Source organism: Chryseobacterium sp. WG23 (assembly GCF_024586575.1).
In the GTDB taxonomy this organism is placed as follows: Bacteria; Bacteroidota; Bacteroidia; order Flavobacteriales; family Weeksellaceae; genus Chryseobacterium.
The window spans coordinates 1-57671 of sequence record NZ_JALCZE010000003.1 but is presented as its reverse complement, the minus strand read 5'-3'; the positions used below and the strand labels follow the sequence as shown (position 1 = coordinate 57671).

Below are 57671 nucleotides of genomic sequence, written 5' to 3'. Positions count from 1 at the left end.
TTGCCAGCATTCTTTAGTTTCAATATCCATAACAGATAGGGCACCTGTAAAAGCGGCTCCGGTATCCATATTCCATATATTGGCTTTATTGACAGGTGTTTTACGTCCAATATAAAGTGTTGGAGTATGTCCTATAAATATTTCATGATATAAAAGCAGTCTTTTAGGATAGAGCTCTGAGTTTTTTGACAGTTTTTTATCCATTGCTGCCGCAGTCTCCCACAGGGTTCTGTCCCATCTGTAATTGCTGGAATACACTTCCTTTTCGGGCCCGTGCATAGAAGAATATCCTGCATGAATAAACAGACGGTTTTGACTATCCACATGGTAATTTTTCATTTCCCGAAAGAAATCAAGATGAATTTCTTTATCCTGGTGAGAAAAGTCTGCGTAGCTTTCTACGGTACTTTGTCCGCCATTGAAAAGCCAGACCTCTGGTCCGGTTCCCGTAGAAAGCCAGTCTTCAGCCCAGGCATCATGGTTCCCTTTGATAAAAATACATTCCTGCTTTTTCGAAAGCTCAATTAAAAACTGGATAACCTGTGAAGATTCGCTCCATCCGTCAACATAATCACCCAGAAAGATCAGCTGATCATCATCCATGACTTCTGCCCTTTCAAAAACCTGCTGTAATGCTTTAAGCCCTCCGTGGATATCCCCTATCACTAATGTTCTTCCCATTTTTATTTTGAAATGTATTTTGCCTCTACAAAATCTGTCAGCCAGACTCCATTAGCCGAAAGATAAAAAAATAATCCTTCTTCATGCATTTTTCCGGTTCTGATGGTGAGAATAACAGGTTTTCCGTGTCGCATTCCTACCTTTGTAGCGGTCTCTTTATCAGCACTTAAATGAACATGCTGACGGCTTCTTTTTTCTATCCCTTTATCTAAAATGGAGGAAATATTGCCTTCCGCCGTACCATGGTATAAAAAGTCAGGAGGCTGACGGGTTTCCAATGCAAGATCTATATCAATAGAATGCCCCTGGCTTGCTCTGATCATGGTTTTATCCTCATTAAAGGCAAATCTTTTTTTATTATTGGTTTCTACTACCTCATCTAATTCTTCATGGGTAAAATATATTCTTCTTTTAGCAGATTTTTCTCTCAGCTCATCTATGTGAGCCCAGCCGTTTTCATCAAGTTGCAAACCAATGCTTTCCGGCTGATGCCTCAAAATAAGGCTTAAAAATTTACTTATTTTTTTCTTTTCTATTTCGTTCATAGGTATGTTTCATTAACAATTATAAAATTCCGGAGCAAAGGCTACTTTTACTCCTAAAGTTCCGGAGATTTAACTGCATTTTTCATCAGGCAAGATTAACCAGTTTATCAAACAATAGTTTCATTCCCCGTGTGGCCGTTTCCTTCATAACCACTGCTCTTTTTCCATATCCGAATTCTGTTTCATTAGGGTTGATAACAATTAGAAGGCAATTGTCGCTAATCTCATGAATCAGCCCGGCAGCAGGATATACCTGTAGAGAAGTTCCGATTACCAGTAAGATATCTGATTCTTTTGCGATTTCTTTTGCTGTCTGATATAAAGGAACATCTTCCCCGAACCAAACGATAAAGGGTCTTAGCTGAGCTCCATCTTCTGCTTTGTCTCCCATATTGATGTCTCCTTTTTGTTCATAAATCAGGCCTTTATTGTTGCATGAACATGATTTGAACAATTCTCCATGGATATGAAGGATATTGGAAGATCCTGCTCTTTCATGAAGATCGTCAATATTCTGGGTAATAATCTGTACCTCAAAATGTTTTTCCAGCTCTGCCAGCAGCTTATGGGCTTCATTAGGCTGTACCTCATGAAGCTGGCGTCTTCTCTGGTTGTAGAATTCTAATACCAGAGCCCTGTCTTTTCGCCATCCTTCCGGACTGGCCACATCGGTTACATTATGATTTTCCCAGAGACCATCTCCGTCTCTGAAGGTTTTTATTCCGCTTTCGGCACTGATTCCCGCTCCGCTTAATATGGTTAGTTTTTTCATTATTTTAGTCTAATAGCTTTTTGTAAATCATCTCATTTTCGTCATCAAAACAGACAAAAATAATTTTTTCTATGGTCTCTGACTGAAATTTTCTAGCCTCATGTACAGCAATTTCTCCCGCCAATTCTTTGGGAAACCTATAAATTCCCGTGCTGATATTAGGAAAAGCTATTGTTTTCACTCCAAGGTTTTCTGCCAGCTGTAAAGAATTGATATAGCAATTCGATAGCAGTTTTGAGCATTTCTCTGCATCATCATTCCAAACCGGGCCTACAGTGTGAATAACATATTTTGCAGGAAGATTTCCTGCAGTAGTTACCACCGCTTCTCCAGTATTACATTTGCCCTGCCTGTTTCTTATCGCTCTGCATTCTTCCAGAATTTGTGGTCCTCCAGCACGATGAATGGCTCCATCTACGCCTCCACCTCCCAATAAAGAAGAATTAGCTGCATTGACAATGACATCGGCATTAATTTTTGTGATGTCTTCTCTTATAACTTCAATTTTCATAAAAAAGTTTTTTCAAAGTAGGTGTAATCATTACTTTAAATTAAGCTTCCTGTTTAGAACCTCATCATCAAATAATAATGGTTTTTCTTCAGGAATGACAAGCTGATCTACATCATCATTCAGGACAAACTGATACTGTTCCTGAACAAAATCAGAGATATTTTCAATTAAAATAATATCTTCTTTTGCAAAAGAATGGATATGTTCATTTCTTAAACCAATTTGTATAGCTCTTCTTTCCAGTTTGTTTCCAAAAGGATCATGATCCGGATCCCACTGAAGTCTTACAGATGATTCTTTTACCTGTTTCTGCCACACTTCTCTGGATATTCCAAGATCATCATTGTAGCTAGAAACAATAGAATTTTCAAGGTATTTTTTGAATGCATCTAACTTTAGATGTATGGCTAATACACATTCCTGTCCTTCTTTTGTTCCCCAGCCATTACGATACATCATCCAAAGGAAATTAGGTTTTATCCAAGTCATTCTTTCCAAACTGAATCCACCACCAAAATATTGATTTTTAACCGCAAATTCTCCTATTGCTCTTTTATAGGACTGATAGACTACAATTTTCTCATCATCATATTGTGCCATGATGTGATGTCCTTTTTGAGGCCAATCTGGTAGCTGTTCTTTATATTTTTTTAATGTAAGTTTCATTGTATTTCTTCAAATGGCTTCAGCATCTCTTCTTTCTTGTCAGCACTGCAAAAGCCACTCTTTTAAATTTATTTTTATATTTCCCCTGGAGACATTTTCTGATTAATGAACTCCTGATGATTATTTTAAGACATTTACCAAGCTGTTTATTTCAATATTTACAGATCCTTTAAAATCATTCCCCACAAACACTTTTATTACTTCAATTTTCCCAATAATTGCCTGGTTAAATTCTTCCAGCCCTTCAGAAGGAACCCAAAGTTCATTATGATTTTTTGCGCCTACATTTTGTGCAGGATATTGCTTTGCTACCTCTTCTGATACGTAAAATTGGGTTACAAAGCCAAGATAATTACCAAATTCATCTCTTGTGTTCCATTTTTCAGCAATTTCTGAAGCGTAGCTTTCATCAAGAACTGGATAGAAAATGGGCTGCCATTCCAATCTTGGAGGGAATTTTTTATATCCGGTTTCCATAATGAGAATCATTTCTTTTTCTCCCACCGGTCTGTAAAGGCTTGTTGTTTTCACTATTTCTTTTTTTACATCATTGATCCTATTGTATGTGCAAGCTCAGCAGATACAGGATACGTTTTTTCTACCGGCAATATCTTTTTAGCCTTATCATATTCTCCTGCTTTTGTAAACTCCAATATCTTTTTTACCAACGGCGTGTAATCTTCTATTTTTACAATCCAATCTTCATTAAATTCTTCTATCAAATGGCGGCTAATACCTACCTGTATTGAACGATAGCCTAATTTGTTTCCTTTAATATTCCTTTCCGGATCCCACTGTACATACACTTCGGCGTTGCTAAACTCTTTTTCCCAATTTTCAGGATTGGGATAGACTCTCTTTTCAGGAGAGGTTAAAACAGCCATACGCAAAGCTTTTTCCCAGGATTCTCTTTTGATATGTATTGCCAGAGTACATTCCTGATTGGATTTCTGTCCATAATTGCTGCGTTCCATCATCCAGAGAAAAGAAGGCTTAATCCATGTCATCCTGCTGAATGAAAAAGGAGCGCTAAACTTCTGATGTTCTACTGCTGCTTTTGCAATGGCTTTATTATAAGCCTGATATACAACAATAGTATCACGGGTATAATCTGCTCTTATTTCAAATTCTTTCATCATTAATTAATCAAAATCATAGACATACACTTCAACATTCTTATTCAGTAAGGTTCTTTCGATGATAGGTTCTATCTGTTCCCATTTTCCGCCAGCCAAACCACATCCAATTCTCGGCATATGTACTGAAGCATTTCTTTGCAAAGCTTCATGGGTAAGCTTCAATAGACATTCCTCTGCTGCCATATATCTGATAGGTGGAACCTCTGAATGCGTAATAATCTTATGCTGAGCAATCATATTGCAAACCCAGACATCTTCTTCCGTCCGAACCATCTGAATTTCTCCCAAGGTAAAATTTTCTTTGCTTCTAAACCATTCTCTGTATTCTTTTTCCGGATGTTTCCATCTTTTTGATACAGCTGTGACAAAACCTTTTCCCCAGCCTCCTATATCATTACATATATGGGCAATTATTTTATTTCCTTCAGTATTGGGAACAGTTGCATCTCCTTTTATATATTGTATTGTTTTCATGTGTATCTTTTTATGTTGCCTGTTCCTTTCCTAAAAATAAAATTAATGTCTCTATTATCTGCTGATTCTTTCTTTAAGCGTCAGAAAACTTTTTGAAATCCTGTGAATATGGGGAATAGGAACCATACACAGTGTCAAAATCAATATTCAGATTTTCAGGTTTAAACTTTTCATCTATCTGATCCAGACAGGTTACTACAAGATTCTTTTTTGTTGCTTCCACATGGGCTCCGTCTAATTTCAAAGCATAGTTTAAAAGGTCATAATCTAACCCGCCAAATCGAAGCCCTTTCTGATACTCATTAAAGGTACAGGTTTCCTCTTCATTATTTCTCAGGATCATCTCCTTTTCATTACTCATCCAGCCATTTCCATGTCTTGTTGCATAGCTTCTGGTCACATAATACATTTCTATATTTTCTATTTTCAATAGTTTGCAGATTTCATATGCATTTTTTGAGGTGGTGTAAGCATAGGTTACGTTCGGAAAAACACCATGATCCATATCTAATAAAACACCCTGGCTACCTTCAAAAATGAGATTCTTAAATGAATTCAGATAGCTATAATCATCTATTTTCCAATTGATTTGCTCAATAGCTTCTAAAAAAGGTTTCATCTGTTCATCCATTTGATCCTCATCCATAAGACCATAATAATAAGCAATACCTTTCAGCTTTTCTATCAGCATTTCTTTGGGGGCAATCAGGTCAATGGCAAATAGTTTATAAGGGCTTTCATTCCTTTTCATGGTAGCTCCTACTCCTTTTCCGCAGGTTCCGTGCTCCAGATTCTTTATATTGGTTCTGTTTTTCCAGACATCAAAAGGAGTCGTTACTTTTGCCAATGGATGAATATGAAGCTCTGTATTTCCGTTTTTTGCTTTTAACTCTTCCCTTTCATTGAATAAAAATAGAGGATGAATCGTGCAATGTTCCGTAAAATAAGAAGGTAATCCCCGAAGTGCTCCGCTTGCAAAACTGGAATGAACATGTTTCCTGTCATCAATCATCACTGTATGAGCGGCCTGTTGTCCTCCTGAAAACCGGATCACCACTGAATCCGGGCTTTGGCAAGCCAGAAAATCTGTTGTTATTCCCTTTCCTTCATCACCAAACCCTAATCCTATCACTATTTGTGCCTTTTTCATATGTAGATTTTTTTATTGTTCTAGAGCATTTACCATTGTCCTCTATGCCTATCTGAAAATGTAAGTTTCCTCCCTTAAAGCATTTGAATATGATCTAACCCTTCCTGCCCTTCTGTTCCAAAAGTTTTGTTTTTACATTGGTCGCAGATAATTTTTTTAATTACGTCAGGAATATCTCTGTGATCTTCTATGGATATACAGTTTTTGCCTAATAACTCCTTCCAGCCTCTGTCTGCTCTTATGGCCTGATCGGAATGTAAAACACTGATGTGGTATACTTCGTATCGTTTTTTAGCTTCCTCCAACAGTTCATCATGAGTATAGGTTTGTTGTCCTGAACCCATAATTTCTCTGATGGCTGATGCCGGAAGTACCTTTAAACAGGGTTCATCTCCTACGGTAAACAACAGCCCTTTTTGCTTTCTTTTTTCAAAGGCATCTGTTCTGGTGTGAAATGCTGCAAAATACCATGCTAAAAGATAGCTTTCTCCTCCATTTCCGCCACCTCCGGATTCAATATAAGTACGGGTAAGCCACATATCCAATTCTTCATCCCCGGACTCAAACTGCCCCACCTGTAACGGGTAGCTGTCGCATTCGTGATCTCCGATTCCTAAGAACAGTAAGGCCGGATCCGGCACTCCTCCCTGGATAATGCCTCCCATCAGCTTGGGCAATCCTTCTTTGATTAGCTCATGAGGAATATGTCCCATACTTCCTGTAACATCTAATCCTAAAATAATCGGGACCGAGTTAGGATGAATCTCAGAATCTCTGGATTCCCTAAAAGAAACACCTTGAGGATTCATAGATGGGTGAGCCTGTCTTTTTGTATTCTGAGTGAAAATCTCACTTGCGGATTTTATTCCGTATCCTGCCTTACTGGCTCTATCGTAACGAGCATCTATATCGTATCTTGTACTTCCCATAATTAAAATGTTTTTCCGAATAAATATTCAAATCTCTTTTCACTTACTTCGAGCTGGATATTTAAATTTCTGATTGTTAATGATAATTCTATGTCTTTCTGAACAAAGTCTTCGGTGTTGAAATCTGCAAAAGTTAAACTGTTCCTGTCTAAAGGGCTGATATCAATAAGTCCTTCCTGTTCACGCTCGAGTCTCTTTATTTTTAACTCGATATCCTCTACCTTGCGCCTGTAGATCAATTCTGAATCTTCTCCGATCGTTCGCGCACGGTCTTCTCTGATCTGATCATTGTTTCTTTGTAATGATTCGATAAATCTTGGTTTTAGCTCATCTTCCATAATCATTCTTTTGTGTTGTTATTACGCTAATTAAAAAGAGCATAGTTATGCTTCATTCCTGCATTCATTTTAACAGGAATACATTATATCAGTTCTTAAAACATATTTTAATCCGCTTATCAGTGTTCTTCCTTCGTGTCTTAAGGGATGGTAAAAGATTAAGGCAGTCCCTTTTTTAGGAGCTACCGTGAAAAGGTTTTCAAATTCTGTTTCTCCCCCTTCAAAATCATCGTTCAGATAGATTAAAAAGGTATAGAAACTTTTCTCTTTTTCATTTCTGATATAACTTCCGTCACGGTGCATTTTAAATTGCTGGCCTGGAGAATACTTATAAACCCTGAACATCTCATTAAAATTCAGAAGTTTGTAGTTTTCATGTTCCTGTGGAAGAAATTCAGCTGCTTTTTTAAAAAGATCCTCTGCCAGATTATTATCAAAAATCATCAGCCTGTCATTGTTTCTGATCCCTTTGCTCATCAGTTGGCGTCCACCGACATTGATTTTGGCTTCTTCAAAATCTTTTCCTTGTGATAAAGCGATGTATTGGTCACATTCGGCTTCCGTAAGAAAGTCTTCAATTAAAAATATCTGTGGATGTAGGTCTGTTTTTTCCATAGTTAGTATTTTGTGACTGGTTATTGTGTTTTTACCCTCTTAATTCATCCCGTACTTCCATCAAGACAAAACCTAAAAGGTTTTCTCCTTTCCATAATAAAGGATTTTCTGCTCTTGAGTCTGTTTCCAGCATCCCGATTCCCCAAATGGTATCATAAGGGCTGGCTTCTACAAGAATCTTATCGTTGGTTGATAAAAGAAAGTCTTTATATTTCTTGTTCTGTGAAAATTTTAAAAGATTTCCCTGTTTTACAATCTCGTATTTATGTTCATCCCAACGTTTCGGATCAAAATTCTTTACTTTTCTTCCCAGGCTTTTAACCTGGTTGGGCGTGGATGCCTGCACTATTTTTTCTAAAGTTTCGGGATCATTGAATAACCTTGCTTTACCAGCCATCATATAATGTTCTGCTGTTTTATAAACAATACCGTTTTCTTCAAACTTTCCTGCAAACCATTGGCTAAAGCATGACTTGGTGACCTCATCTTTAACCGTATGTCCCCAGAAAAACAAAAACTTTATCCTTTCTTTTTTCTGAAATCTGTCTTTAATAATTTGTATAGTGCATTTCATGATTGCGTTATTATTACACAAATGTAAGTGAATTCCAATTTATATACCAAATTTATTTGTGTTGTTTTTACACTAATAAATATAAAATACTGATTATCAACGATAAAATTTTAATTAATAAACACTACTGCCACAAATATTTTACGCAAACGACAGGTGTCTGTTGGGTCTAGGCTAAAGCCGATGGAATGCTGGTATATAAAAAAACGGGCTAAAGCCCGTTTCAATTGAATATCTTCTGAATATCTTTGCTTATACAATAGATTTTAGTGTAGTTTTAATAACACATTGAGTAAGTGCATTTGTGATTATTAGTGTAAAATATTGTCTGATTTGTGGTTAAAAAACTATTTGATTTCAAAATAAAATCCCTGCTCCTCCAGTTCTTTGTATTTTTCCTGATTGAAGGTAAAGAGCTTTCCAGGTCTTCCGCTTCCTTCTTTTTTAACGTTATTGGTTTCATTAAGCAAACCATAGCTCATAATTTTTTTACGAAAATTTCGGCGGTCTATTTCCTGTCCCACAATGGTTTTATAAAGGTTTTCAAGGTCTGAGAAAGGAAATTCTTCATTGAGAAGATTAAAGCCGATTGGCTGATACTGGATTTTGGTACGAAGCCTTTTTAAGGCAATATCAATAATATTTTTGTGATCGAAGGCTACAGTTGGAAGTGCATTGACACTGAACCATTGTGCATCATCTGCATCAGAGTCTGCAAACAGTTCATAATAAGAAGGGTTCACAAGCCCCAAATAAGCCACAGAAACCACTCTGTTTCTCGGATCACGGCCAACATTACCAAATGTATAGAGTTGTTCCAAAAAATCGGGCTTTATACCTGCTTCTTCGTGCAGTTCTCTCTTTACCGCATCATCCAGGTTCTCATCATCCAATACAAGGCCTCCCGGAAGTGCCCATCCGCCTTTAAAAGGTTCTATATTTCTTTTGATTAAAAGAATCTGAAGGTCTTTTTTATCAAAATAGCCAAAGATAACAGCATCTACAGCCACTTTTATATCCTGTAATTTTTTTGGAGACTCCATAAATTAATTTGCGTTACGAATACACAAAGTTACAATTTATCATAACAATAAAAAAATTACATATAATAAAAGTTACTATCTTTAAGTTATTACTATAACCAACTTAAAATTAAATATTTATGAAAAATTTACTAACAGTTCTTTCTATGGCTTTTTTAATGACAGCCTGCGAGAAAGGAAAAACAACAGCAGCCGGCAATGCTGACAAAACGGATTCCACCGCCGAAAAATCCGAATGGAAACCTGTAGATTCTGCTACAGCAACCAAAGCGTGGATGGAATTTGCTACTCCGGGAGAAATGCATAAAATGCTGGCAAAATTTGATGGAAACTGGACCGGTGCTACCAGCATGTGGATGGATGAAAGCGGAAAAGCAGCCACCAGCACTTCTGAATGCACTAATAAAATGATCTTTGAGGGACGTTATCAGGTAAGCAATTATAAAGGAAATTTTATGGGAATGCCTTTTGAAGGGATGAGCATTATGGGATATGATAATGCCAGGAAAAAATTTGTAAGCACCTGGATTGACAATATGGGAACAGGATTAATGCATGCCGAGGGAGATTGGAATCCTACCAAGAGATCCATTGATTTTAAAGGTAAAATGACGGATCCCAGCCAGCCCGGAAAAGAATGTGAGGTAAGAGAAGTCTATACCTTTACCGATGATAATAACCATACACTGGAAATGTACGGTCCCAATCCTAAAACAGGAAAGGAAATGAAAACAATGGAAATAAAATTCACCCGCAAGAAATAAAACAAAATCTGCTTCGTTTGAAGCAGATTTTGTTTTATTTCTTAAAAGGCTTTTTAGTTTGTTTCAAAACTTTCTTTTCATCTCCGTCTAATTTTCTCTGCAATTTTCTGACATCCTCCGCAGAAGGTAAATTTTCAGGAATTATTTCTCTGTTAGTAAGCATATTCCTAACAGCAACATTATTATCTATATGTTCTTCTTCAATTTTTGATTGTCCTTTTAGATCTTTACTTTGAACATTCAATCCTGTCATTTCTGCAGCTAAATCTTTAGCTTTAATACTAATAGTAGGTAAAAAATCAGCAACTGGCCTATTTTCAGGAATACCCATTTTTTTCTTTAGCATTTGGGTGTTTAACCGGAAAAGCGCTTGATCTCCTTTACTTCTTATAATAGCAAATCCCTGGCTATCAACTCCTCTCTCATATAAAACTCCTGAAAGTTGTTTTTCGGTTTGACTTAATTTTTCACGGGCTTTGATTCTTTCATACTCCAATAATCTTTGCTCTACTAATTCTGCTCTTCTTGTTTGAACTGCAAAATAATTTTGTGCAAAAGAAATCTCTTGTTTTCTACTATCCCCATTCTGTGCGATTAAATAACATCCGTACCTTGTTAATAGAATATCATCTATCTCTTTTTCAGCTCCTTTCGGCATCTGTATCGTTTTCCTGATATCAGGAAAATGATACTCGATTAGCTCCCCAACATTTTTGCAAGCATCTTTTGCTTTTATAATTACTTTTTCAAAGTTTTCCCATTTACTATATCCTAACAAAATTTGTAATCCCTTGCACTCCAGCATTCTATTCCCTCTAGTTCAGAGGAGGCTTCTTCAAATTTATAGAATAAGTTTTTTATTTCTTCTGATTTCATTCAACAATATGTTTTTATAAAAATACAAAAAAAATCCTGTAGCTTTCTAAAGCGCTAAAATCAAAGGCAATAAAAAACCGCTTCGAACGAAGCGGTTTATATTTTTAGTCATTAAGCTTTAATACAGCCATGAATGCAGACTGTGGTACTTCTACCCTTCCAATCTGTTTCATTTTTTTCTTACCTTCCTTCTGTTTTTCCAAAAGCTTTCTCTTTCTGGAAATATCTCCTCCATAACATTTCGCGGTAACGTCTTTTCTTAATGCCTTGATTGTTTCTCTGGCAATAACTTTCGCTCCCAATGCTGCCTGAACTGCAATATCAAACTGCTGTCTAGGGATCAGTTCACGAAGTTTTTCACACATCTTTTTACCAATATAATAGGCATTACTCTCATGAATCAGTGAAGAAAGGGCATCTACCATATCTCCATTGATCAGAATATCCATTTTAACCAGTTTGGAAGAACGCATTCCTATTGGTGAATAATCAAATGAAGCATATCCTTTGGAAATAGATTTAAGACGGTCATAGAAGTCGAAAACAACTTCAGCCAAAGGCATATTGAATGTTAATTCTACCCTGTCTGCCGTTAAATAACTTTGGTTAACAATCTCTCCTCTTTTTTCAATACAAAGCGTCATAACCGCACCTACGAAATCGGATTTAGTAATAATGGAAGCTTTTATATAAGGCTCTTCAACTCTATCCAAAAGATTGGGATCAATCATTTCAGACGGATTGTTGATTAAAATTGCGGTTTCAGGTTCTCTTTTAGAATATCCATGGTATGAAACATTGGGTACCGTAGTAATAACGTTCATATCAAATTCTCTGTCAAGACGTTCCTGTACAATTTCCATGTGAAGCATTCCTAAGAATCCGCAACGGAAACCAAAACCAAGTGCTGCAGAACTTTCAGGTTCAAAAACCAAAGAGGCATCATTTAATCTTAATTTTTCCAATGAGAATCTTAGTTCCTCAAAATCTTCAGATTCAATAGGATAAATGCCGGCAAAAACCATTGGCTTTACTTCCTCAAAACCATCGATGGCAGCTTCTGCAGGATTCACAAAAGAGGTAATGGTATCACCTACTTTAACTTCTCGTGCATCTTTAATTCCGGAAATAATATATCCTACGTCACCACATTCAATAGTCTTTTTCGGAACTTGTTTTAGTTTCAAAGTTCCTACTTCATCAGCACCATATTCTTTTCCTGTAGCAAAAAATTTAATTTTTTCGTTTTTAGAAATACTTCCGTTCACCACTTTGAAATAAGCCTCAATTCCTCTGAACGGGTTGTAAACAGAGTCAAAGATCAATGCCTGTAATGGGGCTTTAGGATCTCCAACCGGAGCAGGAATTCTATTCACAATCTGCTCAAGCAAATCATGAACTCCTTCTCCTGTTTTCCCTGAAACTCTAAGAACATCTTCATATTTGCACCCTAAAAGTCCCATAATTTCGTCGGTAACTTCTTCTGGGTTTGCAGATGGAAGATCTATTTTATTAAGAATTGGAATAATCTCCAAGTCATTTTCCAATGCTAAATATAAATTACTGATTGTTTGTGCCTGAATACTTTGGGCAGCATCCACAATAAGAAGGGCTCCTTCACAGGCAGCAATAGAACGGGAAACTTCATAAGAGAAGTCTACGTGTCCCGGTGTATCAATCAGGTTTAAAATATATTTTTCTCCTTTATATTCATAATCCATCTGGATCGCGTGAGACTTAATCGTAATCCCGCGTTCTTTCTCCAAATCCATATCATCCAGCGTCTGAGATTGTAGTTCTCTTTGAGTAACTGTATTCGTATACTCTAAAAGACGATCTGCCAAGGTACTTTTACCATGGTCGATATGAGCGATTATGCAAAAATTTCGTATGTTTTTCATTTAAGAATCTTGTAATTTGCAAAGATAAGAAAATGCAAGAGAATTTTATATTCTTAATTTTTTCTTTTAACTAAAACACAAATAATGGTAAAAAGAGAAGCAAAATTGTCTCTTCTTTTCCGATATGTTATTTAGTTTTACCAAAGTTTTCAGGGAAAATATAATCTCCTGTAAGCATATCAATTCCTACTCTATAATACATTGCATTCTGTTTGCGGATCTTTGTGGCAGTAATATCTATTACAGCAACGACCAAACCTCCAATAATACCTCCAACTCCAGCCCCTGCATAAATAGCAGCATTAGACCTTGGAAAAATTTCCTCTTCGGATGCAGTTATAAAATAGCCTTCATCATCTTTCTCTATCTCAATAATACTTGTGGGTGTTTTTTTATAAGCAATTCCGTTATCGATGATTGCAAAAACATCTTTACTAAGATTATCATAACCATCAACTCTTTTCACTCCTTTAATCACGCCCTCTTTATTCTTCTTTACCGTAAGTTCTTTATCAGGTTTTTGTTCTGCAAATGATTTATAATCTCTATAGACTCCATCTGCAAAAGACTGGGAGCTATAAACAGGTAACTGCTCAGATATTATTTTTCCGTAGTTGTCAAGATCGGCCTCGGAAACAGGAATATTCAAACCACTTTCAGCATATGAATCTTTTACAATATTGGTTAATTCCGAAGATATTTTGGCTGCTATAGCCCTTGTAATATAAGCATGATCTCTCTGTGGATAATCTTTTGAAATTTTAAATTTTTTTAAAAAGTAATATTTATTATTTCTTTTTAAAAAGGTAGACACCTGCATTTCAAGATGTCCTGCGACTGATCTTTCGCCCGGCATATCTTTAACTTTTAAATGTTCCAGTACAAGGAAGTATTCAGTCTTTCCCAGTTTTTTATTATTCTCTAAAAACCAATCTGAAAATAATTTTTCCAGGTCTTCTTTTTCAAATTTTACCTCGTAAGGCTCTTTCCTGTGTGAAACTATACCTATTGTTTTATCTTCTCTTCTGTCAAGCAACGTAAGAGATTGGGCGGCATGATTTCTATCTTTTATATTATTTCTAAGTTCTATAAACTGGTTTTTCTGACCGTATAACACTACTGAAAGCAATAAAAAGAAAAGTGTTTTTTTCATAATTGATGTTTTCGGTAAAAGTAGAATTTTTTAAAACATAAATTAAACGGCTCTCACAAAAAAAGATTTGTAAGAGCCGTCCAACATTAAAAAAATAAACTATTATGGGGTCTGTTTAGGTCCTGGATTATTATTTCCGTGAGGTTTCCTTTCATTCATTTTATCTCTCATCATTCCTTCAGACTGAAACAGCTTTAAGACTTTTTGACAGGGAATTACCTGCTGCATTTTATCTGCGTATTTTTTTCTGTTATCCAATAGCTTCTGCCCTATTTCAAAGCTTTGCTGAAGTTTAACTTTGGCTTCTTCATCTGATAATGTTTCAGGATTAAAGCCAGGATCGAACTGTCCTTTTATCTGCTTCTGACTTTCCAGGTATTCATTATAAAGCTGGGTAAATTCTGCTTTATCATCCTGGTCAATATTCAGATTATCCATGATCATGTTGTTCCTGAACTTCTTAAGCAGTTCTTTCCTTTCTTCAGGAGAAAGATTGTTAATGACTTCTTTCCGTTGTTTTGGATCCATCTTTTTCCAGTCATAATCCGTCCTTTGAGCATTCAAGCCGAAACCATAAATAATAAAAAACGTCAATATTATCTTTTTCATCTTTATTAATTATATAAGTCCAAATAAACGTCTTGTGTCGAGTTACTAGCCAATTCTGCAATTTCAGAATTAGAAAACGAATCCAGGTAATCATTTATTTTGGTTTCGTCTTTTTTAGGTTTGGCTTTCACTGATTTTGGTGACGTTTCTGTTTTTTCTTTTTCGTTTTTTAAAGCATAGTTAACATTATCCGCCTGATTTACACTTGTTTGATTATTATTATCAGCAAAAGTTAAATCAGATTTTAATGTTTCATAAGCAAGTTCACTTTCTGTTTTGGGTTCTCCTTTATTAACTGCATAGGCAGCATCTGAAGTTAACCCTTTTTCAGCGGAATCATTATCAGAATTTAAAACATAAGTCATTCCAAAAATTAAAGTTACTGATGCCGCGGCGGCGTACATCCAGTTCAATTTAAAGACAGGCGCTTTTTTGCTTGTCTTTATATCATTCATAACATTCTCCTGAATGTTTTCAAACAAATGATCAGGGACTTTGTAAATATTTTTACGTTCTAATTTTTCTATGTCGAACTCTTTCATTTCTGTTTTTTCAAAAATTATCTTTCGTAATTTTCTTTAATAAATTCTTCTATTTTCTGCTTGGCATAATGATAATTTGTTTTTAACGTCCCTACAGACATATCTACAATCTTGGATATTTCTTCGTAAGGCAAATCATCATAATACCGCATCATAAATACCAGTTTCTGCTTTTCTGGCAGACTTTGTATAGCGTTCTGTAACAGGATTTGTATTTCTTCGGCACTTCCTTCGGTATTGTCGGCGACAAGATTCTGCATATGATACTCTGCGTCTTCATCAGTTTTTTTCATTTTATTCATTTTGTTGACTTGTTGTAATGCTTCGTTGGTAGCAATTCTGTAAAGCCAGGTGTACAACTGACTGTCATTTTTGAACTGATGAAAATTCTGATAAGCTTTAATAAATGTTTCCTGCAAAGTATCCTGAGCAAGATCTCCATCCACGATAATTCTTCGAATGTGCCAATACAATCTGCTTTGATAAGCATCCATCAAGGCACGGACACCTTTTTCCTGGGTCCGTGGATTCTGCATCAACGAAATAATTTCCGCGTCCTTAATCTTCATAAGATGCTTTCACTGTTTTGGATTACAAAAGTAACTGAAAGTTAAATTACTTCTTCAATTTTAACCTTAAAAATCAAAATAATATGAAATTTTTTTGGGTACTAAGCTTTAGACTACACGCAATAAGTATGCCTATCCTTACTATCCGGTTTCCCCATCCCCTTTCTTTTTAGTACTCGGCTTAAAATCTTATATTTGTTATATGCAAATTGTAATTATCGGTTCCGGAAATGTTGCTTATCATATGGCAAAGGCTTTCAGTCTGAAAGGTATTCCTTTGGTCCAGATTTTTGGCAGAAACGAAAATGAATTAAAGAAAATAGCTGAAGAACTGAATCTTCCTTATTCTACAGAACATTTGAAGGATGCAGATCTGTATTTGATCTGTGTAAGTGATCATTCTGTAGAAGACGTTTCCAAGATCATCACTAAGAAAAACAGTCTGGTGGCCCATACTTCAGGATCCCTTCCTAAAGAAATCCTTTCAGGGGAATACCGGAAGGCCAGTTTTTATCCATTGCAGACTTTTTCAAAATCTAAAAATCTGGAATATCAAAAGATTCCGTTTTTTATAGAAACTGAAAATAAAGAGGATCAAAAACTTCTTTCTGATCTTGCTTCTGTGGTCTCTAAAAATGTAATGGAAAGCACTCATGAAAAAAGAAAATATATTCACCTGACAGCCGTTTTTGCCTGTAACTTTGTGAATCATCTTTTTTCAAGAGCAAAAGAAATTTCAGATTCTCAGGAGATTCCTTTTGATTATTTCTTGCCTTTAATTGATGAAACGGTCCAAAAAATCTATGAGATAGAGCCTAAAATGGCACAGACAGGCCCTGCGGTAAGAAATGATGTAAGAATTTTACAGCTGCACGAACAGCTATTAAAAGACGAAAGTCTTGAAATTTATAAAACAATGAATCATTCTATTCAAAAAATGTATGAGTTATAAAGAGAAATTAAAAGATATAAAAGCATTTGTATTTGATGTTGACGGTGTTTTTACAGATGGCAGTGTTTATCTTCTTCCCGGAGGGAATATGTGTAGGGTAATGAATGTGCTGGATGGTTATGCAGTCGTTAAAGCTTTAAAAAACAATTATTTAATTGGGGTCATCACCGGTGGAAATGATGAAATGGTAAAACATAGAATCAATTATCTTGGAATTCAGGATTATTATCCAAAATCCCATAATAAATTATCTGATTTTGAAGATTTTAAAAAGAAATACAATCTTAAAAATGAGGAAATCCTGACTATGGGAGATGATCTTCCGGATATTCATATCATGGAAAACTCCGCGATAGCAGCATGTCCTGAGAATGCAGTTCCTGAAGTAAAAGGAATTTCCAGTTATATTTCCCCGCAAAAAGGGGGGAGTGGTGCTGTGCGAGACGTCATAGAGCAGGTAATGAAAGTTCAGGGAAACTGGCATGATGATAATACTCAATCTGTATAATATTTATGAAATTACTTTTAGCATCTCAATCCCCGAGAAGAAAGGAACTTCTTTCCAGCCTTGGCTTTGAATTTGAAGTGGTAAAAACCGATTGTGAAGAAATCCTTCCTGACCATATAAAAATAGAGGAAGCCGCGGCTTATTTATCTCTGTTAAAAGCAGATACCTTCAGAAACCTTATCGATGACGAGGTTTTATTAACCTCTGACACGGTAGTAGCTATTGACCATCAAATCCTTGGCAAACCGGCCAATGAAGACGATGCCCGGAAGATGCTTCGCCAGCTTTCCGGAAAAACACATCAGGTTTATACGGGAATTACGGTGAAAACCGCTGATAAGTCCATTACAGAGACCGATGTAGCTGATGTAACGTTTGATGAGATTACCGATGAGGAAATAGATTATTATGTTCGGGAATACAAACCTTTTGATAAAGCCGGAAGCTATGGTATTCAGGAATGGCTGGGTATGGCTAAGATTAAAAGTATGACCGGAAGCTTTTATACTATTATGGGGCTACCTACTCATTTGGTTTACAAAATTTTGAACGAAATATAAATATTATTCATTATAAAATTTTATTATTTTTACAAAATCATCAAACTGCTGATAATAAAAAGCAGATTAGCTAGTTATATTGAATAATGAAAAAGAATATATTGTTCCTTTTAGTAATGTGTATCGTTGCTTCATGTGCTACCAAGACAAAAAAGCCAGAGCAGCGGTCTAAGCTATTGAAAGGCTTTTCCACATACTATAACACCCTTTTTAATGCGAAGGATGCATTAAACAGTGAATTTACAACCAGAGATAAGGGACATAAAGATAATTTTTATGCTCCTTATATTCCTATTCTTACTTATGAAGAACAGCCTTTGGGGAGTGATCTGGGCCAGTCTGCAGCATTTGCAGAAAATTCCATGAAAATGGCTGAAGTAGCGAACTCAAAGCCATCGGGAAGAAATAGTTCCGGTATCCCGAATGTCCCGGGAATGCAGGGAAATATGCCTGGTAATACCCAGGATAATCAGGATGACGGTCAAAATAAAGGGGCTACAACTTTGGAAATTGCTGAAGCTAAAGCACTGAAGGCCATCAATAAATATTCAGTGACCAGAAATGGGGAAGAGAAGAATAAACAAATTTTTGAGGCATATATGATCCTGGCGCAATCCAGAATTTATCAAAATAAGCCTTTGGAAGCTCTGGATGCCCTGAATTATGTTTTCACACATATGAAAGATGATAAAAGGCTGCCTTTGGCAAGAATTTATCAGGGATTAGCTTATGACAACATCAAAGATTATCACAGAGCTCATGAAACTTTTGCCAAGCTGAAAGGGGAGAAGCTCAATAAGACCTATGCAAAACTCCTGAGCATTTATTATGCTGAGTCTCTGCTGGATGCGGGGAAGAAAGAAGAAGCTGCCAAGGAGCTGGATGAAGCATTCGAACTGAATGGTAACAGAAAACTTAAGAGCAGAATTGCTTATCTCAGAGGGCAGGTACAGGAAAATCTCGGACAAAATGAAAAGGCAAGAGACAGCTATGCTGCAGCCTATAAATATGCCAATGATTTTGAATTTGAAGTAAAATCTCAGATTGCTATTGCCAAAACATTTAATGGAAAAGGAGACTACAATGGTGCAAAAAATTATCTGGAAAGCATCAGTAAAAAAGGGACCTATGGTTCCCGAAAGAATGAATTTTACTATGCTTTAGGCTTGATGGCCAATAAGGCTGGAAAAAAAGACGAAGCCCAGCAGTTTTTCAGAAAATCCTTATTTGAAAAGGTTTCCGACCCTCAAATCAGAGGTTTGGCATACTACGAAATAGGGAAGAGTTATCTTGAAAAAAACGACTATATCGGTGCCGGAAGTTACTATGATTCAGCACTTGTTGTAATGACTTATGAGCCTTCCAAGGTGTTGCTGAAAGATCAGTCTGAGTACATTAAAAAAATCTCTAAAAATTACTACCTGATTAAAAAAAATGACAGCATTCTTTCGCTTGCCAAGATGGATGAGGGACAGAAAACCGACTTTTTTTCCAAGTATATTGCTAAGCTAAAAGTTAAAGAAGAAAAAGAAGAGCAGGAGAGAAGACGTGCAGAAAGAAGCAAAGGTTTTGATACCGGCGACTATAATGCCAATTCTATTTTCGCCAATGACGTCAATGCTTTTGAAGACTTTGGAGTTACTACAAAAGGTTTTTATTTCAGTAATACGGGAACTGTAAGCAAAGGAACATCATCCTTTAAACAGGTTTGGGGAGACAGAGCTCTTGCTGATAACTGGCGTTTTTCAAAAAAGATGGTTTCTATTGAAGATATGAAGAATGAAGCGTTAGGAGTATCCGCTGCCCCTAACCCAAGACGTTTTGAACCGGCTTATTATATTGAGCAGATCCCAACAGACCAGGGTAAACTGTCCCAGCTGAAAAAGGACAGAGATACAGCTTCTTTAGGCCTGGGAATTATGTATCAGAATTATTTTACTAATACTCCTTTAGCTACTAAAACGCTGTATGATCTTGTAGATGTAAAGCCCGAAGAAAAAGTAATGCTTCAGGCATTATATGAGATTTTTGCAATGAATTATGAGAAAAATCCTCAGATATCAGACAGGGCGAAACAGATTCTTTTAAAGGATTATCCTTATACTTCATATGCTGAATTTGCAAGAAACCCTAAAAACGTTTCATTTGTAAAATCTACGGAAGATGTTGAGAATGAATATAAAAAGGCATATGCTTTATTTGAATCGGAGAAGTTTGATGATAGTAAGAATGTCATTGACCAGACGATCCAAAAGTTTCCAAAAGATGCTTTAGTGCCTAAACTCTATTTACTCAATGCCTTTAATGCAGGAAAATCCAGTGGAAAAGAGGTAATGATCCTGCAGCTCGAGCAGATAGCACTGAACTATTCTAAAACTCCGGAAGGAGTGAGAGCTAAAGAAATGCTGAATTACCTGAAAAGTGACCTTAGCTTCCAGGCAACGGATAATAAAGGAAATTCTGTTCCTAAGCAGCCCGGAGCCCCTGTTCAACCTAATAACAACTCCGAACCTGTACAGGACGGGTTACAGAAAGCTGACCTCAACAACAACAATTTAGAGAGCTTAGAGATAGCTCCTTCTACAAAAAAGCCCGGCGGTGACAGCCAGCAAAAAAAGAAAAGAGCCACACAGCAGCCCACGGAATCCACCATTCCTAAAAGGCCTCAATAAAATAAAAAAGCGAAGATTAACTCTTCGCTTTTTATATGTAATAGCCTATTTTTTATGATCATATAGAATCTGAGGATTTCTTTTTCTTCACTCCGTGGAAATCTTTTAAATAAAAAGGCTCAAAGTAAGCAATATCTTCAAAGTCTTTATGTTCTATTTTTTCTAATGATTTTTTGATAAGATATTGAGCAGAAGGGTAGACATCTTCTCTAAAATCCGCCTGGGGAAGATTTAGAATCTCTTTTGCTTTCTTCGCTCCGTCTCCTACAAATATCACTTTCTTATCTTTAAACTCTTCAAAAGAGGTTTCATCTAAAATCTTAGCTTCTGTATTGCTGAGTTCAATTCCCGTCAGACCGTCATAAACGGCCGTATAAACCTCCATTCTTCTTGCGTCGACTAATGACACTACAAAATCATAGTTAGGCCCTAAAAAGGGTTCTATCATGCTTTCCATAGAATTTACGGCAACCAATGGGATGTTCAATCCGTAGCAGAATCCTTTTGCCGAAGCCGCGCCAATTCTTAACCCGGTATAAGATCCCGGTCCTTTTCCCAGTGAAACGGCCTCAATATCTTTCACCGAAATTCCCGCTCCCTCCAATGCCCATTCTACAAATGTGTGCAGGCTTTCAGACTGTTTATAGTTTTCTGAAACTTCTTCGGAAAGGCACAATAGTTTTTCATTGTCTGAAATTGCTACAGAACAGTTTTTAGAAGAGGTTTCAAGATATAAAATTTTCATTTTCTTATTTTAAACTAAACCGCAAAATTGCTTTTTAAATATGCTGCAAATTTACGCCTTTATTTTGAGACTATTTTCTGTAGATGGTTCTTGGTTCTGCCTGAGCACTAGGATAAATGGTCATATCAGAAACAGTAACATGCTTGGGGGCATTTATACAATAAGCGATAGCATCTGCAATATCTTCTGCTTTTAACGGTTCATATCCGGCGTATACCGTTGAAGCTTTTTCACTGTCTCCTTTAAACCTCACTAAAGAAAAATCAGTTTCCACAGCTCCCGGCTGAATATTGGTCACTTTAATTCCAAACTCTGTAAGCTCTAATCTCATGCCTTCAGAAATCACATCGACAGCCTTTTTGGTAGCGCAGTAAACAACTCCATTGGCATAAGTTTGTCTTGCTGCCACAGAACTTATATTGATAATATGACCTAAGTTTTTAGTTTTCATAATTGGGATGATCATTTTAGAAACATAGAGTAATCCCTTTACATTTCCGTCGATCATAGAATCCCAGTCATCAGTCTTACCGGCAGAAAGAGGATCTAATCCATGCGCATTCCCGGCATTATTAATCAGAACATCAATATCTTTCCAATTCTCAGGAAGGGAGTTAATGGCTGCTTCAACTTCTTCAAGGTTTCTAACATCAAATATTAAACTAAATATTTCGGTAAATTCAGATAATTCTGTTTTTAAAGATTCTAATGCTTCATTTCTTCTCCCGCAAATGATTATTCTGTTACCTTGTTTTGCCAAAAGTTGTGCTGTGGATTTTCCTATACCGGAAGTAGCCCCGGTTATTACTATTGTTTTCATACAATTAAAATTTTAATGTAAAAGTGTCCAACTATAATAGTCTTTCAATACTTGATTTTTTGATATTGGATGATTCATTTATATGCTGAAACACGTATTGATCAATTGGCATCCAACGCCTGAAAAGCGTCGATTATATGGTCAATACTTAATTTTCTTTTTTCATCAGGAAGAACTGAAATAATATCAAATCTTACCTCATTCTTTTTATCTGTTTCCTCTAAATAATGGTTAGCTGCAGAGACAATTGACTTTATTTTTGCCTTGGTAACGGCTTCCTGAGGAAGCATAAAAGCATCAGTAGACCTTGCTTTTACTTCTACAATAATGATTACATCTTCTTTCTCAGCAATAATATCAATCTCCGCTTTTTGAAAACGAAAATTCCGGGCAAGAATAGTATAGCCGTTTTTCTGAAGATAATCAGCGGCCATGTCTTCTGCTATTTTGCCAAAATCATTATGGTTAGCCATAGTCTGGATTTGAGAATCAGGGATATTTTAGAATTCAATTTTCACTTTAGTCTCCATTTTTATTGTAGCAGTTCCTCCAATTAAAAGAGGTCTGTTGTCTTTAATGTGTCCGTTTGGGAAACCAAAAACTACAGGGAATTTATACTTTGAAAGTCTTTCTGAAATCAGTTGGTAAGCAAATTCATCAAAACTCTCCTCATAACTTTTATTATCTTTTTCATCACCCATATTGGTCATTCCTCCTACAATAAGCCCTTTAATTTTATTAAAAACCCCGGCCAGTTCAAGGCTCATAATCATCCGGTCTAAAGCATAAAAGTTTTCTCCGATATCTTCAATGAATAAAATTTTATCTTTAAATTCAAAGGAATACCGGGTTCCCAAGAGAGCGTAAATCAGGGCTAAATTTCCACCCACAACTTCGCCTTCTATATTTCCTTTCTTATTCAATGCATGAGCATTAAGGTTGTATTTTGGGGCTTTTCCCTTTAAGATATCAAAGATCATATCATAACTTTCTTCCGTTACTCCAAAGCTTGATGTTTTGATCGTCTGCCCATGAATGGAAACAAATCCCTTCTTCAGCAGGTAACTTTGGATCACCGTATTATCAGAATACCCGATATACCATTTCGGATTTTTGGTGAAGTTTTTCAATTTCAGATGCTGAATCAGATGCTGGCAGCCATAGCCTCCTCTGGAAGCCCATATAGCACCAACTTCTTTATCGTTTAAAGCCCAGTTGATATCCTGTATTCTTTCCTGCTCTGTTCCGGCATAATTATACCCATTTGAAAATTTAGTGTAAAGATGTTGTCCTAAAACAGGTTCAAATCCCTTATTTTTAATCATTTTTATTCCCTTTTCCAGCTGGGATACATCTACAGCTCCCGCAGGGGAAATAACAGCTATTTTAGCCCCTTTTTTAAGGGGTTGTGGAAAGATATTTTTTTTCATTCTGTTTTTTGATATTTGACTTCTTTCTTTTCAGCTTCTTCTAACTGTCTGTCAAACTGATTAAACTTTTTAAAACTTTGGAGGAAGATAAAGAAACTGAAAACAATAAGAATTACCCCAACAACTCTTCTGATTTTATTAGCCAGTTTCTGGGTAAGTTTATCGTGAAATTGCTTGGCAAGAAATATTTTGGCCAGATCAATGGAAAGATATGTTGCGAGTACAATGCCTATATATAAAATAAAACTACTGGTGTTAGGATATTGATTTCTCACAGAAATTACCGTTACCAGCCAGAAAAGGATGACTCCTACATTTAAAAGATTAAAGAAAAAACCATTAAAAAAAGTTTTAAAATAATTTTGTCCGATAATTTTTTCCTCTCCGGGCATATGCATTTTGGTTTTGGTAACCAGCATCACAATTCCATACACAAAAATAAGGATAGAAGTTATTCTGTAGAACCCGGGATGTTTATCAATTAAAGTGACAATATCCGAACTGGCATAATATGCCGCAACAATACATAATAGATCCGCACTGATTACTCCCAGATCTAAAGCCAAAGCATGTTTGGGGCCTCTGGAAAAGCTGGTTTCAATTAAGAGAAAAAATATAGGCCCTATAAAAACCAGACTCAGCATGAATCCTAATATAACGGCAGATAGTACAAGTTCAAACATTTAATATGATTTAAAATGAAAAAGATTTTCATTCCGTTTTATACAAAGTTAGACTTTATGATTTAATTATTCAATAAAGTTGTTATATATCAACTCTAATTACGGCAAGTTTAAGACACGCTATTTTTAAGAAAAGAAATTGGAAACAAGAGGGAAAATCTTACTGAAGTCCGGAGAGAAGGGGCAAGAAAAAAATCAACCCTATCTGAAAAATTGTATAAAAAAAGAGGCTGCTCTTGTACAGAACAGCCTCTCCTTTATTATTATTTTAAACGACTTGAAAGTCTAGTTGTTTTTGAATAAGATTGGCTTTCACAACCTTAATGCGAAGTTCATCTCCCAACTGATATCGATTTCCGTGTCTTACTCCATATACAGCATGTGTTTTTGCATCGTATGAATAAGAATCATCCACAAGGTCTCTTAGTTTGATTAATCCTTCGGCACCGTTTTCAGGTATTTCAACCCAGAAACCAAATTCAGCAACTCCGGAAATCACTCCTGTAAATGTTTCTCCAAGGTGTTTTTCCATAAACTTCACCTGCATAAATTTGATAGAATCTCTTTCCGCATCAGCCGCCAATCTTTCCATTGAACTGCAGTGTTTCGCTTTTTCTTCCAGCTCCGGTCTGTTTGGCGATTTTCCTCCATCCAGATAGTGCTGAAGAAGACGGTGAGCAATCAAATCCGGATAACGACGGATAGGAGAGGTGAAGTGGCTGTAATACTCAAAGCCAAGACCATAATGTCCAATAGGATCTGTAGAATATACCGCCTTAGTCATACTTCTCATAGCCAGCGTTTCAATCATATTTTCTTCGCCTTTTCCTTTGACATCATGAAGTAATTTATTCAAGGATTCTGCTACTTTTTTAGTATTGGCAAGATTCATTGTATACCCGAAAGTAGATACAAAATCTCTCAATGCTTCCAGTTTTGCAGGATCCGGATCATCATGGATCCTGTAAATAAATGTATTGTTGGTGATTTCACCTTTATTTGTCAATGAAACAAATTCAGATACTTTTTTATTGGCTAAAAGCATAAATTCTTCAATCAGGTGATTGGAATCTTTACTTATTTTAAAATAAACTCCAACCGGTTCATTATTTTCATCCAGGTTGAATCTTACTTCACTTCTGTCAAATGTAATAGCTCCATTTCTGATACGCTCATTACGCAGAATCTTTGCAAGTTTATCCAGGGTATTTATCTCTTCTGCCAGATCACCTTCGCCTGTTTCTATACGTTCCTGAGCTTCTTCATAGGTGAATCTCCTGTCTGAATGGATAACCGTTCTTCCAAACCACTGCTTTTGGATTTCCGCCTGATCATTCAATTCAAAAACGGCTGAGAATGTATATTTATCTTCGTTGGGACGAAGGGAACAAACATCATTACTTAATACTTCAGGCAACATCGGAACAACTCTGTCTACTAAATAAACAGAGGTCGCCCTTTTATAAGCTTCATCATCCAGAATAGTTCCCGGAACTACATAATGGGATACATCCGCAATATGAACTCCAATTTCCCAATTTCCATTTTCTAACTTTCTTATGGATAAAGCATCATCAAAGTCTTTAGCATCTTTGGGGTCAATAGTAAAAGTACAGATATCACGCATATCCCAACGCTTTGAAACCTCTTCATCCGTAATACTTCTGTCAATCTTATCTGCATCGGCTTCAACTTCCGGTGCAAATTCATATGGAAGTCCGTATTCTGCAAGAATAGAATGGATCTCTGTCTCATGTTCTCCAGGAGCACCCAATACCTGAATGATTTCACCTTCAGGATTTTTATCTCCAGGTTTCCATTCGGTCATTTTAACAACAACCTTATCTCCATCCTGGGCATCATTGAATTTTGTTTTCGGGATAAAAATATCGGTATTGATAGATTTTTTATCACAGACTACAAATCCAAAATCTTTATGGGCCACCTTTTGAAAAGTTCCTACAAATTCTGTTCTGTTTCTTTCCAGAACTTCCAATACAGAACCTTCCAGTTTCTTTCCTTTATAATGGTAAGTTATAATAAGAACTTTATCACCCTGCAAAGCATCTTTCACATTTTTGGCATGAACAAAAATATCATCCTCCACGCCTTCTACACTTACATAGGCATTTCCACTTTGGTTGAAATCGATAATTCCGGACATTGTTCCTGCAATTTTCAAATTCACAATATATTTACCTTTTTCCACTTCCTGAATCTTTTCCGATGCCTGAAGTTTATGGAGTGCCTGAATGACAAGTTCACGCTGTCTCGGGTTTTTATAATCTATCCCGTCAGCAATCTGTTTATAATTATAAATTTTTGATGCATTAGCATTCATAAAACGAAGGATCAGTCTCCCGATTTCCATCATTTTCAAATCATTTTTATGACTTATATATTTTCCTTTTTTTGGCATTTTAATTTTTTTTAATTGTTCATGGCTTTAATTCAATTAAAACCTTTTTCTAAATTTCCACTATACTTAATATAAAGGTAGTTAATTTTACTATTCAATTTCTTTTAGCCAATCAACAGTAATTTCCTTTTTAAATCAGTTATAACGGGATTTTTAGTTTTGTATAAATTTAATACAAATATGGAGAAGAAAAGAGAAAACCTTTTGCTAAATATCTTTTTATATATCAAAAAAGGTTCCGAAGAATAATAGAATGTAATTTCTATTGAACATTGCAAATGTACGAATAAAAAATAAATAAGGCTTGCAAATGAATTTACAAGCCTCAGTATACTTAGCAAACTGCTATTTTATCAACTCTATTTTGGTGTCTTCCACCTTCAAAATCTGTTGTAAGAAATTTTTCTACGATATCAATAGCCACTTCTTTGGATATAAACCTTGCCGGCATGGATATCATATTAGCATCATTATGCTGTCTTGCCAGTGTTGCAATCTCCGGCATCCAGCAAAGTGCACATCTGATCTTCTGGTGTTTGTTTGCAGTGATCTGAACTCCATTTCCGCTTCCACAGATCAAAATTCCCAATTCATTTTCCCCATTTTCTACAGAGGTGGCTGCAGGATGTACAAAGTCCGGATAATCCACACTGTTTGTGGAAAACGTGCCAAAATCCTGAACTTCAAACCGTTCTGAGAGATAGTTCTTAACAATCTCCTTATATTCATAGCCTGCATGGTCTGCTGCAATAGCAATTTTTCTTTTCATAGTACTTGTATTAAGCTTTATTAGATTCTATTTCCTTACAAAGGTAAGAATAATAACAAATAGTGTTAGTAAACCGGGGATTAATTGTGAAAAGGTATGTTAATAAGTGTGGAAAACTTTCATCAACTTTCTATTTTTAAAGATGAATTTATTTCGTAATAGAAAACCTTTCCGGAAATTTCAACCACAACTTTCCGATTGTTTTCTTCAGTTAATCCAAACTTTTTCCATAAAAAAATTACTAATAATTGATATTTACCAAAGTTATCAACATCTGTTAATAAGTACCAGAATAAGCAGGTTTACAATGATTTATAATGTGAATTAAATATGAATTTAACAAAAGCTATTTGTTATAAACTTTTAGCCTAAAACTTATCCCCGAAACTAACAACACTCAACAACAACTACATTATTCTTTTCTTTATAAGAGAAAAAATTGTTGATTAGTGAGTGAATGGGGATGGGGAAAGTTTTTGAAAACTTTTATTTCAATGGATCTGTTGAAAAAGTTTAAAACCTTACATTTGTGAAACGAAAATTCAACGATATTTATGAAAACAATCAATGATTTCAATTTTAAAGATAAGAAGGCACTGGTAAGAGTGGATTTCAATGTTCCACAGGATGACCAGCTTCAGGTAACAGATAACACAAGAATTGTTGCGGTGAAACCGACAGTAGAGAAGATTCTTAATGATGGCGGATCTGTCATCTTGATCACACATCTTGGAAGACCTAAAGGAGAGGTGAAAGATGAGTTTTCTCTAAAGCATATTGTAGGTGAAATTTCCAATGTTCTTGGGCAGGAAGTTAAATTTGTTGATGAATCTATTGGTGAGAAAGCAGAAAAAGCAGCTTCAGAATTGAGACCTGGGGAGATCTTATTATTAGAAAATGTACGTTTTCATAATGAAGAGGAAAAAGGGGATGAAGGTTTTGCTGAGCAACTTTCAAAATTAGGGGATGCTTTTGTAAATGATGCTTTTGGAACGGCACATAGAGCTCATGCTTCTACTGCTGTAATTGCAAAATTCTTTCCTTCGACTAAATTCTTCGGTTTGTTGATGGCTAATGAGCTTAAAGCAATTGATAAGGTATTAAAAAATGGTGAGAGACCTGTAACTGCTATTTTAGGAGGTTCTAAAGTTTCAACTAAAATCACCATTATAGAAAATATTCTTCCTGCAGTAGATAATTTGATTATCGGTGGAGGTATGGCATTTACTTTTATTAAAGCTCTTGGAGGAAAAATAGGTAATTCTTTAGTAGAAGAAGATAAGCTTCCATTGGCTTTAGAAATTTTAGGTAAAGCAAAAGAACATAAGGTAAAAGTGTATCTTCCTTCGGATGCTATTATCGCTGAGAGTTTTAGCAATGATGCTGAAAGAAAGGAAGCTGATATTTATGCTATTCCGGAAGGATGGATGGGACTTGATGCAGGCCATAAATCAAGAGATCAGTTTAATGATGTACTTTTAAATTCAAGAACTATTCTTTGGAACGGTCCAATTGGAGTTTTTGAAATGTCAAACTTTGCCGGAGGAACTATTGCACTTGGTGACAGTATTGCTGAAGCAACAAGACTTGGTGCTTTTTCTTTAGTTGGGGGAGGTGACAGTGTTGCTTTTGTTAAACAATTCGGGTACGGTGAGAAAGTAAGCTATGTTTCTACCGGTGGTGGAGCAATGCTTGAAAGTCTTGAAGGTCTTGAGCTTCCAGGCGTAGCTGCAATTAACAATTAATTTAAGTTTTAAAATACTAAACCTGCTAATAGAATTAGCAGGTTTTTTTGGGTCCGAATTATTTTTTTGATTCTATAATTTTAGGATGTAGTGCTATTTTTATGAGCAAAGAAAGACTAGAATAACAATTTATTTAACGTGTTTTTAGTACAATTGAGCTTGTAAAAAATCTTAATGCTTGTTATATTTTTTACGTTATTTCTATGTATGAAGATTCATTTTTATGATTATGTTAATACCTAATTGAATTGATTGGATATTAAATATATATTGAATGTTATTATAATTAGTGAATATAATAAAATATATAGTAAATAAACTGTTGTCCAGTGAGTATATTTGCTTGAATATTCTGCTTAAAAGCTATTTTTTTTCAATGTTTGTTTTATTCTTATCAAAGCTTTTTTGCATGGATTGACTAATAGATATTACTTATAGTTATAATGAAAAGTTATAACTTAAAATTAGTATTTGCTTTTATTCTACATGCTTTTTTAAGCAAATTATGTTTGTGTTATATTATTTTTTTCTGGCTATATTTTTATTTACGTCAATTTTTGACGGCAGCGGGAGATACATTTTTAGTACCAAATTGAAATAGTATGATGTATATAAATGAATTTTTTACAGTAGGAAATTCTGCTCATAATGATAATCTCGGTTAGTTTATTGATAACTTTAGTGGAGAGTGTCACCTTTCAAAAAGTAAGCAGATGGATTGATGAACTTTCTTACTTCCGATTGATAGTAGAGTGCTAAAAGATGAAATTATTTATCGTTCAGAGGAAATAATAATTCATGGGAGTAATTCTTTATTCTCCAGTAACAAGTTTACAATTATACGAGAATGAATTTTGTAGCTGAGTTCAAAAAGAAAAAAAGAAATATCACCAATATTTCAATTTCTGATAAAAATGGTGAGGTATTAAAAATACTATTTTCAATCGAGTACTATGATGTTCTGTATATTTCTAATTAACCTAAAGTTGAATGTACTCCTTTATCTGTATTTTTAGCGGATCCATAAGCTCAATATGTTTTATTGGTAAAAATACCTTTGCCTGTTGTCAATGGAGGATCATTAGTTTTAATCAGCCTTGTACTTTCCAATAATTAGAAGAGAGTAGGGGCGTATACTATTCAGCCGATGTATTAGGTTCCTGAACTTTCATACTTTTGTGCGGGTGGGATTTCAGATGTGAAATTTAACGTGGGCAGCACAACAATTTTTATTATTTAAGGAAATGTAAATTTTATAAGTAATTTGATTGTTAATCCTATAAAACATGATAGATATCTTTCGGTCTTTTTTTGAATAGAGAGGTAAGTATCTTTTTTTAGATCATTTAAGGAAAACTTGAATATTTATGAAATTAAAAGTAGAGCGAAGAATTTTTAAAAAGTCTTACGGTATGAAATTTTTTATCTCTTTTGAACTAAAAATTGAAAATCATAATATAAACTGATATTGGTATAAATTGAAAAACTCAGGAAATTTTCCTGAGTTTTTTATTTTTTAGGTAAAAGTGCTTAAAATTGACCTTCATAAATAGCTTGAAAATCGATTTTCTACTTTTTTTCGATAATGTATATCAAACTTGAAAATTCGTTCGTAAAAAGGGCTTTTATGTTCGAAATTGTTCCGTAGAACGTTGCTTTTAGCCAAAAAAGCGAAGATTTTTTGTATTTTTCGCTTAGCATGGAGATATAATATGAATCCAGGACAAGTGGTTTTATTTTTCTCATTTTCCAATCTGATTTCTTTGAAATTAAATTTTCCATTCCATTTTTAGAAAAATGATAGATATGTCTTGGTACATCATAAGCTGCCCAATATTCTTTATAATGTTTTGCATCATAAGAAGTAGGGTTGGGAACGGCAATTATTAAAAAACCTTTTTCTTTTAATTTCCCGTGAAATATATCCAGCATTTCATCCTGGTTTTCTATATGCTCAAATACATGCCATAATGTAATTGCATCCAGGCTTCGATCTTCAATTGTATGGATATCGTCCAAAATTTTGGCTTTGGTTATTTTACTTTCTACTGCTTTTCTTGCATCAGCATCAGGCTCGAAACCGAAAGTTTCAAAATCATTTTCTACATACTTTACAAATTCTCCGGCACCGCATCCGTAATCCAATATTTTCGATCCTTTTTTGATTCTATCAACGAGGATGTTTTTTTTATACTGAAGATTAAAAGACTGAAGAAATTTATATAATTTTTCTTTCAGACTTCCGGAATCCTGATGATGGGAGATATAATCTTCGCTTTCATAATATTTGGAAATATGGGATGGAATAGGGGTGGTTTTAAATACTCCCTTGGTTTGTGTTTCTTTAATTTCAAATATTTCCTGTGAAAGAAAATGATCTTTTATTTTCATTGAAGTCGTTATCTTTATATTTGAAAATTAAGATATCTAAAAGCTGAAATACGCTCTTAAATACCTTAATTTAGCTTTAACTTTTTAAATGTTTCACGTGAAACATTTATTTTTTTAACGTCCTAAATACACCAGTAAAACGTTTATATCGGATGGAGATACTCCGCTTATTCTTCCAGCTTGCGCTATAGTCTTAGGGCGGACGTTGGTCATCTTCTGTTTGGCTTCTGTAGAAAGGCTGGATAGCTTTGAATAATCAAAATCTTCAGGGATTTTAATGTTTTCCAATCGGTTTAGCTTTGCCACATTCTCCTTTTCTTTTTCTATATATCCTTTGTATTTGATATTGATCTCCGCCTGTTCTCTTACTTCGTCGCTATATTGAGAAGAGAATTCCTTGATGGCTTCAATTTCATCCATTTTATGTAGCGTCATATTCGGTCTTGTAAGGATCTGAGCTGCTCTGTAAGCCTGATCTACAGGATTACTTTCTATAGATTCCAGAATAGGGTTGATCATTCCTGGTTTTAAAGAAGTTTCTCGTAAAAATCCTTCAAGTGATTGACTGTCAGTAATTTTAGCTTCTACTTTCTTTAATCTTTCTTCTTTTGCCAGTCCTAATTGATATGCTTTTTCTGTCAATCTGATATCTGCATTGTCCTGTCTCAAAAGAAGTCTGTACTCGGCACGTGAAGTAAACATTCTGTATGGTTCTTCAGTTCCTTTTGTAATCAGATCATCTATTAATACTCCAATATAAGCTTCATCTCTGTTAAGGATGAATTCATCTTTTTCGTGAACTTTATTGTGTGCATTAATACCTGCCATTAAACCTTGACCTGCTGCCTCTTCATATCCTGTAGTACCATTGATCTGTCCTGCGAAATATAAATTATCAATTAATTTTGTTTCTAAAGTATGTTTCAATTGGGTAGGAGGGAAGTAGTCATATTCAATAGCATAACCCGGACGGAATACTTTTACGTTTTCGAATCCTGGAATATGTTTCATCGCTTTAATCTGTACATCTTCAGGAAGGGAAGAGCTGAATCCATTTACATAGATTTCTACTGTTTTCCATCCTTCAGGTTCTACAAAAAGCTGATGTCTGTTTCTTTCTGCAAAACGGTTGATTTTATCTTCAATACTTGGACAGTATCTTGGACCTAAACTTTGAATCGTACCATTGAACATTGGGCTCCTGTCAAAACCTTCACGCAAAATATCATGTACTGTTTCGTTGGTATATACAATATGACAGCTTAGTTGTTTTGTTAATTTTGGGGTATCAAGATAGCTGAATTTTTGAGGATTTTCATCTCCTTTCTGTTCTTCCATTTTGGAATAATCCAAACTTCTTCCATCTACTCTCGGTGGAGTACCGGTCTTCATTCTTCCTGCTTCAAATCCTAAAGAGACGAGTTGTTCGGTAATACCAAATGCTCTCGGTTCTCCCATTCTTCCTCCGCCTAATTGTTTATCACCAACGTGAATTAATCCGTTAAGAAATGTTCCGTTTGTTAAGACTACAGATTTTCCTTTTACTTCTATTCCTAAGGAAGTAATCACTCCCGTTACTTTATTGTTTTCTACAATAAGTTGTTTTACCATATCCTGAAAGAAATCAAGATTTGGAGTATTCTCTAATGCTAACCGCCATTCTTCTGCGAAAAGCATTCTGTCATTTTGGGTTCTTGGAGACCACATTGCGGGACCCTTTGAAAGATTCAGCATTTTGAATTGGATAGCTGATTTATCTGCTACAATTCCGGAGTATCCTCCCATTGCATCAATCTCTCTTACGATCTGTCCTTTTGCGATTCCACCCATTGCCGGGTTGCAACTCATCTGTCCGATGGTCTGCATATTCATAGTAACGAGTAGGGTCTTTGAACCCAGGTTCGCGGCAGCAGCTGCAGCTTCACAACCTGCATGTCCGGCACCTACTACTATTACATCATATATTTCTGAAATCATTTTATCTCGCTTATTTTAAGCTTTACACTTTGTTCTTATTACCAATGTTTCACGTGAAACATTTTTGAAGAATGCACTCTAGGTAAATTTATATTACAGCTAGAATAGAGCACTTTAGATATATAGCTTTAAGTAATTCTTTAATTTAAATCCTTATATCTGGATAAGTAAAGATCTTCCATTCTCCGCATCTCTTTTTCCTCTTCCTCAGTCTTATCTTTATACCCTGAAAGATGAAGAATACCATGGGCCAGAACCCTTCTTACTTCTTCTTCATAATCTCGGGATAGGGTAGTGGAGTTTTCGGAAATGCGCTGCAAAGATACAAAAATCTCTCCGCTTATTGTTTTCCCTTTTACATAATCAAAAGTGATGATATCTGTATAATAATCATGTTGCAAATAGTCCTGATTGATCTTGAGAAGATATTCATCATCACAAAAAATGTAATTGATTTCTCCCTGTTTTTTTCCTTCTGAAAGAATAATATCTTCCAGCCATTGTTTGTAATCTGTACTTACGCTTTCCGGTAAGTTTTCGTAAAAGAATTGTATCATTGTTTTAAAACCAGTGTCCTAAGATAACACTGAATATGCCTTTTTGATTATTTTTAAGTGAGTGGCTAAAGTTTACTTTAATTTGTCCAAATGGAGATTTATATCCTGCTGTTATTCCCAGTGAGCTAAAATTTACTTTAACTGCATCTTCGAATTTAAGATCATTAGAAAGATTGGCAAAACTGAAATTTCCACTAACAAAATAACTTTTGTTGAATTTAAACTGGATATCATTTGAGGCTAATATCACATTATTGCTATGAAGCTGTGCAAAATAAAAACCTCCAAAACTTTTAAAGTTGATAATATTCTGTTCAAAAACCCCACCAAGTCTGTACTGATAATACTGAGGAAGATTTTCACCAATGGTAAGTCCACCAAACAGATTAAGACGATAGGTAAATTGTTTACCCAACGGAATATTAATTCTTAGATCTGCTTTTATCTGGATAATTCTCTTCTCAACTTCAGATTTTAACAGATCTACCACCTTTCCTTCTGCAGCGAAATAGACCCCTTTTGTAGGGAATTCTTTGTCATCCTGGGTATCGGTCTTCAAAAAAGCATAGGGGTTCAAAAAACGGCTGTAACGCCTGTTTTCACCATTAAGTTCAGCCTTGAAGTAATCATGGCTTATACCACCTCCAATTGCAAATTTATCCTTCCATATCGATTGAATGTAGGCTTCGTTTCTGATCCATTCCCATTTATCCACGATGTTATTATCCATATTCTTAAGATCAAAGCTCATTCCCGAAGAATAAATACCAAATCCGGGAATATATCCGTTATCAATAAAATAATTAAGGTAGTATCTGAGCTTATCCCCGACAACAACATCTACTGAAAGGTTTGAATTTTTAAATAAAAGTCTTTTTGCGGAATAATTTAATAGGAGTCCTGTTTTGAAAATTTCATCATAATGAAGTCCGAATTTTACAAAATGCCGTGCATCATCTTCGGTAACGTATAACTTCAGATAATTCGTGTCATTCTGCTGAATAATATCATAGTTGATGAATCTGTAGTTATTGGTGGCAACAAGCTTATCAATCATCTTGTTAATATTTCCATACGTTTGTAAAGAGGGAAGACGTAGTCCCAATTTCCCCAAAACATAGTTTTTACCATATATTTTGCCTCCTTCTATCGCAAGACTGTCTATTTTGTAGACGTTGGAATATATTGGATTTACACGCTGCCTGAGGCGGTCAAAGGACCGTTTGGGTAATTGATCCAGGGTATTGACATATTTCATTCCTTCTACATAGCCGCTATCAAGAATCTTTTTTTTCTCATCATAGCTGGTGGCTGTCATTCCCTTTAGATTGGGCTTGATGTTAATATCAGTATATTTATATTGTTTTCTGGTATCTCTTTTTATTCCAAAGTCGATCACCTGGTTCAGGATTGAAATAATATTGTTTAAATCTTCTCTTTTTGAAAGGTCCTGGTTCAGGTCCACTCCAATGACGATGTCAATCCCTTTGTCCTTTAAAGGTTTTGAGGGGTAATTTACGGTCATGGCTCCATCAATATAAATACTGTCACCTATTTTCACAGGATCCATTAAAGAAGGAAATGCTGAACTTGCCATGATTGACTGTACGAGGTCTCCTTTTTCAAAGATCTGCATATTTCCACTTTCCAGATTGGTGGCCACACAAAAAAAGGGAATAGGAAGTTTAGAAAAATCATCAATGTTGGAAACATTTTTGAAAAGCTCTTTAAGAAGATAGACATTCCTTTGTCCTGTACTTATAGAAGATGGAAGTGTTATTTTTCCATTTTTTAACGGAATAGATAGAAGATATTTATCCACAGATTTATTGAAAAATGTAGACTCCTGCCGGGATTTGGGATCCATAATCAGAGAATAGAAATCCGTATCCATAACAATTTTTTCTATTTCTTTTCCGGAATATCCGGCAGCATAAAGACCACCTACAATGGCTCCCATACTCGTTCCGCCAATATAATCTACTTTGACTCCCAGTGAATCTAAAACTTTAAGTACTCCGACATGTGAAAAACCTTTGGCACCACCACCGGCCAGCGATAGTCCTATTCTTGGGTTTTTGGGAATTACCAAATCCTTTTTTACTTGTGACTGGATTAAAAGTAATTGGAATACGAAGAGAATGATCAGGAGTTTTCTCATAGTTAATCTTTAATATAAATCCGTTTCACCCGAGGGGAAATGGAGGTTAATACTTCATAGGTAATAGTTTTGCAGTAAGCTGCGAATTCTTTTAAACTGGGGTGAGCGTTGAAAATGGTTACTGTATCTCCTTCTTTTACATTAGGGATATTATCTACATTGAGCATCATCATATCCATGCATATATTTCCTACAATAGGAGCAAGAGTTTTATGAACTCCCAATTTTCCGATTTGATTTCCTATTAATCTGGGAATACCGTCAGCGTATCCTACCGGAATAGTAGCGATATTTGTCTGATGATCTGTTTTATATTTTCTGCTGTAGCCCACAGATTCACCGTTTTCAACCAATGATATCTGTGAAATCACTGTTTTAAAACTTACTACAGACTGTAATTGTTTTTGTATTTCACTGTATGGTGATTCTCCCAGCATTCCAATTCCAATTCTTACCATATCATACTGATAGTGGGTATAGTTTGTAATTCCGGAAGAATTTAAAATATGGCGGATAGGAGTATAGCCAAGCTTTTCTGTTAAATAGTTTGAGTTTTTTTCAAAAATCTCTAATTGGCTCATGGTAAATTCTTTTTCTTCCGGTACATCAGAGGAAGATAAATGGCTGAACATACTTTGAACCTTAAGATTTTTATGTTGTAAGGTTTCACTTAACTGATCTAATTCAAAATCTTTAAATCCAAGACGGTGCATTCCTGTTTCTAATTTGATATGAATAGGATATTTCTGATCATACCCGGACTTCTGAACTGCTTCATAGAAAAGGTCCAACACCCTGAAACTGTAAATTTCAGGTTCCAGATTATAATCTATAATAGTCTGATAACTGTGCTGTTCAGGATTCATCACCACGATTGGGGTGGTAATTCCTTTTTTACGGAGTTCTGCACCTTCATCGGCGAAAGCTACCCCCAGATAATCAATATGATGGTGCTGTAGAAATTCTGAAATTTCATAGCTTCCCAGACCATAAGCATTGGCTTTCACCATGGCCATCATTTTCGTTCCCGGCTTCAGCAGAGATTTATGATAATTGATATTATGAAGAATTGCGTTCAGGTTGATCTCCAAAACGGTATCATGCTTTCTCAGTTCAAGGATATCTTTAAGCCTTTCAATTTCAAATTTTCTGGCTCCTTTTAAAAGAATGATTTGATTTTCTAAATCTGTAAGTCGTTTACTTTCAATAAGTTCTTTTGTGTCTATAAAAGTATATACTTTAGATTTAAATAATTCACTAAATTTTGATATTTCATCGCCGATTAAGAATACAGAATCGAAATGCTGCTCATTAACCAGTTCTGAAACTTCTTCATACAGCTCCTGTGAATTCGTATTCACCCCTACAATATCCGTTAATACCAAAGATTTTTCAGGCTTATTGTATTCTTTTAAAAACTGTAGGGCAGTCTTCAGTGAGTCCAGATCCAGATTGAAAGAGTCGTTGATTACGATATTGCCCTTAATTCCTTCAATAGCTTCAAGCCTCATTTCAACGGCCTTTAAAGTGTTGATTTTTTCAACGATCTTTTGATTTCCGATGTTCAGCTCCTTTAGGACTGTGATAAGCGCCAGAGCGTTGGTTAACGTGGCTTCATCTCTTTGATGGGCCGGAAAACTGATTTCTTCACCAAAATATTCAACAATGATGTTTTCACCCTTCGAAATATTGTTTTTAATGAAGACCTGATTTTCTTTTTTAAACCCGTAAGAGATTAATTTTTTATCTGGGTACAGCTCTTTTATTTTTTTACTTACCAAAGAATGGTCACCATTATAAATGATCACCTCAGAATCTTTAAAAAGTTTGAGCTTTTCATCAATAAGTTCTTCTTCCGAAGAAAAGTTGGCAGCATGAGCAGTTCCTATATGGGTTAACAATCCGATTTGAGGATGAAAAATATTTTCTAAATTTTCCATTTCGTCCGGTTGGGAAATTCCCACTTCAAAAATCCCAAGCTTATGGGAAGCATTGATTTGAAGGAGGGAAAGAGGAAGGCCAATTTGGGAATTAAAACTTTTAGGGCTTTTTACTGTTGGAAATTCATTCCACAGACATTGATACAACCATTCTTTTAAAATAGTTTTCCCATTACTTCCTGTAATTCCGATGGATTGTAAATGGGAATGTTCGAAATGATACTTTGCCAGTTTTTGAAGAAAATCCACAGAATTCTCAACAATAATCCAGGTTATATTTTCAAACTGCGGATATGGATGTTCAGAAATAATTACATGGATACCTCTGTCTATAGCAGATTCAATAAATTTTTCACCAGAGTTTTTATGGGTATTTATAGCAATAAAAGCAGTATTCTTTGTAGAATATATAATTCTGCTGTCAAAAGCTATATTTTTGATCATTACATCTCCGTCTCCAATAACCTGTGCATTGGTGATTTTTGCAATTTGTTGTACTGTATAGTTCATTGGTACCCTTTCTGCTTATTTATGTAAAGGCAAATCTGTTTATTTTAGAATTTGCCTGTTAGTTTTTTATATTATTTTTCTTTGCAAGAACTTCATCCATAAAAACACGGCGGCTTACTGCTTCATAACTTTCTGTTTCACCCAATTCCACCAGGTTATTGCCCTGAGAAATCCTCATGGAATAATTGGCAAGATTACCTGTTCTCTTACAAATAGCATGCACTTTTGTTACATACTCGGCAGTAGCCATCAAATTGGGCATAGGACCGAAGGGGCGCCCCAGGAAGTCCATATCCAGCCCTGCAATAACTACTCTTACACCACTATTGGCAAGCTGATTGGCAATCTCTACAATGCTTTCATCAAAAAACTGAGCTTCATCTATTCCTACCACATCACAGTTGGAAGCCAACAAAAGAATTTCATTAGGATTTTCTACTGCTGTACTTCGTATTTTATTCTGATTATGAGATACTACATCATCTTCAGAATACCGGATATCCAGTTTCGGTTTAAAAATTTCTACATTCTGTCCCGCCATTTCTGCTCTCCGCAATCTTCGGATTAATTCCTCAGTTTTACCGGAAAACATAGAGCCACAGATAACTTCCATCCAACCGCTTTGTTTGGAATGATTAATTGTATTTTCTAAAAACATTTGTTAAATTAGCCGTATATTTTTAACATCAAAAGTAAGCAATTTTAATAAGAATCTTATTATGCAGAATATCCAAGATTTAAAGGAAAAAATTTTTTTTGAATCCAAGAATATCATTGATAATCTGGACAAAATAAATAACGTAGACGAATTACTTTCCAAGCAAGATCTTGTAGATGAGCTTGCTAACAGGATTTCTTTTTTGAAATTAATGGAAAAAAATATAGAATATTTCATTGCTGAAGATCCTGTTTACCATTTTGAAAATAAGCATCATTCCTTTGCATCCGGAGATATGGAATCTCATGATTCCGGAAATGAGGTAACGGAAGAAGAAGCTATTTTTAATAATGAACTGAATGAGATTGATGAAAATGAAAATGATAACTTTGCCGTTGGAATTGATGAAGAAGCAGTATTCAATAACCAGCTGAATGAAATCATGGAAAATGAATTCCATGAAAATATCATCAGCTTTGTGGATGAAAGCTATGAATACAAAAATGGAGATCAGCAGGAGATCCCAAAGAATGGAGTAACAGAAGAGGAAGCTGTTTTTAACAATCAATTGAATGAAATTGACGATAATGAGATCTCAGGAAGTGAAGCGGCAGTTTTAAGTTTTATAGATGAAGAAAAAGTACTTGCTGATGCTATTCCGGACTATGATGAGGATATTGATGATAGCATCTTTAATGAAAACATTACGGAAGAAGAAGTACGGTTTACTAATGAGCTGAATGAAATAGAACGTTCTGAAGAGGAGGATGCTCAACAGAAAGACGAGATAAAGGATGAAGTATTTCTGGAGGAGTCAAAAGGGACTGCAGAAAGGATCCCAAGTATTTTTGATACCGAAACCCTGGAAGACGAAATGTTGATTGAAGAAACTGAAGAAGAGTTTATTTCCTCAAAGACTTCAATAGAACAGGGAGAAATGGCTACAGAAACTTCCAATGTAGAGAATATCATAAGTGAGATAAAAAACGAACATCCTGAAGAAGAAAAGGAGGAGCAAATACTTGCAGAAGTATATGACAGAAGAAAAATTGTTGAAATAGACAAGCCTATCCCTGAGGAAACAGAAAAACATCCTTCTGATGAAAGTTTTGAAAATTTAGATGCTTATCATCAGGAGAAAAAAATAAAATTAGCCAATATCAAAGGACTAAAAGCCGTTCAGTCTCTTTTTGACGATGACCCGTTAGAAAGAGAAATACCTAAAGAAGACCAGGCTCCGGTAGTGAAGGAGGAAACAGGAAGCATTTTGAAATCCAATATTCCTACCAATTTTATGGAAGCTGACAAACAAAAACCGGAATTCAAGCTGGATTTGAATGACAGAATTGCTTTTTCAAAGATGCTGTTTGATGGAAGTCAGACAGACCTTAATGAAACGGTAGCCCAGCTCAACCAGTTTAGAAGCATTGAAGAAGCAAAGGAATATCTGAGTGATCTTTATTATGCCAGAAAATGGAGTAAAGTGGATGAATATGCTCAGAGACTTTGGATATTGGTGGAAAATAAATTCTTATAATTTTGAGCGGAATCTTATATTTTGTTCCTACTCCTGTAGGAAATTTGGAAGACATGACTTTCAGGGCAGTGAATGTTTTGAAAGAAGTTGATTATATTTTATGTGAAGATACTAGGACTTCCGGTATACTTTTAAAACATTTTGAGATCTCAAAACCTTTGAAATCTTATCATTTGCATAATGAACATCAGGCAACTGAAAAAGTGATTGCCGATCTTAAAAGCGGTCAGAATATCGCCATTATTACAGATGCAGGAACTCCGGGAATTTCAGATCCCGGCTATTTACTGGCAAAAGCCGGAGCAGATAATGGCATAGAAATGATCTGTCTGCCGGGAGCTACGGCTCTGATTCCTGCTTTGGTGGTTTCAGGACTTCCCAATAATGAATTTCTCTTTGCAGGGTTCCTGCCCCAGAAAAAAGGGAGACAAACAAAGCTGAAGCAGCTTGCTGAAGAAAAGAAAACGATTGTTCTGTATGAGAGTCCTCACAAGATCAATACTACATTAGAACAGATCAAAGAATTCTTTGGAGAAGAAACCAAAGCAAGCTTAAGCCGTGAAATCTCTAAAAAATTTGAAGAAACTAAACGGGGGACTATCAATGAATTAATTGAATTTTCCAAGAGTAAAACTTTAAAAGGGGAGATCGTTCTTATCGTCAATAATTCTATTTAATTGAAAAAATTAGTTTTCGTATTGTGCTCCACTATTTGTGCAGCACAGTCTCATCAGTACACTAAAGTTCTTTTATCAAAAAAGATTGGAAAAGAGGTTAGCTCCTATTCGGAAGGATACGGAACGGTATATGATGCTGCTACCAGGAAACAGGGAATTGTAGACTCGTTGGGAACAATTACATTTGAATCTCCTTACAGAGGCAGTATTTATCATATTTTCAAAAACAGATTCGTTCTGCGGTCTGAAGAAGGAAGTAAAGCTACATCAGGAATTATTGATGAAAAAGGGAATGAGCTGATTTCTTTGGATGAACAGGAATTTAATACGCCGTGGTTCAGCAGAGAACGGATTATTTCTTCCAGAAAGGATAAGGAAGCTGTTTATGATTATAATGGGAAACAGATTATTCCTTATTCTGATAAAATAAGATTTGCAGCCAGGAACAGGTTTTTTGTTTTACAGAATAAGAAATGGCTGCTTTATGATTTTAATGGCAGGCAGGTCACTGAAAGAGAATTCAGAGAAGATTACCACTTTGAAGAGGATAAAGCTTTGATTGTGAACGAAGAGGGGCAAAGTGAAATTATTGGATTAGATGGAAATACGCTCCATCGGTTTTCAAAGAATATAACAGATATCAACGCGTATCCCTATCTTATTACAAAGAATAAAAGTACAGGAAAATATGGTTTAATCGATCTCGATGAAGATACCATTGCTGAAGAGATTTACTCTGATATTACCCCTGAATATTTTGGAAAGAAAGAATATATCTATCTTAGAAAGAGCAATAAAGCAACTATTTTTTATAAGAAGGACCAGAAACTTTATCCCAGCAGTTTCAGGGATCTGGCTCCTTTATTTGATCGTCTTTTCAGTGTGTATAATGATCAATCAAAGAAATCAGGAATTGTTGATGTAGAAGGAAATGTGATTATTCCTCAGGAATATGACTTTATCAAAAGTTTTGTCATCTCTGGAAATGATTTTATTTATCTTAAAAAAGGAAATGAAGAAAAACTGCTGGATAAGGACCTTAAGAATATGCTACATGATGGTGATCAGATCCTTGGTTTTTATCCTAATAGCTTAATGATCAGAAAGCAGGATAAGTATTACAGGTTTTCATTGGGCAACCAATCGATGACAGAATTAAAGGATATTACCATGATCAAAGGCTTGGCTACAGATTATTTTAATCTGCTTAATCAATATTCAAAACCGCTTGTATGCAAGAATAAAGATAATCTGTTTGGTATTTTAGATGAAGCAGGCAAAGAAATTGTTCCTTTTATATATGAAGATATTGTAGTATTTGAAAACTATGAAAATGAAATTGTTGTGAAGAAAGACGGCAGATACGGTGTTCTGAATTTTCAAAATGAACCTCTCCGGGAAATTATTTATGATACTTATTTTTGGGAAAAAGAAGTATTGAGGTTAGATCGAAACAAAAAATCTGACTTTATCTATTTTACAAGGTTCAAAAATGCGGCTACCCAACTTTAATAAACTGAAAACTGATAAAAAAAGTCAGTAATTTAATGATTTGAATGCGTTGCATGACAATTTATAATATCTTTGCAAACCGTTTAATTCTGGAAAAGAATTATAGATTGAAAATGAGTCAGCATTCATAAGCTGAATGAGTTATAAAGAAAATAATTGTCAATAAATATGAAACTATTAGAAGGAAAAGTAGCACTAATTACCGGAGCTACAAGAGGAATCGGGAAAGGGATTGCTGAAGTATTTGCACAGCATGGTGCAAAAGTAGCATTTACTTACGCCGGCTCTGTAGACAAAGCTAAAGAATTAGAAGCATCTTTAAGTTCTGTAACCCAAATTAAAGGATATCAGTCTGATGCATCGGATTATGACGCTGCCCAGCAATTGGTAGATGATGTAATGAAGGAGTTTGGGCAAATTGATATTTTGATAAACAATGCCGGGATTACAAAAGATAACCTGCTGTTGAGAATGTCTAAAGAAGATTGGGATCAGGTGTTGAGAGTAAATTTAGATTCAGTTTTTAACCTTACAAAAGCAGTGATTAAGCCGATGATGAAGGCAAGATCAGGATCTATTATCAATATGACTTCCGTAGTCGGAATAAAAGGACATGCAGGACAGGCAAACTATGCCGCTTCTAAAGCGGGTGTAATCGGATTCACAAAATCTGTTGCCCTGGAACTGGGATCCAGAAATATCAGATGTAATGCTATTGCTCCGGGATTCATTGAAACGGAAATGACGGCTGTTTTAGACGAGAAAATAGTCCAGGAATGGAGAGAAGGTATTCCAATGAAAAGAGGAGGACAGCCTGCAGATGTTGCTAATGCCTGTGTATTTTTAGGAAGTGACATGGCTTCTTATATATCCGGACAGACGCTAAACGTTGACGGGGGTATGTTAACTTAAAAATAGTAAAAAGGCTGCACATGATGTACAGCCTTTTTTTATTCTTATTGCTGCTCATCCGGCAGTCTCTAAAAATGATAAGGATTAGTCTTTAAAAACCTGGTTTTCCTGCTCCTGAACTCTGATAAAAGTAGTTCTTTTGGAAAGCTGCTTAAGTTTGGAAGCCCCCACATAAGTACAGGTAGATCTTACCCCTCCTAAAATATCTTTTACGGTTTCTGATACAGGACCTTTATAGGCTACTTTCACCGTTTTTCCTTCAGAAGCACGATACTCTGCAACCCCTCCAGAATGTTTATCCATAGCTGTTTTTGAACTCATACCATAAAACAAACGGAATTTCTTACCATTTTCCTCTACCATTTCGCCACCGCTTTCATCATGTCCGGCAAACATACCTCCAAGCATCACAAAATCTGCTCCGCCACCAAAGGCTTTAGCCACATCGCCGGGAACCTTACAGCCTCCGTCTGCTATAATGTGTCCTCCCAGACCGTGAGCCGCATCTGCGCACTCAATGATAGCTGAAAGCTGAGGATATCCTACCCCTGTTTTTACTCTTGTTGTACAAACTGAACCGGGGCCTATTCCTACTTTAATGATATCTGCCCCTACCAAAAGAAGCTCTTCCACCATCTCTCCGGTGACCACATTTCCCGCTATAATAATTTTGTTCGGAAAATTGGCTCTTGCTTTCTTCACAAATCCAACGAAATGCTCCGAATAACCATTAGCTACATCAATGCATAGAAACTCAATTTTTGGATGCTTTTCAAGAATCTGTCTGATTTTTTCTTCATCTGCTTTTCCCGTACCGGTACTTAATGCGATATACTGATAAATACTTTCAGGCTGGCTTTCAAGAAACTCACTCCATTCTTCAGTGGTATAGTGTTTATGAATGGCTGTAATTATTTTTTCTTTTGCCAGTTCCACAGCCATTTCAAAAGTACCAACCGTATCCATATTAGCTGCGATAACGGGAACTCCATTCCATTTTTTCTGAGAATGCCGGAAAATAAATTCTCTTTCCAGATTAACTTCTGACCGGGACTTTAAGGTAGAACGTTTGGGACGGAACATTACATCCTTGAACCCCAGTTTTATTTCATATTCTATACGCATTTTATAATTATTTGTCAGAATAAAGGTAGTAAATAATCTCAAATAGATTATTTTTGAAGCAATGGATTTTCCTGTAACTTTTCATATTTTCGGTACAACAATCCTTGCACATCCTCTTTTTGAGACCGCCGGGATGTTTTTGGGTATGCGGTATTATTTTTACCTTAAAAGAAAGTCTAAAGAAAAGCTTGGTTTCAATATTTCCGCTGCTGTATTAATAGGGGCAACAGCAGGAGCTTTAATAGGTTCCAAGCTGATAGGAAACCTCGAAAATCCTTATACATTATTCGAAAATTTCAGCTTTAAAAGATTTTGGTCCAACAATACGATTGTGGGTGGCCTTGCTTTTGGGTTAATAGGGGTGGAGCTGGCAAAAAAAATAGTAAAACATAAAGAAAGCACCGGAGACTTAATTGTTTTTCCTTTAATGCTTGCCATAATGATCGGAAGAATCGGTTGCTTCCTTACGGGAATTCATGAAGAAACCTATGGAATTCCTACCGATTCAATCTTTGGAATGCATTTGGGAGACCAATATCTAAGGCATCCTGTAGCGCTTTATGAGATTGCATTTCTATTTATTTTATGGATAGCTTTACACTATATTCAACGCTTGAAGAAATACCCTTCAGGATTTGTTTTTCAGGTTTTTATGCTGAGTTATTTTACTTTCAGATTGCTGCTGGATTTTATTAAGCCCAGAGTAGAAATTGCCGGAAATTTGGGAACAATACAAATTGTGTGTGTATGTGTAATTATTTATTACATTTATATTATCAAAAATACCAAGTCCTTATATTAAAAATATTCACGATGAAATCTTTAACAATTTTAGAAGTGGGCAATATGGCCGGTGTCGTCATCATGATCATTGGAATGATTATTTTGGGTGCTTTGTTTATTTCTCTGGTGGTCACTTTGATCACGAAAGTAATCTATGAATGGAAAGGAGACCGGAAATTCAGTAAAAAACAATTTATACAAACTATGGTAATCTGTATTTTAATCTGCGGTTTGATTAGCGGATATATCTGCGGAGGACTTTAACATTAAAATATGCCAGTAAGAAACTATACGTATTACGATTATACGATAAGCCTTTGCCCCGAATGTCTTAAAAGAGTAGGAGCTAAGATTATTATTGAGGATGAAACTGTTTTTATGACGAAAAGATGTCCTGACCATGGCTTCTTTAAGACAAAAATAGCCTCGGATGTGCAGTATTATAAAAACATAAGAAACTATAACAAAGCTTCGGAAATGCCCCATCATTTCGGAACAGATGTGGAGTACGGATGTCCTTATGACTGCGGACTTTGTGTAGATCACGAGCAGCATAGCTGTCTTTCTATAGTAGAAGTTACGGACCGGTGTAATTTAACCTGTCCTACATGTTATGCCATGTCTTCTCCTCACTATGGAAGCCACAGAAGTCTGGAGGAAATAGAAGCGATGTTTGATATTATCGTTAAAAATGAAGGCGAACCGGATGTTGTTCAGATTAGTGGAGGAGAACCCACCATACATCCTGAGTTTTTTAAAATCATGGATATTGCCAAATCGAAACCCATAAAACATTTAATGTTAAATACCAATGGGATAAGAATAGCCAATGATCCGGGGTTTGCCGAAAAACTGGCAACCTATGCACCGGAATTTGAGGTATATCTTCAGTTTGATTCATTTAAGCCTGAAGTGTTAGAGGACTTCAGGGGAAAAGACCTTACGGCGGTAAGAATGAAAGCCCTGGAGAAACTCAATGCACTTAACCTTTCCACCACACTGGTTATTGTACTTCAAAAAGATAAAAATATAGATGAGATCGGTAAGATCATTGAGTTTGCTCTGAAACAGAAATGTGTACGGGGAATTACTTTCCAGCCTGTAGAGATTGCAGGAAGAAACAGGGAAGATTCTTCCCATGAGAAAATTACCTTAACAGAGGTAAGACAGGAAATTCTCAATCAGTTCCCGCTATTAAATTCTGATGATATCATCCCTGTTCCCTGTAATCCGGATGCTCTGGCCATGGGATATATTTTAAAATTAGAAGGAGAGACAATCCCTTTAACCCGATATATCAATCCTGCTGATCTTCTGAATAATGAATCTAAAAACACCATTGTTTACGAACAGGATGAAGGACTTCAGATGCAGCTGCTGGATATATTCAGTACGGGAATTTCGGTAGATAAAGTAAAGCCTAAAGTGAACCAGCTACTCTGCTGCCTTCCGGAAGTATGTGCTCCCAATTTTGATTATGATAACCTGTTCAGAATTATCATTATGAATTTTATGGATGCCCATGATTTCGACGTCCGTGCGGTAAAAAAATCCTGTGTACATATTGTCAATAAGGATCTGAAATTGATCCCATTTGAAACAATGAATCTTTTCTACCGAGATGATAAGAAAAATTATCTGGAAGAACTGAGAAAAGAGGATAAAGTATTGTTTTAACTGAATCGGAAAAAAATAAGAGACGTAAAATCATTTTACGTCTCTTTATATGTTTTTAAAACTGTTCGTAATAGAAACTGTTATTTAACTTCCGGAATAGGGTCAAAAGTCATTATCTCTCCGAGTGTATTCATATACTCATAAGCTGTCATGTCAAATTTCACCGGTACGATAGAAATATATCCGTTGGCCAAAGCTGTCTCATCGGCATCTTCAGATTCATCCATATTATTGAAATATCCTGTAAGCCAGTAATATTTTTTTCCGTGTGGATTTACTCTTTCATCAAAGCTTTCTTCCCATTTCGCATGAGCCTGTTTGCAGACTTTTATGCCTTTTATTTCTTCCGCCGGCAGTTTGGGAATATTGACATTCAGTACAATTCCTTTAGGCATAGGCTTTTCAAGAGTCCTTCTGACTATATTCTGAATAAATTCTTTAGCCTGGGTAAAATCTGCCTCCCAGCTGAAATCCAGTAATGAAAATCCAATTGCAGGGATTCCCTCCACTCCGGCTTCCACAGCAGCAGACATCGTCCCCGAATAGATCACATTAATAGAAGAATTAGCCCCGTGATTAATTCCTGAAACAACAATGTCCGGCCTTCTTATCAAAATTTTGTCAAGAGCCATTTTTACACAGTCTACAGGAGTTCCACTACAGGAAAAATCTTTCTGTGGGCCTTCAAGGGTAACTTCTTCGTAGCTTAGGGTAGAATTAATGGTAATAGCGTGGCCTTTTCCACTTTGGGGAGAATTAGGGGCTACAACAACAACTTCTCCGATTTCATTCATAAAATTTACAAGATTTCTGATACCAGGAGCTGTAATTCCATCATCATTAGTAACCAGAATAAGTGGTCTTTCCATAAAATATTTTAATTTTTTAATAATATGAAGTGCAGTTTGTCCAATTATTTAATCAGGACAAAAAGAAATTTCAACACATCAAATGTAGTTAAAAATAACCTGTTATAAAATATCTGCCGAATTATAAATACATCATATTTTTAAGAAAAAATTAAAAATAGTCATAAAATGGGGTGTTTTCTGACAGGAAATATCAGAAAAGGGTCAGTACGAAGGGATGCCTTTCAGTGAAACTGTAACAGATTTTATCTTTGAAAATAATATCCATACAATCTCACCGAAATTTACATCTTTTTAAAGTTTAATAATTTGAGTAAGGCTTAATCAAGAGGTTTTCTCCCTGATATAATATTGTAAAGAATAACAATAATAGCAATGACCAAGAGAACATGAAATAAATATCCGGTACTGATTCCCGGAACCACTCCTAACATTCCTAAAAGCCAAACAACGATACAAATGACTGCTACTAACCATAATATACTTCTCATAACGTTACATTTTTAAAGTTATCTGATTAAATATCAGCATAATTTGTGCCTTTATGTCTTAAAATTACTTTTTGTGGTACCTGTTTTTTTTATTAAATAGGCAAAACCATGTTTAAAAGCACTTATAGAAAAGGAAGTTTGAGATATTTTTACCATATAAGAAAAATTTCTTTTCGTAGAAATATAGAGAAGCGGATTTATTATTTGTATAGCTCTTTTGATAAAAAACACTAAAACTATACGATATTTGTAAATAAGGTATTAAATTTGATCGTTTGTAACAATACGGGTATTTTATGTTACTAATTGATATACTTATTTTTAAAAAAATTAATAAATACAAGACAGTTTATGTGGAAAAATTTCAAACTGAATAAATTTTTACTCCTAATTCCATTAACCAGTCTAATGTTTTGTTTCAACTCGCCAAAGAATGACGATGAAAAGATGCAAACAATAATGGTGAGCGTAAAAAATACACTTTCTTATCTTCATTATAGCCCAAAAACTATTAATGATGCCTATTCTAAGGACGTTTATAAGCATTATTTCGAATTGGTAGACCCTGCAAAAAGATATTTCCTGCAATCTGACATGGATGAATTCAGCAAGCATGAGACAAAGCTTGATGACTATATCAGCCAGGGCGATCTTAGCTTTTATAAACTTACGATAGACAGACTCTACCAAAGAGTGGATGACATTGATAAGATTACCCAGGATATTTTCAGTAAACCGATTAATCTTCAGGAAGATGAAGCGCTTACTCTTGAACCCAAGCTTAAAAAAATTCCTGCCAATAAGCAGGAACAGTATAACGAGTGGAAGAAGTTCATTAAATATAATATCCTTCAGGAGATTGAATCCATGAACAGTAAAGAGGAAGCTCAGAAAGAGAAAAAAGATTCTGTTCAGAAGTACAAACTTAAGGATACGATCAATTTTAAGGTTCTTACTCAGGATGAAAAGATTAAGAAGGCTACAGATGAGGTAAAAGACCTTGTGAAAGATACCTTTACAAGATTCAAAAAGAGAAAGAAAATGGATTGGTTTACAGTGTATATGAATGCATATACGGAAGTATTTGATCCACACACGAATTATTATTCACCAAAAGATAAAGAGGATTTTGACAGCCAGTTTACCGGAAAAGTAATCGGTATCGGAGCCATTATTCAGGAGAAAAAAGGAAATCTTTTCCTGGGAGCTCTTACTATTGGAGCCCCGGCATGGAAATCTAAGCAGCTTTCTGAAGGAGATAAGATTTTAAAAGTAAAATCTAAACCTAAAGATGATGCAGTAAACGTTGTGGGAATGCTTTCTGATGAAGCGGTAAGGCTGATCAGAGGGGAAAAAGGAACGCCGGTAACCTTAACGGTACAGAAAAAGGACGGATCTATAAAGGACGTTACTATGATTCGTGAAGAGGTAGCTATTGAAGATACTTTTGCAAGAAGTATTGTGGTGAATACACCTAACGGAAAGAAATACGGATTCATTAACCTTCCAAGCTTTAATGCTGATTTTGAAAATGCAAAAGGAAGAAATGCTTCTGACGATATTAAAAATGAAATTGTAAAACTTAAAGCTCAGAATATTGAAGGAATTATTCTTGATCTGAGAAATAATGGTGGAGGATCTTTAACGGAAGTTGGGGATATTATGGGCCTTTTCATGGATGCTGGTCCTTATGTTCAGGTAAAAGATGGAAACGGGAAAATCCAGACCTTAAAGAACAAATATGAAGCTCCTATATGGACGGGACCTTTAGTCATTATGCAAAATGAACTTTCAGCTTCAGCTTCAGAAATTTTAGCAGGAGTAATGCAGGATTATGGAAGAGCAATGATCATCGGATCACCACAGTCTTTTGGAAAAGGTACCGTACAGACTTTTGTTGACCTGAATAGATTTTTAAATACTGAGGATGATTTCGGATCTTTAAAACTGACGATTCAAAAGTTTTACAAAATTACCGGTGAATCTACTCAGAGAAAAGGAATTGTTTCTGATATTCAAATGAAAGACTTCTTTACCTATGCTGAAGTAGGAGAGAGATATGATGATTACGCATTGGCCTGGGATAAAATTCCACCTACAAAATTTGAAAAACTGAACTATTTCAATATCCAGGCTCTTGAAAAAGCAAGCTCTGAAAGAATGGCTAAAAACAGCAATTACCAATTGTTATTAGAATCAGCTCAATGGAGAGAAAAACTGGATAAAGAAGAAAATATCACGCTGAATATCAATAAATTTAATGAATTGATGAAGCATAGGAAGTCTCAGATTGAGAAGTTTAAGGTGCTGACTAAATTTGAGAACGGACTTCAGTTTATCATGTATCCAAGTGAAGTAGAAAGAGAGAAAAAAGATGAAGCATTCAAGAAAAAATCTGAAATGTGGATCAAAAATCTGAAAAAAGATCTCTACCTGCAGGAAGCAATGAATATTGTAGCAGATATGGGAACAAAATCATAATCATAAAAAAACCGCTAATGAAAATTAGCGGTTTTTTATTGAAATAAATGGGTTATTTGATTTCTACACATCCAACTCTTCCTCCTGCATTCCCTGTAGGCTGAGTATGGAAATCATCAGCCGCAGCGTGTACGATAAGACCTTTTCCAATGATATTTTTAGACTCATCTGTACAGGAAAGACACCATTTGTCTGTCTTAAAGGTTAAAGTGGCATTTCCACTCTCGTCTGCAATCAGGTTGCCTATATCTCCCATATGGAAATGTTCAGCACCCCATTTTCCATGGTCATCTTTACCGGGATTCCAGTGTCCTCCGGTAGATGTTCCATCCGCTGCAGAACAGTCTCCTTTTTCATGAATGTGTACTGCATGGATTCCAGGGGTCAGGTGATTGACATCAAGCTTCATAATTACATCGCTTCCCTGTTGGGTAAACTTTGCCGTTCCTCCTGTTTGTGTTCCGCTCTTGGCATTTACTTCGTACGTTTTTACAGTGCCACAAGAAGCAGCTAAAAATGCACATCCAGCCAATACTGCTAATGTTTGTACTTTCATTTTTAAATGATTTATAGTGATTATAGGTTAAAATTAAAAAACATTTTCCAAAATGCTTTATGATTCCAGTCTTTTTTTCTGAAAAGCCACTTAATGATGCCCTGTATCCATATTGATTGATGAGCAGATACAGTTTCCTAATCGAAAATAAATAATAAGCTTTAAAATAGGTTTGAAAAAGAAAATGACTATTTTTAATGTAATTTATTTTTGATGATTATTCTATATTCGTTTATTGATGAAAACAGACACAAATTTCTGATAGACAGGTATTTGAATGCTTTTCCGGAAGATTTTAAGAAAGATATTCTGAAATACCGGCGATGGCAGGATGCCCAGCTTTCTCTGTTGGGAAGAGTTCTTTTAGAACATGGGTTAAATGCTCATTATGGAATCAGAGGCGCAGAAATTGGAAGATTATCCAACAATAAACCTTTTCTAAAAGGGCATACCGTTCATTTTAATATATCTCATTCCAAAAATCTTGTGGCTTGTGCTATAGCTGATTATCCTATTGGAATTGATATTGAGTTTTCAGATGATTCCATCAATTATTTGGATTTTCAATTCCAGATGACGGCAGGTGAATTTGAGGAAATTCATCAATCCGAAGACCAAATAAATAGTTTTTTTACCTATTGGACAAAAAAAGAAGCGGTCTTAAAAGCAGAAGGTAGTGGGATGATGATTCCTCTTGATTCATTTGAAATTTTAAATAATGAATGTCTTATTGAAGGAAAAAAATTCTTCACGAAAGAATTTTTTATAGATAAAAGATATCATTGTTGCATAGCATCTGAGGAATTTACAGTCGTAAATAAATCTATTTGTTTTGAATTGTTTCAAAACTGATTAACCCTTTTTAAAAGTGTTGTGCACCCTATTTTATTATTTTTTTTTCATAAAAAATACACCATATAAATCATTTATAGGTGATAAAATAAGATTTTTTTGCAAAATTTACTTTGTGATTTCAAAATTAACATATATCTTTACGCAGAGAAAAAAATTATTTCAACACTAAAAATTCACAATGAGAAAAAAGTTATTGCTGCAAATCAGCATTTGCTTCAACGTACTTACATTTGCACAAGTAGGTATTAAAAAAGAGAGTCCCCATCTTAGTACAGATCTTGAGCTTGGTTCAAATAACAAGGCTTTAATTTTGAACAGAGTCCCAAACACAAATGCAATTCCAAATCCTGCCAATGGAATGATGATTTATGATCTTTCAGAGGAATGTGTAAAAGCATACCAATCTGGAAAATGGTCGAAATGTTTAGGCAAAAATCTAAGAGCCAAACAGGCTTCTGACCCACTATCTTTATCAAAAGGTTCTGTAGACCTGCCCCACGATTTTATTGCTTGGCAATTTTATCGCGAACAAGACATTACGTATACACAAGGGAGGAGAACTTTTGTGAAAGACGAGATATTGAGATTAATGAATTAGTGATAGCATTCCCGTGATAATTTTCCCGGCAGGTAAAAGAAGCTTATATTATTCAGTACAGTATTTCAGCCAAAGCATATATTCTGACAATTAGGGTTTCATTGGCATACAACAATTTTTGACCTGAATAGTACGATTCTTTCCCTTCCTTGAAAATGAGTTTCAGGCAGAAATTTCCTGAGAATTATATTAGATTCAATAATTACTTTATAATGATGTAAATAGTAACTGTTGTAAGAAGGCTGTGCCTAAAAGGCAAGGGCTAATTATTATATTAAGTTTCTGTTAATTAATTATTTAGATTATATATTATTTGCATTAGTTCTCAAAAATATTCTGAATCTCGGTGCCCGGGCCTACCATTACTTGATTTTTCACAATTTCAAAAAATAAACACATTTATATAACCCAAATTCATTTATTAAAAACGAATATTTTAAGATGAAAAAACTATTATTATCGATTTATTTCTGTATCAGTTCTTTATCCTTCGGACAGGTAGGGATTAATACTGCAAATCCCCATTTAAGTGCTGATCTGGAATTGGGATCCACAAACAAAAGCTTATTATTAAACAGGGTTCCCAATACAGGAGCTATTGCTAACCCGGTTAACGGCATGTTAATATACGATGTAGCAGAACAGTGTGTAAAAGCTTTCCAGGGAGGTGCGTGGTCGTCATGTTTCTGGCAAGAGAACAATTCTTTTGCTTTAACATGTGCTTCTGCGGTATTTGCTCCCGCTACAGCAACTCAGGGACAAGCTTACACAGGAACCTTAACAATTCCTTATACTGGTGGAGATGGAAGTGCATATCCGGGACAGACTATTCAGTCTAATGGATTGACTGCTACATTGGCGCCAGGTACTTTTGCTACCGGGGCCGGAAGTTTACAGTTTTCTGTTGCCGGCTTTCCTATCACTTCAGGAAGTGCTGTATTCAGTATTACTGTTAATGGAAGTACATGTACTTCTATTAGTCTTCCTGTAAATCCCGGAACTCCGGTAATTCCACCAAATATTACATTAGAAGGAAGATACTTTATTGCTTCTGTGTATGATCAGGATTATTCTCCGTTTACAACACCTACAGGACCTGCTACTACTGCCAGACCTGTTGCTGCGGATGGAGTAAATGAAACACTGGTTGATCTTCAGGGAGTGATTCCTACTTCAGGATTAACAGTCTATATTCCTGCAACAGCTACAGGAAGTGGAAGCATTGGTTCTTACAGCCAAACAATAAATGTTCCGGCTAATCTTACCGAAGATGGCATTTCCAGAAATATTACACTTTCCTGGAGTTCCCAGTCTTATAACAGTACCACTAAATCAATTACAGCCACCCTTAAAGCTGAAGGAGGTACATTAAATGCCCGCAAGCTGGACGTGAATGCAGGAATAGGAAATGATTACCTTGGTGTGCTGTTGGGAAGATTCCTTATGCCTAATGCCGGGGCTCAGAAAGGATATGATGTCCGTATAATAGCGGCAATTCCGGACAGAATGTTTAATCAGCCTGATATTGATAAAAACTTTAGCCACAACTTCCTTTATCTTCCGATACAGGCCGAAGATGGTAACGTATGGCTGAATCATAACTTAGGAGCAGATTACACGAATGTAAATGATCCGAACTTCAATCTTGGAAAAAGACCGACTTCTGCATCAGATTATCGTGCTTATGGTTCGCTATTCCAATGGGGAAGAAAACCGGATGGACATGACCTGATTAAATGGTCAGCTTCTAATACAGGAACACCAGTTAACCCTATTATTACCGGTACCGCGAATGATAACCCTACAGATACCAGATTCATTGCTACAGGAAGCGACTGGAGAGTAACTGGCAGTACTACGCTATGGCAAACCAGCACTTCTGCAAATAATCCGTGTCCTATAGGATTTAAAGTTCCTACACAGGCACAGATACAAACTTATCTAAGCGCTTCTAATATTACCAATGGTATTAATGGGGCAGCAGCAAGTAAATTAGGTCTTACTGCAGCAGGAACCAGAGATGCAGGTCTAGGAAATATCTCAACTGTTACAACAGGAACTTCCGGACTTTACTGGAGCAGTACAGCCGGATCAATATCCAGCCCAGCTGCCGCAGCTTTACAGATTTCTCAATTTGGAGCTCCAAGTGCTACTTTTTTCCCAAGTAAAGCACAAGGCATCTCAGTTCGTTGTATTAAAGAGTAAAAAAATAAATTTTAAATAATCACTAGGGTAGTTGTCGACTTTGTTAACAGCTACCCAACGTGGTTAAAATACTTCCCTATAATTGGAATTATTAGCAATAAAAGTAGCCCTGTTATTACAAAAATAGCAAGACAATTAAAAAACACATACTTCTCATCATGAAAACCTAATGACAACTTTTGAAAACCAAGAAATATTTGAAGAAAATCTGAAAAAAAATCCTAACCTAACACCATATCCGAAAGGATATAATCCCCATGAATTTAACACCTTACCAATCTACCTTTTACAATGAATGGATCCTGAATCCATCCAGAAGTGACTACAACATTATTTTTGACCAGTCAATGTCCGGATATATAGATATTCAGAGACTGAATTCAAGCTTAGTCCGGTTTGTCAACAACAATTTACTGCTCAACAGTAATGTTATTGGTGAATCGGGAAACTTAGTCTGGAAACACAGACCGCTGCTCTCTGAAGATGCTCAGATATTAACGTTTATTGCCAAAGAGCCCAGCTCTGAAGAGGTACTAAAGCTTGCCCTACAGCCGTTTGATCTTGAGAAAGACCAGCTGGCAAGATTTTATGCGATTAAACTTGATAATGGAGGATATAGGATTATTCATATATTTTCTCATATTCTTGTTGATGGTCTAAGTGCTAACAGTATTTATGCAGAACTCAGTACCTTCTACAATGATCTTAGCTATGTAAACCCGATTAGCCTTGCAGAGCAGAAAAAATTATATGAAAAACTGAGAAGTCAGTTTGATGATATATTGACAGGTGGGAAAGCCGAAATGTCTAATTTCTGGGAGAATAGTCTGAAAGATGTAGAAAATATTGGATTTAAATTTTTACAGACCTCAGAATTAGTTCGTTCAGATCTTGAACAGAAAGTTCCGGTTCTTACCAATCCGGTAAGTGAACTCCGGTTTAATTTTCCTGAGCCTGTATTTCTTAAGGTAAGACAACTAACATCAAAATATAAACTTACGCCCTATACATTTGGGCAATTGGTGTTAGCTGTTTTGCTTCATAGAATTTCCGGAATAGATAACCTGGTGATCAACTATCCTGTTGGTATTACCGAGGGGCAGGATTTTATTTTTGGAGCCCACATCAATACTATTGTGAAGGGGTATAGATTTCATAAAGAATCTTCTCTTCGGGATCTTGTAGAGCAAAATTTAGAGTATACCCATCTGCTGAAAAAAAGTAAGGCCAGGTATCTTCCTATTGAAGAGCTGATCAGCCACGCACCTACATCAAATATATTGGAATTTGGATTTGTTCAGACCAGTCTTAAGGATGTGGTTATTCATTATGAAGGAGCCAGCAATGTAATTATTAATAGTGACCTGAATGTTGATTTAGTAGGAAAATTATCATTTGAGCAGGAGGTAAGAGATGGACAGGTTAATTTTAAAGTCCGTTATGCCAATCAAAAACTTGATGTCAGACTGGTTACAGGATTTGTAGACATTTATAAGGGGCTGTTTATTGAAATACTGGAAGATTTACTGGAAGGGAAAGTAGAAAAACAGATCACAAACTATGAACTGTTAAACCATGATTCTTACCAAAATACAGTTACTTTCTGGGATAGGATAGAATCTGTTGAATCTGATAAACCCCTTCATGAGTTATTTGAATCTCAGGCATCAAGGACGCCGGATGCGGTTGCCTTGGTTTATGGAGATATTAAGCTCACCTATAAAGATTTAAATGAGCGCTCCAACCGTTTGGCAAATTACCTGATAAAAACTTATGCCCTTCAACCGGATGATCTGGTTCCATTATGTTTGGAACGTTCAGAACATATGCTGATTGCTATTTTAGGAGTATTAAAATCCGGAGCAGCCTATGTTCCTATGGATCCCTCTTATCCTTCAGACAGAATAGAACATATCCTTAGAGATACGGGCAGTAAAATTGTTATTGCCGAAGAAAGTACTATAGAAAAAGTGACAAGTTCAGTGACAACAATTTCTATAAACGATTCTGTTTTCCAAACCATTCTGGAATCACAGGAAATATTG

Annotated in this window: 54 protein-coding genes and 1 pseudogene (1 of these 55 running past the window's edge); 18 read left to right on the top strand and 37 right to left on the bottom strand. The window is 35.6% G+C overall.

Translation table 11 applies throughout. The features are described 5' to 3' along the window. The 14 genes from MP477_RS05460 to MP477_RS05395 all read right to left on the bottom strand — a co-directional run. Positions 1-681, bottom strand: partial view of a metallophosphoesterase gene (locus tag MP477_RS05460; RefSeq protein ID WP_257189510.1) — the 5' portion only. Its footprint begins 51 nt before the window's first position; 681 of the gene's 732 nt are visible here — the first part of the coding sequence; its start codon is at positions 679-681; its stop codon lies beyond the left edge, outside the window. A gap of 2 nt (positions 682-683) precedes the next feature. Next, positions 684-1226: an RNA 2'-phosphotransferase gene (locus MP477_RS05455; RefSeq protein ID WP_257189509.1), complete on the bottom strand. Its 543-nt coding sequence runs from the start codon at positions 1224-1226 to the stop codon at positions 684-686. 85 nt (positions 1227-1311) lie between these two features. Beyond that, on the bottom strand, positions 1312-1998 hold the full coding sequence (locus MP477_RS05450; protein ID WP_257189507.1) for an NAD-dependent deacylase: 687 nt from the start codon (positions 1996-1998) through the stop codon (positions 1312-1314). Positions 1999-2002: 4 nt separating this feature from the next. Then, a complete protein-coding gene (locus MP477_RS05445) occupies positions 2003-2509 on the bottom strand; it encodes an O-acetyl-ADP-ribose deacetylase (RefSeq protein ID WP_257189506.1) in 507 nt (168 codons plus the stop codon). 30 nt (positions 2510-2539) lie between these two features. After that, entirely contained in the window at positions 2540-3175 is a 636-nt protein-coding gene (locus tag MP477_RS05440; RefSeq protein ID WP_257189505.1) for a DUF4291 domain-containing protein, read from the bottom strand. A gap of 120 nt (positions 3176-3295) precedes the next feature. Then, the gene (locus tag MP477_RS05435; RefSeq protein WP_257189504.1) at positions 3296-3706 is read right to left on the bottom strand and encodes an ADP-ribosylation/crystallin J1; all 411 of its coding nucleotides are present in this window, start codon (positions 3704-3706) and stop codon (positions 3296-3298) included. Positions 3707-3717: 11 nt separating this feature from the next. Then, positions 3718-4314 (bottom strand): DUF4291 domain-containing protein, encoded by a 597-nt coding sequence (locus MP477_RS05430; RefSeq protein ID WP_257189503.1) that lies wholly within the window; start codon positions 4312-4314, stop codon positions 3718-3720. Positions 4315-4317: 3 nt separating this feature from the next. After that, positions 4318-4788 (bottom strand): macro domain-containing protein, encoded by a 471-nt coding sequence (locus MP477_RS05425; protein WP_257189502.1) that lies wholly within the window; start codon positions 4786-4788, stop codon positions 4318-4320. Between the two features lie 73 nt (positions 4789-4861). Beyond that, a complete protein-coding gene (locus MP477_RS05420; RefSeq protein ID WP_257189499.1) occupies positions 4862-5938 on the bottom strand; it encodes an adenylosuccinate synthetase in 1077 nt (358 codons plus the stop codon). Positions 5939-6012: 74 nt separating this feature from the next. Further along, positions 6013-6867, bottom strand: a complete 855-nt coding sequence (locus MP477_RS05415; RefSeq protein ID WP_257189498.1) for a hypothetical protein — start codon at positions 6865-6867, stop codon at positions 6013-6015. A gap of 2 nt (positions 6868-6869) precedes the next feature. Next, on the bottom strand, positions 6870-7205 hold the full coding sequence (locus MP477_RS05410; RefSeq protein WP_257189497.1) for a hypothetical protein: 336 nt from the start codon (positions 7203-7205) through the stop codon (positions 6870-6872). A gap of 69 nt (positions 7206-7274) precedes the next feature. Beyond that, positions 7275-7820 carry a 2OG-Fe(II) oxygenase gene (locus MP477_RS05405; RefSeq protein ID WP_230033085.1) on the bottom strand — a complete coding sequence of 182 codons (546 nt, stop codon included), beginning with the start codon at positions 7818-7820 and terminating at the stop codon, positions 7275-7277. 31 nt (positions 7821-7851) lie between these two features. Then, positions 7852-8394, bottom strand: a complete 543-nt coding sequence (locus tag MP477_RS05400; protein ID WP_257189492.1) for an NADAR family protein — start codon at positions 8392-8394, stop codon at positions 7852-7854. A 347-nt stretch (positions 8395-8741) separates the two neighbouring features. Beyond that, the gene (locus tag MP477_RS05395; RefSeq protein WP_257189491.1) at positions 8742-9437 is read right to left on the bottom strand and encodes an NUDIX hydrolase; all 696 of its coding nucleotides are present in this window, start codon (positions 9435-9437) and stop codon (positions 8742-8744) included. Between the two features lie 119 nt (positions 9438-9556). On the opposite strand from MP477_RS05395, the gene MP477_RS05390 reads away from it, so the two are divergent. Then, positions 9557-10201, top strand: coding sequence for a DUF1579 domain-containing protein (locus MP477_RS05390; protein WP_257189490.1), 645 nt, complete (start codon positions 9557-9559; stop codon positions 10199-10201). Between the two features lie 34 nt (positions 10202-10235). Here MP477_RS05390 and dinD read toward each other — a convergent pair. From dinD to MP477_RS05360, 6 genes and pseudogenes are all read right to left on the bottom strand, one after another. Then, positions 10236-11077, bottom strand: a pseudogene (dinD, locus tag MP477_RS05385) (DNA damage-inducible protein D). Between the two features lie 104 nt (positions 11078-11181). Beyond that, positions 11182-12978 carry a translation elongation factor 4 gene (gene lepA / locus MP477_RS05380; RefSeq protein WP_047489911.1) on the bottom strand — a complete coding sequence of 599 codons (1797 nt, stop codon included), beginning with the start codon at positions 12976-12978 and terminating at the stop codon, positions 11182-11184. 127 nt (positions 12979-13105) lie between these two features. Next, positions 13106-14131 (bottom strand): hypothetical protein, encoded by a 1026-nt coding sequence (locus tag MP477_RS05375; protein WP_257189485.1) that lies wholly within the window; start codon positions 14129-14131, stop codon positions 13106-13108. Positions 14132-14233: 102 nt separating this feature from the next. Beyond that, a complete protein-coding gene (locus MP477_RS05370) occupies positions 14234-14740 on the bottom strand; it encodes a hypothetical protein (RefSeq protein ID WP_230033097.1) in 507 nt (168 codons plus the stop codon). A gap of 5 nt (positions 14741-14745) precedes the next feature. Then, positions 14746-15282 carry a hypothetical protein gene (locus MP477_RS05365; protein WP_257189480.1) on the bottom strand — a complete coding sequence of 179 codons (537 nt, stop codon included), beginning with the start codon at positions 15280-15282 and terminating at the stop codon, positions 14746-14748. A 17-nt stretch (positions 15283-15299) separates the two neighbouring features. Beyond that, positions 15300-15851, bottom strand: coding sequence for an RNA polymerase sigma factor (locus MP477_RS05360; RefSeq protein WP_047489920.1), 552 nt, complete (start codon positions 15849-15851; stop codon positions 15300-15302). 202 nt (positions 15852-16053) lie between these two features. On the opposite strand from MP477_RS05360, the gene MP477_RS05355 reads away from it, so the two are divergent. The 4 genes from MP477_RS05355 (at position 16054) to MP477_RS05340 (ending at position 20543) form a co-directional block, all read left to right on the top strand. After that, the gene (locus MP477_RS05355; RefSeq protein WP_257189478.1) at positions 16054-16803 is read left to right on the top strand and encodes a Rossmann-like and DUF2520 domain-containing protein; all 750 of its coding nucleotides are present in this window, start codon (positions 16054-16056) and stop codon (positions 16801-16803) included. Next, entirely contained in the window at positions 16793-17311 is a 519-nt protein-coding gene (locus tag MP477_RS05350) for an HAD family hydrolase (protein ID WP_230033100.1), read from the top strand. The genes MP477_RS05355 and MP477_RS05350 overlap by 11 nt, the downstream gene beginning before the upstream one ends. Positions 17312-17316: 5 nt before the next feature. Continuing rightward, positions 17317-17871 carry a nucleoside triphosphate pyrophosphatase gene (locus MP477_RS05345; protein ID WP_230033101.1) on the top strand — a complete coding sequence of 185 codons (555 nt, stop codon included), beginning with the start codon at positions 17317-17319 and terminating at the stop codon, positions 17869-17871. Positions 17872-17957: 86 nt separating this feature from the next. After that, positions 17958-20543 carry a lipopolysaccharide assembly protein LapB gene (locus MP477_RS05340; RefSeq protein WP_257189477.1) on the top strand — a complete coding sequence of 862 codons (2586 nt, stop codon included), beginning with the start codon at positions 17958-17960 and terminating at the stop codon, positions 20541-20543. Positions 20544-20601: 58 nt separating this feature from the next. Here the strand turns inward: MP477_RS05340 and tsaB are convergent, their stop codons facing one another. The 7 genes from tsaB to rpiB all read right to left on the bottom strand — a co-directional run bounded on the left by tsaB (position 20602) and on the right by rpiB (position 27409). Beyond that, complete coding sequence (gene tsaB, locus MP477_RS05335; protein ID WP_257189476.1) at positions 20602-21288, bottom strand: tRNA (adenosine(37)-N6)-threonylcarbamoyltransferase complex dimerization subunit type 1 TsaB; 687 nt, start codon at positions 21286-21288, stop codon at positions 20602-20604. A gap of 70 nt (positions 21289-21358) precedes the next feature. Next, a complete protein-coding gene (locus MP477_RS05330) occupies positions 21359-22108 on the bottom strand; it encodes an SDR family NAD(P)-dependent oxidoreductase (RefSeq protein WP_257189475.1) in 750 nt (249 codons plus the stop codon). 101 nt (positions 22109-22209) lie between these two features. Further along, positions 22210-22581, bottom strand: a complete 372-nt coding sequence (locus MP477_RS05325; RefSeq protein ID WP_257189474.1) for a YraN family protein — start codon at positions 22579-22581, stop codon at positions 22210-22212. A 27-nt stretch (positions 22582-22608) separates the two neighbouring features. Beyond that, positions 22609-23538, bottom strand: coding sequence for an LD-carboxypeptidase (locus tag MP477_RS05320; protein ID WP_257189473.1), 930 nt, complete (start codon positions 23536-23538; stop codon positions 22609-22611). Next, on the bottom strand, positions 23535-24221 hold the full coding sequence (locus MP477_RS05315; protein WP_230033116.1) for a LysE family translocator: 687 nt from the start codon (positions 24219-24221) through the stop codon (positions 23535-23537). Before MP477_RS05315 ends, MP477_RS05320 begins: the two co-directional genes overlap by 4 nt. A gap of 268 nt (positions 24222-24489) precedes the next feature. Continuing rightward, positions 24490-26640 (bottom strand): ribonuclease R, encoded by a 2151-nt coding sequence (rnr, locus tag MP477_RS05310; protein WP_257189471.1) that lies wholly within the window; start codon positions 26638-26640, stop codon positions 24490-24492. 334 nt (positions 26641-26974) lie between these two features. Continuing rightward, positions 26975-27409, bottom strand: a complete 435-nt coding sequence (gene rpiB / locus MP477_RS05305) for a ribose 5-phosphate isomerase B (RefSeq protein WP_230033127.1) — start codon at positions 27407-27409, stop codon at positions 26975-26977. 554 nt (positions 27410-27963) lie between these two features. Here rpiB and pgk point away from each other — a divergent pair. Continuing rightward, positions 27964-29154, top strand: coding sequence for a phosphoglycerate kinase (gene pgk / locus MP477_RS05300; RefSeq protein ID WP_257189470.1), 1191 nt, complete (start codon positions 27964-27966; stop codon positions 29152-29154). Between the two features lie 1569 nt (positions 29155-30723). Here pgk and MP477_RS05295 read toward each other — a convergent pair. The 6 genes from MP477_RS05295 to MP477_RS05270 form a co-directional block, all read right to left on the bottom strand. Next, complete coding sequence (locus MP477_RS05295) at positions 30724-31545, bottom strand: class I SAM-dependent methyltransferase (RefSeq protein WP_257189469.1); 822 nt, start codon at positions 31543-31545, stop codon at positions 30724-30726. Positions 31546-31659: 114 nt separating this feature from the next. Further along, the gene (gene mnmG / locus MP477_RS05290; RefSeq protein ID WP_257189468.1) at positions 31660-33522 is read right to left on the bottom strand and encodes a tRNA uridine-5-carboxymethylaminomethyl(34) synthesis enzyme MnmG; all 1863 of its coding nucleotides are present in this window, start codon (positions 33520-33522) and stop codon (positions 31660-31662) included. A 140-nt stretch (positions 33523-33662) separates the two neighbouring features. Continuing rightward, positions 33663-34079: an rRNA maturation RNase YbeY gene (gene ybeY, locus MP477_RS05285; RefSeq protein WP_257189467.1), complete on the bottom strand. Its 417-nt coding sequence runs from the start codon at positions 34077-34079 to the stop codon at positions 33663-33665. A 4-nt stretch (positions 34080-34083) separates the two neighbouring features. Next, complete coding sequence (locus MP477_RS05280; protein ID WP_257189466.1) at positions 34084-36240, bottom strand: patatin-like phospholipase family protein; 2157 nt, start codon at positions 36238-36240, stop codon at positions 34084-34086. Between the two features lie 2 nt (positions 36241-36242). Beyond that, positions 36243-38690, bottom strand: a complete 2448-nt coding sequence (locus MP477_RS05275) for a bifunctional UDP-N-acetylmuramoyl-tripeptide:D-alanyl-D-alanine ligase/alanine racemase (RefSeq protein WP_257189465.1) — start codon at positions 38688-38690, stop codon at positions 36243-36245. 58 nt (positions 38691-38748) lie between these two features. Next, positions 38749-39348, bottom strand: a complete 600-nt coding sequence (locus MP477_RS05270; protein ID WP_230033148.1) for a thymidine kinase — start codon at positions 39346-39348, stop codon at positions 38749-38751. Between the two features lie 61 nt (positions 39349-39409). On the opposite strand from MP477_RS05270, the gene MP477_RS05265 reads away from it, so the two are divergent. The 4 genes from MP477_RS05265 to fabG all read left to right on the top strand — a co-directional run bounded on the left by MP477_RS05265 (position 39410) and on the right by fabG (position 43986). Then, positions 39410-40885, top strand: coding sequence for a hypothetical protein (locus MP477_RS05265; RefSeq protein ID WP_257189464.1), 1476 nt, complete (start codon positions 39410-39412; stop codon positions 40883-40885). A 2-nt stretch (positions 40886-40887) separates the two neighbouring features. After that, positions 40888-41562 (top strand): 16S rRNA (cytidine(1402)-2'-O)-methyltransferase, encoded by a 675-nt coding sequence (gene rsmI, locus MP477_RS05260; RefSeq protein ID WP_230033152.1) that lies wholly within the window; start codon positions 40888-40890, stop codon positions 41560-41562. Further along, a complete protein-coding gene (locus MP477_RS05255) occupies positions 41563-43074 on the top strand; it encodes a WG repeat-containing protein (protein ID WP_257189463.1) in 1512 nt (503 codons plus the stop codon). A 168-nt stretch (positions 43075-43242) separates the two neighbouring features. Beyond that, positions 43243-43986 carry a 3-oxoacyl-[acyl-carrier-protein] reductase gene (gene fabG / locus MP477_RS05250; RefSeq protein WP_257189462.1) on the top strand — a complete coding sequence of 248 codons (744 nt, stop codon included), beginning with the start codon at positions 43243-43245 and terminating at the stop codon, positions 43984-43986. 84 nt (positions 43987-44070) lie between these two features. Here the strand turns inward: fabG and MP477_RS05245 are convergent, their stop codons facing one another. Next, on the bottom strand, positions 44071-45111 hold the full coding sequence (locus MP477_RS05245; protein WP_257189461.1) for a GMP reductase: 1041 nt from the start codon (positions 45109-45111) through the stop codon (positions 44071-44073). 61 nt (positions 45112-45172) lie between these two features. On the opposite strand from MP477_RS05245, the gene MP477_RS05240 reads away from it, so the two are divergent. From MP477_RS05240 to MP477_RS05230, 3 genes are read left to right on the top strand one after another with little or no spacing between them, the layout of a single operon-like run. Then, positions 45173-45913 (top strand): prolipoprotein diacylglyceryl transferase, encoded by a 741-nt coding sequence (locus MP477_RS05240; RefSeq protein ID WP_257189459.1) that lies wholly within the window; start codon positions 45173-45175, stop codon positions 45911-45913. 11 nt (positions 45914-45924) lie between these two features. Continuing rightward, complete coding sequence (locus MP477_RS05235) at positions 45925-46158, top strand: hypothetical protein (protein ID WP_230033162.1); 234 nt, start codon at positions 45925-45927, stop codon at positions 46156-46158. A gap of 9 nt (positions 46159-46167) precedes the next feature. Then, complete coding sequence (locus MP477_RS05230) at positions 46168-47571, top strand: radical SAM protein (protein WP_230033172.1); 1404 nt, start codon at positions 46168-46170, stop codon at positions 47569-47571. 80 nt (positions 47572-47651) lie between these two features. Here the strand turns inward: MP477_RS05230 and surE are convergent, their stop codons facing one another. Beyond that, positions 47652-48440 (bottom strand): 5'/3'-nucleotidase SurE, encoded by a 789-nt coding sequence (gene surE, locus MP477_RS05225; protein WP_257189458.1) that lies wholly within the window; start codon positions 48438-48440, stop codon positions 47652-47654. 320 nt (positions 48441-48760) lie between these two features. Next, entirely contained in the window at positions 48761-48931 is a 171-nt protein-coding gene (locus MP477_RS05220; protein ID WP_230033175.1) for a lmo0937 family membrane protein, read from the bottom strand. Between the two features lie 351 nt (positions 48932-49282). On the opposite strand from MP477_RS05220, the gene MP477_RS05215 reads away from it, so the two are divergent. Continuing rightward, entirely contained in the window at positions 49283-51412 is a 2130-nt protein-coding gene (locus tag MP477_RS05215) for a carboxy terminal-processing peptidase (protein WP_257189457.1), read from the top strand. 52 nt (positions 51413-51464) lie between these two features. Here MP477_RS05215 and MP477_RS05210 read toward each other — a convergent pair whose 3' ends face one another. After that, positions 51465-51968 carry a superoxide dismutase family protein gene (locus tag MP477_RS05210; protein ID WP_230033179.1) on the bottom strand — a complete coding sequence of 168 codons (504 nt, stop codon included), beginning with the start codon at positions 51966-51968 and terminating at the stop codon, positions 51465-51467. A gap of 213 nt (positions 51969-52181) precedes the next feature. Between MP477_RS05210 and MP477_RS05205 the strand changes: the two genes are divergently transcribed. The 4 genes from MP477_RS05205 to MP477_RS05190 form a co-directional block, all read left to right on the top strand. Then, a complete protein-coding gene (locus MP477_RS05205; protein ID WP_257189456.1) occupies positions 52182-52820 on the top strand; it encodes a 4'-phosphopantetheinyl transferase superfamily protein in 639 nt (212 codons plus the stop codon). A 181-nt stretch (positions 52821-53001) separates the two neighbouring features. Continuing rightward, complete coding sequence (locus MP477_RS05200; RefSeq protein WP_257189455.1) at positions 53002-53421, top strand: hypothetical protein; 420 nt, start codon at positions 53002-53004, stop codon at positions 53419-53421. A gap of 441 nt (positions 53422-53862) precedes the next feature. After that, positions 53863-55626, top strand: coding sequence for a fibrobacter succinogenes major paralogous domain-containing protein (locus MP477_RS05195; RefSeq protein ID WP_257189454.1), 1764 nt, complete (start codon positions 53863-53865; stop codon positions 55624-55626). Positions 55627-55883: 257 nt separating this feature from the next. Then, a partial coding sequence (locus MP477_RS05190; protein ID WP_257189452.1) for an AMP-binding protein occupies positions 55884-57671 on the top strand: 1788 nt, incomplete at its 3' end.

Coding starts and splice junctions, on each gene's coding strand:
- MP477_RS05350 (WP_230033100.1), top strand. CDS start 16,793: ATGAGTTATAAAGAGAAATTAAAAGATATAAAAGCATTTGTATTTGAT.
- MP477_RS05420 (WP_257189499.1), bottom strand. CDS start 5,938: ATGAAAAAGGCACAAATAGTGATAGGATTAGGGTTTGGTGATGAAGGA.
- MP477_RS05450 (WP_257189507.1), bottom strand. CDS start 1,998: ATGAAAAAACTAACCATATTAAGCGGAGCGGGAATCAGTGCCGAAAGC.
- MP477_RS05325 (WP_257189474.1), bottom strand. CDS start 22,581: ATGGCTAACCATAATGATTTTGGCAAAATAGCAGAAGACATGGCCGCT.
- pgk (WP_257189470.1), top strand. CDS start 27,964: ATGAAAACAATCAATGATTTCAATTTTAAAGATAAGAAGGCACTGGTA.
- MP477_RS05415 (WP_257189498.1), bottom strand. CDS start 6,867: ATGGGAAGTACAAGATACGATATAGATGCTCGTTACGATAGAGCCAGT.
- MP477_RS05280 (WP_257189466.1), bottom strand. CDS start 36,240: ATGAGAAAACTCCTGATCATTCTCTTCGTATTCCAATTACTTTTAATC.
- MP477_RS05390 (WP_257189490.1), top strand. CDS start 9,557: ATGAAAAATTTACTAACAGTTCTTTCTATGGCTTTTTTAATGACAGCC.
- MP477_RS05375 (WP_257189485.1), bottom strand. CDS start 14,131: ATGAAAAAAACACTTTTCTTTTTATTGCTTTCAGTAGTGTTATACGGT.
- MP477_RS05410 (WP_257189497.1), bottom strand. CDS start 7,205: ATGGAAGATGAGCTAAAACCAAGATTTATCGAATCATTACAAAGAAAC.
- MP477_RS05365 (WP_257189480.1), bottom strand. CDS start 15,282: ATGAAAGAGTTCGACATAGAAAAATTAGAACGTAAAAATATTTACAAA.
- MP477_RS05230 (WP_230033172.1), top strand. CDS start 46,168: ATGCCAGTAAGAAACTATACGTATTACGATTATACGATAAGCCTTTGC.
- fabG (WP_257189462.1), top strand. CDS start 43,243: ATGAAACTATTAGAAGGAAAAGTAGCACTAATTACCGGAGCTACAAGA.
- MP477_RS05220 (WP_230033175.1), bottom strand. CDS start 48,931: ATGAGAAGTATATTATGGTTAGTAGCAGTCATTTGTATCGTTGTTTGG.
- MP477_RS05195 (WP_257189454.1), top strand. CDS start 53,863: ATGAAAAAACTATTATTATCGATTTATTTCTGTATCAGTTCTTTATCC.
- rpiB (WP_230033127.1), bottom strand. CDS start 27,409: ATGAAAAGAAAAATTGCTATTGCAGCAGACCATGCAGGCTATGAATAT.
- MP477_RS05205 (WP_257189456.1), top strand. CDS start 52,182: ATGATTATTCTATATTCGTTTATTGATGAAAACAGACACAAATTTCTG.
- MP477_RS05270 (WP_230033148.1), bottom strand. CDS start 39,348: ATGTTTTTAGAAAATACAATTAATCATTCCAAACAAAGCGGTTGGATG.
- MP477_RS05315 (WP_230033116.1), bottom strand. CDS start 24,221: ATGTTTGAACTTGTACTATCTGCCGTTATATTAGGATTCATGCTGAGT.
- MP477_RS05400 (WP_257189492.1), bottom strand. CDS start 8,394: ATGAAATGCACTATACAAATTATTAAAGACAGATTTCAGAAAAAAGAA.
- MP477_RS05265 (WP_257189464.1), top strand. CDS start 39,410: ATGCAGAATATCCAAGATTTAAAGGAAAAAATTTTTTTTGAATCCAAG.
- MP477_RS05440 (WP_257189505.1), bottom strand. CDS start 3,175: ATGAAACTTACATTAAAAAAATATAAAGAACAGCTACCAGATTGGCCT.
- MP477_RS05275 (WP_257189465.1), bottom strand. CDS start 38,690: ATGAACTATACAGTACAACAAATTGCAAAAATCACCAATGCACAGGTT.
- surE (WP_257189458.1), bottom strand. CDS start 48,440: ATGGAAAGACCACTTATTCTGGTTACTAATGATGATGGAATTACAGCT.
- MP477_RS05445 (WP_257189506.1), bottom strand. CDS start 2,509: ATGAAAATTGAAGTTATAAGAGAAGACATCACAAAAATTAATGCCGAT.
- MP477_RS05405 (WP_230033085.1), bottom strand. CDS start 7,820: ATGGAAAAAACAGACCTACATCCACAGATATTTTTAATTGAAGACTTT.
- rnr (WP_257189471.1), bottom strand. CDS start 26,640: ATGCCAAAAAAAGGAAAATATATAAGTCATAAAAATGATTTGAAAATG.
- MP477_RS05235 (WP_230033162.1), top strand. CDS start 45,925: ATGAAATCTTTAACAATTTTAGAAGTGGGCAATATGGCCGGTGTCGTC.
- ybeY (WP_257189467.1), bottom strand. CDS start 34,079: ATGATACAATTCTTTTACGAAAACTTACCGGAAAGCGTAAGTACAGAT.
- MP477_RS05340 (WP_257189477.1), top strand. CDS start 17,958: ATGAAAAAGAATATATTGTTCCTTTTAGTAATGTGTATCGTTGCTTCA.
- MP477_RS05320 (WP_257189473.1), bottom strand. CDS start 23,538: ATGAAAAAAAATATCTTTCCACAACCCCTTAAAAAAGGGGCTAAAATA.
- MP477_RS05395 (WP_257189491.1), bottom strand. CDS start 9,437: ATGGAGTCTCCAAAAAAATTACAGGATATAAAAGTGGCTGTAGATGCT.
- lepA (WP_047489911.1), bottom strand. CDS start 12,978: ATGAAAAACATACGAAATTTTTGCATAATCGCTCATATCGACCATGGT.
- MP477_RS05245 (WP_257189461.1), bottom strand. CDS start 45,111: ATGCGTATAGAATATGAAATAAAACTGGGGTTCAAGGATGTAATGTTC.
- mnmG (WP_257189468.1), bottom strand. CDS start 33,522: ATGATTTCAGAAATATATGATGTAATAGTAGTAGGTGCCGGACATGCA.
- MP477_RS05430 (WP_257189503.1), bottom strand. CDS start 4,314: ATGATGAAAGAATTTGAAATAAGAGCAGATTATACCCGTGATACTATT.
- MP477_RS05240 (WP_257189459.1), top strand. CDS start 45,173: ATGGATTTTCCTGTAACTTTTCATATTTTCGGTACAACAATCCTTGCA.
- MP477_RS05345 (WP_230033101.1), top strand. CDS start 17,317: ATGAAATTACTTTTAGCATCTCAATCCCCGAGAAGAAAGGAACTTCTT.
- MP477_RS05330 (WP_257189475.1), bottom strand. CDS start 22,108: ATGAAAACAATAGTAATAACCGGGGCTACTTCCGGTATAGGAAAATCC.
- MP477_RS05455 (WP_257189509.1), bottom strand. CDS start 1,226: ATGAACGAAATAGAAAAGAAAAAAATAAGTAAATTTTTAAGCCTTATT.
- MP477_RS05360 (WP_047489920.1), bottom strand. CDS start 15,851: ATGAAGATTAAGGACGCGGAAATTATTTCGTTGATGCAGAATCCACGG.
- MP477_RS05215 (WP_257189457.1), top strand. CDS start 49,283: ATGTGGAAAAATTTCAAACTGAATAAATTTTTACTCCTAATTCCATTA.
- tsaB (WP_257189476.1), bottom strand. CDS start 21,288: ATGAAAATTTTATATCTTGAAACCTCTTCTAAAAACTGTTCTGTAGCA.
- MP477_RS05200 (WP_257189455.1), top strand. CDS start 53,002: ATGAGAAAAAAGTTATTGCTGCAAATCAGCATTTGCTTCAACGTACTT.
- MP477_RS05425 (WP_257189502.1), bottom strand. CDS start 4,788: ATGAAAACAATACAATATATAAAAGGAGATGCAACTGTTCCCAATACT.
- MP477_RS05370 (WP_230033097.1), bottom strand. CDS start 14,740: ATGAAAAAGATAATATTGACGTTTTTTATTATTTATGGTTTCGGCTTG.
- MP477_RS05295 (WP_257189469.1), bottom strand. CDS start 31,545: ATGAAAATAAAAGATCATTTTCTTTCACAGGAAATATTTGAAATTAAA.
- MP477_RS05210 (WP_230033179.1), bottom strand. CDS start 51,968: ATGAAAGTACAAACATTAGCAGTATTGGCTGGATGTGCATTTTTAGCT.
- MP477_RS05355 (WP_257189478.1), top strand. CDS start 16,054: ATGCAAATTGTAATTATCGGTTCCGGAAATGTTGCTTATCATATGGCA.